Origin of the sequence: Flavobacterium sp. PL02 (assembly GCF_035013205.1) — a bacterium.
Classification (GTDB): Bacteria; Bacteroidota; Bacteroidia; order Flavobacteriales; family Flavobacteriaceae; genus Flavobacterium.
In genome coordinates, this window is sequence record NZ_JAYGJP010000012.1 from 1 (window position 1) to 57,671 (window position 57,671).

General features: G+C 32.7%; 49 protein-coding genes, 1 tRNA gene and 1 pseudogene (1 of these 51 running past the window's edge). 27 read left to right on the plus strand and 24 right to left on the minus strand.

Annotated elements, in window-relative coordinates; all coding sequences use genetic code 11:
- The first annotated feature begins 404 nt into the window (after positions 1–404).
- From SHI72_RS21945 to SHI72_RS21990, 10 genes are all read left to right on the plus strand, one after another.
- On the plus strand, positions 405–962 hold the full coding sequence (locus tag SHI72_RS21945; protein ID WP_323491402.1) for a TetR/AcrR family transcriptional regulator: 558 nt from the start codon (positions 405–407) through the stop codon (positions 960–962).
- A gap of 43 nt (positions 963–1,005) precedes the next feature.
- A complete protein-coding gene (locus tag SHI72_RS21950) occupies positions 1,006–2,169 on the plus strand; it encodes an MFS transporter (RefSeq protein ID WP_323491403.1) in 1,164 nt (387 codons plus the stop codon).
- Positions 2,170–2,710: 541 nt separating this feature from the next.
- Entirely contained in the window at positions 2,711–3,499 is a 789-nt protein-coding gene (locus SHI72_RS21955) for an SDR family oxidoreductase (RefSeq protein WP_323491404.1), read from the plus strand.
- A 226-nt stretch (positions 3,500–3,725) separates the two neighbouring features.
- The gene (locus SHI72_RS21960; protein ID WP_323491405.1) at positions 3,726–4,532 is read left to right on the plus strand and encodes a phytanoyl-CoA dioxygenase family protein; all 807 of its coding nucleotides are present in this window, start codon (positions 3,726–3,728) and stop codon (positions 4,530–4,532) included.
- Positions 4,533–4,686: 154 nt separating this feature from the next.
- Entirely contained in the window at positions 4,687–5,373 is a 687-nt protein-coding gene (locus SHI72_RS21965) for a CDP-alcohol phosphatidyltransferase family protein (protein WP_323491406.1), read from the plus strand.
- Position 5,374: 1 nt separating this feature from the next.
- Positions 5,375–5,791, plus strand: coding sequence for a GtrA family protein (locus tag SHI72_RS21970; RefSeq protein WP_323491407.1), 417 nt, complete (start codon positions 5,375–5,377; stop codon positions 5,789–5,791).
- Between the two features lie 234 nt (positions 5,792–6,025).
- A complete protein-coding gene (locus SHI72_RS21975) occupies positions 6,026–6,604 on the plus strand; it encodes a DUF4833 domain-containing protein (RefSeq protein ID WP_323491408.1) in 579 nt (192 codons plus the stop codon).
- A 362-nt stretch (positions 6,605–6,966) separates the two neighbouring features.
- A complete protein-coding gene (locus SHI72_RS21980) occupies positions 6,967–7,659 on the plus strand; it encodes a hypothetical protein (protein WP_323491409.1) in 693 nt (230 codons plus the stop codon).
- A gap of 186 nt (positions 7,660–7,845) precedes the next feature.
- Positions 7,846–8,343 carry a hypothetical protein gene (locus SHI72_RS21985; RefSeq protein WP_323491410.1) on the plus strand — a complete coding sequence of 166 codons (498 nt, stop codon included), beginning with the start codon at positions 7,846–7,848 and terminating at the stop codon, positions 8,341–8,343.
- Between the two features lie 327 nt (positions 8,344–8,670).
- A complete protein-coding gene (locus SHI72_RS21990; RefSeq protein WP_323491411.1) occupies positions 8,671–9,789 on the plus strand; it encodes a serine hydrolase in 1,119 nt (372 codons plus the stop codon).
- A 221-nt stretch (positions 9,790–10,010) separates the two neighbouring features.
- On the opposite strand, the pseudogene SHI72_RS21995 reads toward SHI72_RS21990, so the two are convergent.
- From SHI72_RS21995 to SHI72_RS22005, 3 genes and pseudogenes are all read right to left on the minus strand, one after another.
- A pseudogene (locus SHI72_RS21995) lies at positions 10,011–10,099 on the minus strand (XRE family transcriptional regulator); the annotation flags it as partial.
- Positions 10,100–10,384: 285 nt separating this feature from the next.
- Positions 10,385–11,689 carry an amidohydrolase family protein gene (locus SHI72_RS22000; protein WP_323491412.1) on the minus strand — a complete coding sequence of 435 codons (1,305 nt, stop codon included), beginning with the start codon at positions 11,687–11,689 and terminating at the stop codon, positions 10,385–10,387.
- 297 nt (positions 11,690–11,986) lie between these two features.
- A tRNA-Arg gene (locus tag SHI72_RS22005) sits at positions 11,987–12,060 on the minus strand.
- 116 nt (positions 12,061–12,176) lie between these two features.
- Here SHI72_RS22005 and SHI72_RS22010 point away from each other — a divergent pair.
- Positions 12,177–12,689 (plus strand): adenine phosphoribosyltransferase, encoded by a 513-nt coding sequence (locus SHI72_RS22010; protein WP_323491413.1) that lies wholly within the window; start codon positions 12,177–12,179, stop codon positions 12,687–12,689.
- Between the two features lie 39 nt (positions 12,690–12,728).
- A complete protein-coding gene (locus tag SHI72_RS22015; RefSeq protein ID WP_323491414.1) occupies positions 12,729–13,508 on the plus strand; it encodes a hypothetical protein in 780 nt (259 codons plus the stop codon).
- A gap of 64 nt (positions 13,509–13,572) precedes the next feature.
- Here SHI72_RS22015 and pheT read toward each other — a convergent pair whose 3' ends face one another.
- Entirely contained in the window at positions 13,573–15,993 is a 2,421-nt protein-coding gene (pheT, locus tag SHI72_RS22020; RefSeq protein WP_086895997.1) for a phenylalanine--tRNA ligase subunit beta, read from the minus strand.
- Positions 15,994–16,269: 276 nt separating this feature from the next.
- Between pheT and SHI72_RS22025 the strand changes: the two genes are divergently transcribed.
- The 3 genes from SHI72_RS22025 (at position 16,270) to SHI72_RS22035 (ending at position 19,312) form a co-directional block, all read left to right on the plus strand.
- Positions 16,270–17,775, plus strand: coding sequence for an aldehyde dehydrogenase family protein (locus SHI72_RS22025; RefSeq protein ID WP_039118584.1), 1,506 nt, complete (start codon positions 16,270–16,272; stop codon positions 17,773–17,775).
- 77 nt (positions 17,776–17,852) lie between these two features.
- Positions 17,853–18,872, plus strand: coding sequence for an alcohol dehydrogenase AdhP (gene adhP / locus SHI72_RS22030; RefSeq protein WP_242667525.1), 1,020 nt, complete (start codon positions 17,853–17,855; stop codon positions 18,870–18,872).
- 65 nt (positions 18,873–18,937) lie between these two features.
- The gene (locus SHI72_RS22035) at positions 18,938–19,312 is read left to right on the plus strand and encodes a DUF779 domain-containing protein (protein WP_086896002.1); all 375 of its coding nucleotides are present in this window, start codon (positions 18,938–18,940) and stop codon (positions 19,310–19,312) included.
- Positions 19,313–19,582: 270 nt separating this feature from the next.
- On the opposite strand, the gene SHI72_RS22040 is transcribed toward SHI72_RS22035, so the two are convergent.
- From SHI72_RS22040 to recG, 6 genes are all read right to left on the minus strand, one after another.
- Positions 19,583–20,506 carry an AraC family transcriptional regulator gene (locus SHI72_RS22040; protein WP_323491415.1) on the minus strand — a complete coding sequence of 308 codons (924 nt, stop codon included), beginning with the start codon at positions 20,504–20,506 and terminating at the stop codon, positions 19,583–19,585.
- 72 nt (positions 20,507–20,578) lie between these two features.
- Positions 20,579–21,442, minus strand: coding sequence for a bestrophin family protein (locus tag SHI72_RS22045; protein WP_323491416.1), 864 nt, complete (start codon positions 21,440–21,442; stop codon positions 20,579–20,581).
- A 27-nt stretch (positions 21,443–21,469) separates the two neighbouring features.
- Positions 21,470–22,780 (minus strand): TolC family protein, encoded by a 1,311-nt coding sequence (locus tag SHI72_RS22050; protein ID WP_039119217.1) that lies wholly within the window; start codon positions 22,778–22,780, stop codon positions 21,470–21,472.
- Positions 22,781–22,872: 92 nt separating this feature from the next.
- A complete protein-coding gene (locus SHI72_RS22055; RefSeq protein WP_323491417.1) occupies positions 22,873–25,971 on the minus strand; it encodes an efflux RND transporter permease subunit in 3,099 nt (1,032 codons plus the stop codon).
- 90 nt (positions 25,972–26,061) lie between these two features.
- Complete coding sequence (locus SHI72_RS22060) at positions 26,062–27,123, minus strand: efflux RND transporter periplasmic adaptor subunit (RefSeq protein ID WP_039119214.1); 1,062 nt, start codon at positions 27,121–27,123, stop codon at positions 26,062–26,064.
- A gap of 931 nt (positions 27,124–28,054) precedes the next feature.
- Positions 28,055–30,163 carry an ATP-dependent DNA helicase RecG gene (gene recG, locus SHI72_RS22065; protein ID WP_323491418.1) on the minus strand — a complete coding sequence of 703 codons (2,109 nt, stop codon included), beginning with the start codon at positions 30,161–30,163 and terminating at the stop codon, positions 28,055–28,057.
- Between the two features lie 420 nt (positions 30,164–30,583).
- On the opposite strand from recG, the gene SHI72_RS22070 reads away from it, so the two are divergent.
- The 3 genes from SHI72_RS22070 (at position 30,584) to SHI72_RS22080 (ending at position 32,766) form a co-directional block, all read left to right on the plus strand.
- A complete protein-coding gene (locus SHI72_RS22070; protein WP_123912128.1) occupies positions 30,584–31,135 on the plus strand; it encodes an STM3941 family protein in 552 nt (183 codons plus the stop codon).
- Positions 31,136–31,183: 48 nt separating this feature from the next.
- On the plus strand, positions 31,184–31,963 hold the full coding sequence (locus tag SHI72_RS22075) for a hypothetical protein (protein ID WP_039111945.1): 780 nt from the start codon (positions 31,184–31,186) through the stop codon (positions 31,961–31,963).
- Positions 31,964–32,214: 251 nt separating this feature from the next.
- Positions 32,215–32,766 (plus strand): DUF1697 domain-containing protein, encoded by a 552-nt coding sequence (locus SHI72_RS22080; protein ID WP_039111946.1) that lies wholly within the window; start codon positions 32,215–32,217, stop codon positions 32,764–32,766.
- A gap of 13 nt (positions 32,767–32,779) precedes the next feature.
- Here the strand turns inward: SHI72_RS22080 and SHI72_RS22085 are convergent, their stop codons facing one another.
- The 4 genes from SHI72_RS22085 to SHI72_RS22100 form a co-directional block, all read right to left on the minus strand.
- The gene (locus SHI72_RS22085; RefSeq protein WP_323491420.1) at positions 32,780–33,178 is read right to left on the minus strand and encodes a hypothetical protein; all 399 of its coding nucleotides are present in this window, start codon (positions 33,176–33,178) and stop codon (positions 32,780–32,782) included.
- A gap of 30 nt (positions 33,179–33,208) precedes the next feature.
- Positions 33,209–33,898, minus strand: coding sequence for an aspartyl/asparaginyl beta-hydroxylase domain-containing protein (locus SHI72_RS22090; RefSeq protein WP_039111948.1), 690 nt, complete (start codon positions 33,896–33,898; stop codon positions 33,209–33,211).
- Positions 33,899–33,901: 3 nt separating this feature from the next.
- Positions 33,902–34,408, minus strand: a complete 507-nt coding sequence (locus SHI72_RS22095) for a hypothetical protein (RefSeq protein ID WP_323491421.1) — start codon at positions 34,406–34,408, stop codon at positions 33,902–33,904.
- 180 nt (positions 34,409–34,588) lie between these two features.
- Positions 34,589–35,317, minus strand: coding sequence for a diphthine--ammonia ligase (locus tag SHI72_RS22100; RefSeq protein ID WP_323491422.1), 729 nt, complete (start codon positions 35,315–35,317; stop codon positions 34,589–34,591).
- A 104-nt stretch (positions 35,318–35,421) separates the two neighbouring features.
- On the opposite strand from SHI72_RS22100, the gene SHI72_RS22105 reads away from it, so the two are divergent.
- Both SHI72_RS22105 and SHI72_RS22110 read left to right on the plus strand, forming a co-directional pair.
- Positions 35,422–37,509 (plus strand): M1 family metallopeptidase, encoded by a 2,088-nt coding sequence (locus SHI72_RS22105; RefSeq protein ID WP_323491423.1) that lies wholly within the window; start codon positions 35,422–35,424, stop codon positions 37,507–37,509.
- A gap of 162 nt (positions 37,510–37,671) precedes the next feature.
- On the plus strand, positions 37,672–38,571 hold the full coding sequence (locus tag SHI72_RS22110) for a patatin-like phospholipase family protein (protein WP_039111952.1): 900 nt from the start codon (positions 37,672–37,674) through the stop codon (positions 38,569–38,571).
- 235 nt (positions 38,572–38,806) lie between these two features.
- On the opposite strand, the gene SHI72_RS22115 is transcribed toward SHI72_RS22110, so the two are convergent.
- Positions 38,807–39,328 (minus strand): hypothetical protein, encoded by a 522-nt coding sequence (locus tag SHI72_RS22115; RefSeq protein WP_039111953.1) that lies wholly within the window; start codon positions 39,326–39,328, stop codon positions 38,807–38,809.
- A 124-nt stretch (positions 39,329–39,452) separates the two neighbouring features.
- Between SHI72_RS22115 and SHI72_RS22120 the strand changes: the two genes are divergently transcribed.
- The 3 genes from SHI72_RS22120 (at position 39,453) to SHI72_RS22130 (ending at position 43,598) form a co-directional block, all read left to right on the plus strand.
- Entirely contained in the window at positions 39,453–40,220 is a 768-nt protein-coding gene (locus SHI72_RS22120) for a sulfite exporter TauE/SafE family protein (protein WP_323491424.1), read from the plus strand.
- A 298-nt stretch (positions 40,221–40,518) separates the two neighbouring features.
- A complete protein-coding gene (locus tag SHI72_RS22125; protein WP_039111955.1) occupies positions 40,519–42,855 on the plus strand; it encodes an ATP-dependent helicase in 2,337 nt (778 codons plus the stop codon).
- Between the two features lie 122 nt (positions 42,856–42,977).
- Positions 42,978–43,598, plus strand: a complete 621-nt coding sequence (locus SHI72_RS22130) for an L-threonylcarbamoyladenylate synthase (protein ID WP_039111956.1) — start codon at positions 42,978–42,980, stop codon at positions 43,596–43,598.
- Positions 43,599–44,034: 436 nt separating this feature from the next.
- Here the strand turns inward: SHI72_RS22130 and SHI72_RS22135 are convergent, their stop codons facing one another.
- From SHI72_RS22135 to SHI72_RS22145, 3 genes are read right to left on the minus strand one after another with little or no spacing between them, the layout of a single operon-like run.
- A complete protein-coding gene (locus SHI72_RS22135) occupies positions 44,035–44,871 on the minus strand; it encodes an OmpA/MotB family protein (protein ID WP_039111957.1) in 837 nt (278 codons plus the stop codon).
- Between the two features lie 36 nt (positions 44,872–44,907).
- The gene (locus SHI72_RS22140) at positions 44,908–45,927 is read right to left on the minus strand and encodes a glycosyltransferase family 2 protein (protein WP_323491425.1); all 1,020 of its coding nucleotides are present in this window, start codon (positions 45,925–45,927) and stop codon (positions 44,908–44,910) included.
- A 16-nt stretch (positions 45,928–45,943) separates the two neighbouring features.
- Entirely contained in the window at positions 45,944–46,396 is a 453-nt protein-coding gene (locus SHI72_RS22145; protein ID WP_039111959.1) for a type I restriction enzyme HsdR N-terminal domain-containing protein, read from the minus strand.
- A gap of 105 nt (positions 46,397–46,501) precedes the next feature.
- Here SHI72_RS22145 and holA point away from each other — a divergent pair, with 105 nt between their 5' ends.
- Genes holA through ettA form a run of 3 tightly spaced genes read left to right on the plus strand, consistent with a single transcriptional unit; the run spans position 46,502 to position 49,474 of the window.
- On the plus strand, positions 46,502–47,506 hold the full coding sequence (gene holA / locus SHI72_RS22150) for a DNA polymerase III subunit delta (protein ID WP_039111960.1): 1,005 nt from the start codon (positions 46,502–46,504) through the stop codon (positions 47,504–47,506).
- Positions 47,507–47,561: 55 nt separating this feature from the next.
- Positions 47,562–47,744 (plus strand): CAL67264 family membrane protein, encoded by a 183-nt coding sequence (locus SHI72_RS22155; protein ID WP_035624132.1) that lies wholly within the window; start codon positions 47,562–47,564, stop codon positions 47,742–47,744.
- A gap of 35 nt (positions 47,745–47,779) precedes the next feature.
- Positions 47,780–49,474: an energy-dependent translational throttle protein EttA gene (gene ettA / locus SHI72_RS22160; RefSeq protein ID WP_039111986.1), complete on the plus strand. Its 1,695-nt coding sequence runs from the start codon at positions 47,780–47,782 to the stop codon at positions 49,472–49,474.
- 421 nt (positions 49,475–49,895) lie between these two features.
- On the opposite strand, the gene SHI72_RS22165 is transcribed toward ettA, so the two are convergent.
- Together SHI72_RS22165 and SHI72_RS22170 are read right to left on the minus strand one after the other, a co-directional pair.
- Positions 49,896–50,339: a thiol-disulfide oxidoreductase DCC family protein gene (locus SHI72_RS22165; RefSeq protein WP_323491426.1), complete on the minus strand. Its 444-nt coding sequence runs from the start codon at positions 50,337–50,339 to the stop codon at positions 49,896–49,898.
- 514 nt (positions 50,340–50,853) lie between these two features.
- Complete coding sequence (locus SHI72_RS22170) at positions 50,854–53,019, minus strand: endonuclease MutS2 (RefSeq protein ID WP_039111988.1); 2,166 nt, start codon at positions 53,017–53,019, stop codon at positions 50,854–50,856.
- A gap of 111 nt (positions 53,020–53,130) precedes the next feature.
- On the opposite strand from SHI72_RS22170, the gene SHI72_RS22175 reads away from it, so the two are divergent.
- Positions 53,131–53,802, plus strand: coding sequence for a uracil-DNA glycosylase (locus tag SHI72_RS22175; protein WP_323491427.1), 672 nt, complete (start codon positions 53,131–53,133; stop codon positions 53,800–53,802).
- 158 nt (positions 53,803–53,960) lie between these two features.
- Here the strand turns inward: SHI72_RS22175 and SHI72_RS22180 are convergent, their stop codons facing one another.
- The 4 genes from SHI72_RS22180 to SHI72_RS22195 form a co-directional block, all read right to left on the minus strand.
- Positions 53,961–54,344 carry a DUF4258 domain-containing protein gene (locus SHI72_RS22180; protein WP_039119188.1) on the minus strand — a complete coding sequence of 128 codons (384 nt, stop codon included), beginning with the start codon at positions 54,342–54,344 and terminating at the stop codon, positions 53,961–53,963.
- 36 nt (positions 54,345–54,380) lie between these two features.
- Entirely contained in the window at positions 54,381–55,580 is a 1,200-nt protein-coding gene (locus SHI72_RS22185; protein ID WP_039111991.1) for an alanine dehydrogenase, read from the minus strand.
- A gap of 113 nt (positions 55,581–55,693) precedes the next feature.
- Positions 55,694–56,101: a tRNA (adenosine(37)-N6)-threonylcarbamoyltransferase complex ATPase subunit type 1 TsaE gene (gene tsaE / locus SHI72_RS22190; RefSeq protein ID WP_323491428.1), complete on the minus strand. Its 408-nt coding sequence runs from the start codon at positions 56,099–56,101 to the stop codon at positions 55,694–55,696.
- 71 nt (positions 56,102–56,172) lie between these two features.
- Positions 56,173–57,671, minus strand: the 3' portion of a protein-coding gene (locus tag SHI72_RS22195) for a bifunctional response regulator/alkaline phosphatase family protein (RefSeq protein WP_039111993.1). Its footprint extends 55 nt past the window's final position; 1,499 of the gene's 1,554 nt are visible here — the last part of the coding sequence; its start codon lies off the right edge, out of view — the gene reads right to left on this strand; it ends in the stop codon at positions 56,173–56,175.

Below are 57,671 nucleotides of genomic sequence, written 5' to 3' on the forward strand. Positions count from 1 at the left end.
AGTGTTCTACTAAAAAATCAGGCAGCATAAATTTTAAAAGGTCTATAGGAGTCATCTCAAATTCTTAGATTACAAAGTTCTTATTTTATTTTGACATTCCTCCCCAGGTTTTGTTCTTGATCCCGCAAAGCTATTTATTAAACTTTGCGACTCTTTGCGTAATCCTTTGCGCTCTTTGCGGTTAAATTATTATTCTTAGCAACTTCGAGAGATACTGTAATCTAAATTGATTTATATGCTAAGTTTTCTTTTGAGCTCTCCAGCTTTATAATCTTACTATTAAAAACAATATTATTCTCCATGAGTAAAACGACAAATCGTTGACTCAGCAGCATATACATGTAAAGATATATAATTGGAATATTCATTCCAATTATATATCTTTGTCACATCATTATATTGTTATGACAAAAAAAGAAAAAATACTAGCCGCCACCTTAAAACTCATCGTATCGAAAGGAATTGACAATACCCCAATGTCTGAAATTGCTAAAGAAGCAGATACAGGAATGGGAACGATTTATAATTATTTTTCTACTAAAGAGGTATTGATAAACGAACTTTACTTCCATCTTAAAGTAAAAGAATCTGAAATCATCATTGATGGATATGATATTACACTTTCTGTTAAACAACGTTTTATCCATTTATGGAGGAAAATGGTTGATTATTTTATTCAGGAACCCATGGATTTTTTGTTTTTGGAGCAATTTTATTATTCGCCAACTATAGATCCCGCTGCAAAACATAAGGGTGGACTTTATGTGAGAGAATTAGATCAAGTCTATCTGGATGGGCAAAAACAGCAATTAATAAAGGAAGGAGATATCAAAGAATGGATTGGGTTTACGAGTGGATCTTTGGTGTCACTTGTCAAATTACATCATAGTAAATACATACATCTACAGGAAGCAACCATAGACAATTATATTCAGGCAGCATGGGATGCCGTAAAATCGTGATTTATAAAAATGGAATAATCATTCCATGAAATGCTACAACTTTATGTTTAAGAAAAAAATAGCTTACATAGGTACCTTGAGCCTTATTGGGATGATTACGACTGAATTTGGAGTAATTGGCATTCTACCCCAAATAGCCTCATACTATCATATCAATATTAGTACGGCCGGCTTGTTACTAAGTGCTTATGCCATAACAGTGGCTATTGCAGGTCCATTTATGACGATGTTTACTTCTGGAATTAATCGGAAAACATTAATGGCTGTGACGATGCTGATCTTTTTACTTACCGGTATTGTATCTTCCTTTGCTCCACCTTTTTGGTTATTAATGGTTGTGAGGATCTTACCAGCTTTTTTGCATCCAGTGTTAGTATCGAATGCTGTTGCGGCAGCCACTAGTTCTGCAGACAAAAAAGTGGCACACCAAATGATGGCCATTGTTATGGCAGGTATAGGTATTGCAACAATTACAACGGTTCCCTTTGCAACCTATATTGCAGGGCTATTTGACAATTGGCAATTATCATTTATGGTTCAGGCATCCATTAGTTTAGTCGTGCTCGTAGCGATTATTATACTTTTGCCTTCGATGCCCATAAAAGAGAAAAAATCCTATGGGAGCCAGTTAAAAATATTGACAAAACCCACATTTCTGGTTAGCGCTTTCTTTTCATTTCTTATGATTGGGGGACTCTTTTCAACCTATAGTTATTTTGCAGATTACCTTAGCAAGGTTAATCATATGAATGCCAAGACAATTGGTTTAATGTTGTTGCTTTTCGGATCTACTGGTGTTCTTGGAAACTTTCTTGCAGGAAAACTATTAACCAAAGATATTACAAAAACTACAGCGGCTTTTCTAATCGGATTGTTGATGATCTGCATTCCGATTTATTACTCCGGAACAATGTCCTTTTCTACTGTGCTTCTGATTGCGGTATGGGGATTTTTGCAAACTCCCTGCTTTCTGACCGCACAGGCTTATATGATAGAGACTGCACCAGAAGCACCCGAATTTGCTAATAGTCTTGCCATCTCTTTTGGAAATCTGGGTATTTCTTTTGGTACGGCAATTGGCGGACTTTTTATTAATAACTATGGTGTTCAGAGCACGCCATGGGTGATGTTTGCATTCTGTACTCTAGCTTTAATGATGATGTTGTTTAAAAAATTAATTGAAAAACACGTATGCAGAAAAAGTTAATAGTTTTCTACCATTAACTTTTTTACAATTTGCAATTACACCACTTCTTTTAAAACTTTTTCTGCAAGCATCAATAATTGATTTTATTTGTAGATACTTTAAAGATTTGTCAATTGAATACAAGTTTGTTTACAATGATAATTATTCGCATGATTCAAGTGGTATTCTGTAAACGCTAAATAATTTACTCCCTCTACTTCAAAAATCCGTGACAAGCAAAATAAAAAAGGCTTGCATCGTAGTTTTTAATCTGCTTTGAAATTCAGAAAGTAAATCCATAATATCCTGTGAATTTCTCTTTGTGCTGAAAATTACATGGTAGCCTGAAATTCATTATAACCCTCCTTTAAAAGACAAAAGAGGGTAGTATAAAATAAGTAACTAGTGTTGGATAATTAGTTTAGGGGTACAACTTGGCTGCTTAAAGCATTCGGAGCGCAATAAGTCAGTTCCAGAGGATAGGGCAGAGGATAACCATTATGCACGTTGCAAGCCCAACGGTTTACAATTAATCTTTATATTTGATCATTAAATTAATAAAATGAGCGAAAAAACTAAACCGTATGCCTTAATAACTGGTGCCAGCAAAGGAATTGGAAAATCTATTGCTTATGAATTAGCGAAACAGGGTTATCCACTATTGCTTGTTGCAAGAAGTGACGAGGAATTAAAAGTATTATCTGATGATCTTCAAGTTAAATACGGTATTGATGCACCTGTTTTATCGATTGATCTTTCGACAAATGGTGCATCGCTAAAAGTAACCGATTGGATTAAAATGAATAATTATTCAGTTGGCTTTTTAGTTAATAATGCTGGTTATGGTGTGTGGGGCGATTTTAGTCAGTCTTCTCTAACCGATCAGCTTGGCATGATGCAACTTAACATGAATGTAGTTGTAGAACTTTCACATTTATTAGTCCCAATACTTTCACAAGAAAAACAAGCCTACATTTTAAATATATCCAGTACTGCTGCATACCAAGCTGTACCTACGTTAGCTGTTTATTCGGCTACAAAGGCTTTTGTTTTATCGTTTACGCGTGCCTTGCGTTTCGAACTTGCTCAAACTTCAATTTCAGTAACTTGTTTTAGTCCAGGCCCGGTTGATACTGGTTTTGCTGCAAGAGCTGGTTTAGACGCTTTTAGCAAAATGGCCGAAAAGTTTAATATGCAGGCTGATGAAGTCGCAAAAATTGCTGTAAAAGCCATGTTCAACAAAAAATCAGAAGTTATTCCAGGTTTTACAAATATTATTTCGGTTTATGCCAACCGTATACTACCAAAGGGATTTATTGAAAAAATGGCTGCTGGAATTTATAAAATTTAATTTTTACAAAAAATAAATAAAAAAATATTCTTTGAAAAAAGAAAAATTATATTAAGTTTGTATTAAATTCTACTAATTCTATAGAGTATGTCAAATAAAAGAAAAAATATGTTTAATTTATCTGAAAACCGAATGCACGTAAACATGCTAATGTTTTGTTGCTGTTGTTGTTATTCTGTTTTAGATAAATTAAACATATTATTTCATTTATTAAATCTATATTATCATGGTATCTTCTTATAAAACCTTTACCCTTACTGAGCAATTAACTAATGAGCAAATTGCGTTTTTTAACGAACATGGCTTCATTCATTTCAAAAAATTTATAAATCCGGAAACTGTTTCATCGATCATTGATGCCTCGAAACAAGTAGAGCAAAATTGGATTAAAAACGATCTTCAAAAAGTAAATGGTGTTCCTATTAAATATGGAAAAGATTTAGATGGTTCCCCTATTGTACAACGTTTTGCTTTTATCAATCAACATCATCAAACCTTAAGTGGCCTTTTACTTGATCCAAGATTTAATAGTTTATTACCATTGGCAGGCGATGGCGCAAGATTAGGAACTGAAGAAAAAGACGGAATGGTTTTTAATCATTATATCAACGGGCCAGAAAGTAAGTTTACTAAAATGGGCTGGCATACAGATGGACTGAGAGATATTTTTTATGGTGCAAAATTAAACCCGATGTTAAATGTAGGTATTCACTTAAGCACTTTAAAACCTGAAAATGGCGGTCTTAAAATCATTCCGGGTACTCATAAGCAAAGTATTTATCAAATGCTTTTTCGTAAAAAATACTTTTTAGATAATAAACCTGATCCTCAGGAAGTTTCTATCAATCCCGAAGCTGGAGATTTAACCATTCACGATGGCCGTTTGTGGCACAGAGTGGCAGAATCATCTATTCGTGGCGAAGAGAGTAGAAGAAGGGTTATCTATATTCCGATTATAGCAGGAAAATATGCTCCTAAAAATGAGAATAGCCCAACGGTTTTTTATCAACGTTTTGCTGGTATTGTTAAATAATTATGCTGATCATTCTCGCATTTAGTTATCTGGTTAGATCAGGTAAACTAAAAAGAACCACAGATTTTTTTAAAAATAGTCAAAGAAAAGTAAAACTAAAAATTGTAAAACTAGAATTGGCTATACTATCTGGCTTACAAATATTACGCTATTAATGGGAAAAGAAATACAGATAGAAGATTATAGTGCAATTGCAGAAAGAACATTTTCAGACCGTAAGCGAACTAATATTTTAAAAAGTGCAGAACAGTTAACGATTGTATTTTTGCTTCCAAAGGTTCCTAAATTCATTTCGCCAAACGTACTCACTTTAATGGGTACACTTGGTTCAGGATTAGTTTTCTTGGCTTTTGTTTTAGGAGCTTATTTAACAAAATGGTATTTGCTTTTCGGTATTATTGGTTTGGTTATGAATTGGTTAGGCGATTCATTAGACGGAAGATTGGCTTATTATAGAAATATTCCGCGACGTTGGTATGGTTTTGCACTCGATATTATTGCCGATTGGATTGGTATTGTGCTTATAGGCTTTGGCTACTACATTTATGCTAAAAATGGCACACAAATAGTAGCCTTTGCTTTTGTCGCATTGTATGGCTGGTCTATCATCATCAGCCTGTTGCGCTACAAAATCACAAATGAATACAGTATAGATTCTGGCTTTGTTGGCGCAACAGAACTTAGATTTATTATTGCTATAATTTTAATTATAGAGGTTTTAGTTCAGGGATCAATTACCTATTTGGCTGGTTTAATCACAACTATTTTACTCCTAATTAACACTATAGATAGCTTAAAACTTTTAAAGTTGGGCGATTTAAAAGATAAAAACCAAGACTGATATGTTCAGTAAAAAATCCATTTTTACTTTTCTACGAGCACAAGTTGCGGCATTTTTAGGAGGCATTACCGATTATGGTTTAATGATTTTGCTAACAGAAGTTTTTAAATTGCATTTTACTTTTTCTATTCTAATCTCCGGAACCGTTGGTGCCATTATCAATTTCAGCATCAATAGATTTTGGGTATTTAAAAATCAATCTGGTTATAGCGGCCACATCAATAGTCAGCTTTTTAAATTTGCGTTAGTTGTATTGGGAAGTATTTCCTTAAAATCATTTGGTACGCTTATTTTGCAAAAAGTATTTCAAATCGATTATAGAATCGGAAGATTAATCACGGATAGTTTTGTTTCTTATGGATTTAATTATCCACTGATTAAATATTGGGTTTTTAGAGTAAACGAAAAAAGAATGTAATTAAATCAGATTAGCGTGTAAATAATCAATTAAGCGTTTTCTATTCAACACATAGAAACATAGTCCCGAAGCTTCGGGATTAGATACCTAAAAAGAATATAAAAAGAACCTAATTTCTCACACATAGTCAACTATGATTGTTTAAACAAGTGAAACGCCTTTTTTAAGCGTTGTGAATCTATGTTTCTATGTGTTAAAATAATTGCAACTAGCAGGTTGTATAAAAACTTCGTTATGAACAAATTATCATTTATATATTTCACAAAATCACTAATCGTTATAACGATCTTAGTAAGTATAATTTCTGGAAATCTATTGGCACAATCTAAAAAACCATCGCCATTAAATTTTCCAACACCCAAGAATATAGATAATATGTTGTTTTATATTCAGCGAGACCCAAATGTAAACACTGCAATTTATACCATAAACTATGACGAAAATGGAAAAATAAACAAAAGCAATCCTATAAAAGCCTATTGGATTCGATATGCTGAGAAAGGGGAGAAGAAAGACTTTAATTATATGCAACGAAAATATGCATACGGATTAGAAAGCAAAACCCTGGATAACGAAGAGTTTGAGCTTCAATTTGTATCGTATAAAAAGTTACCCTTTACCTTGAAAAAGATAGATTCAGATCAAAAATATCATGTTTTTGTAAGTGTAAATCAGAAAAGAATACAGGTAGAAAAAATATTTGTGCGCATTGAAGGAGGTTCTTTTTGGTTACCAAATGTAAAGTATGCCGAAGTTACCGGAATTGAGACTTCCTCAAATAAAATAATTACGGAAAGGATGTTATTAAAATGAGATAGCTATATCGTTAGATGCACCAAAGATAGTGCGGAAATTCTTTCCGTGCCCATTCCTATATTAATAAAAACTGGATTTTCTTTTTTTTATCTGTTAAGATATACTTTGTGGGTACGGATTACAAATGCGCGCAATCGGATTTCTAGAAATTGTTTCATTAGATAACTATTTATCCGCCTGTAGAGCGTTTAGTAAAAGGCTATTTTTACTATTTATTTATGTTAAAGATAAAGTTTTTCATAAAGTAAATATCTTAATTTATTATTGAGGTCTAACATTATTCAAGAAACAAGTATTTTTACTGTATCAATATTTTTCTTTGTGTAGTACTTTAGCGATTTTAAATTTAATCATTAACAATGAAGAATAAAATTATTCTCTTTAGAAACTTGTTAGAACGAAACAAAATATTTTTAGAAGTTTTAACAGCTATTGTATTAACTAGTACAAGTATTTTTGTTTCTTTCCAAGCAAACAATATTGCTAACCAAGCAAATATTATATCTAATACTCAAACGGGTATTATGAAAATGGAAAATACACCAAGTTTAGAGATCAGGAAAACACAAGCAGTGAATGATTCTTCGGGAGTAGATAATGTTAGTAAGTGGACTGTATTTAATAATAATAGTATCATATCAAATTTTGAAATTGAAAAAGAATATGCGTATTTGAATATTGTTAAAAGAAAAAATAGTACAGAGATAAATATTCCGCTAATGGAATACATTAATATTGACGGAAAATCAACTGGAAAAAATGAAGGTTCAATATATGAGTTTGATAATAAAAATTGCAGTAAAAATGAACTACTGACAAGGCAAGGAATCTGGGATTATGGATATACTCAAATAAAAAGTTATATTGAAATATCATATACAAATGTACTGACAAAAAAAGAGACGAAGTATTATCAAATTACACCCTTAATTCAAGAAATTTCAAATATGGAGTGGGATTCAATCAAGAAGGACTGGAGTAGTAAAAGTAAAAATGTAATGCATTTACAGGATATTGAGATGAATGTTCAAAAAATAAAAATATATCATTAATTAAATCTAAATCATAAAATTTAAACAAATGATGAACAAAAACAATCCTGAATTTATGTAAAACCATAATCCCTGTCTATTTTTTCTGACTACTATTGTAATTGTACGATGTAAAAGCTCGTAGATATTGTAAAAAATCTGAACTAGTAATTCATACTGAAATATAAAATTATTATTATTTAAAATATGGCAAAACTATCTAAGGAAGAAATTCTAAACCTAAAAGAAGGTTTGAATGAAGTATTTATTGAACTTGAAAATAATAACTCTGCATTTAATGATTTTTACAACAATCCAATTGAATTCTTCAATAGATTTAAAATTACATCTTTAAACTATTTAAGTAATTATAATTCTCTAAAAGATAGACTTACTTTTGCAATACGAGATGCAATACGAGATGCAATTGGCCAATTTGGACGTATTGTAAGCTCTTGTTTGATTTGTAAAACTACTGTATTGTTGATTATATTTGGAACACTTGGAAAAACAGCGGTACTTTGGGAAGGTGTTTTAGCATCAATAAATTTTATTAAAGATGGGGTGAAGGAATATTTTGAATTAACGAGCAATGAAATCGATAGGATATTTAATGCACTTGACAGGAGAACTAATAATATTACCCCTTCACATTTAGCTTTCCAAATTTGTATAAATTTAGGACATTGTCAACGAAGAATTTGAAATCGTAATATTTAAAAAAGACAATGATCTACTAACAGCCGTTGCTTGAGATTTGGTTATTAGGCTTAATTTAAAGTCCAGATCGCTCGGATATGCGCAACGATAGCGCGGAAATTCTTTCCGTGCCCGTTCCTATATATTAATAAAAACTGGATTTTATTTTTTTAATCTGTTATGATGTACTTTGTGGGCACGGATTACAAATCCGGGCGATCGGATATAAGAACACTAGCAAATAAGTACCAATTAATACAGTTTTAAGCTTTTGAAACCTTTTCTAGTTTTTCTTATTTGAAGTTTGCATTCAAATAATTAAGATCACATTTTATGAAAAAGTTTTTATTACTAGCTGTTGTTACTTTTATCACCTCATGTAGCAATGACGATTCCAAACCTTCACCTGATAAAAAAGCGCTGGCACAGCAAAAACTTGAAGCAGCTTTGTCCAACTTCCCTGGCCTAAGCCTTAGTGTAAAAACAGCTTCCGAGAATTATGCCCTAGTTGCAGGAAACGCGGTAATTAATGAAAAGCCGATGGCTACTTCTGCTCTTCACTATATGCAGAGTATTTCAAAAACCTTTACCGCAGTTGCTGTACTCAAACTGAAAGAGGAGGGCAAAATCAATCTCGATGCCAAAGTAAATATCTATCTTCCTGATATTTGTAATAAGCTGCCAAACGGAAATATCATTACGGTAAGGCAACTGCTTAATATGACATCAGGCCTTCCTGATTATTTAGATAGCGAAGAGTTTTTAGATGATCTTGTTGCAGGGCCACTGCCTATGACGAGCGAACAGGTATTGAGCTATGTATATGATCAACCCGCAAAATTTGCACCCGGCGCGTCATTTGGTTATTGTAATATAAATTATCATTTGCTGGCAATTATTATTGATAGTGTCACTCCAAACGGACATCGAAGGTATATTGCCGACAAAATAATTAACGTTATTGGACTTTCCAACACCCATTATATAGCGGGTTCGGCAAGCACTGCTGCTCCACAAGGCACTACGGCTAACTATTTAGAAATAGACGGCACTTTTACCGATGTGAGCGAATTGCAGTTTGGTACAGTACTTACCTTCATTGGTGATGACGGTATTATTGCTTCTGTTCAGGATATAGCTGGGTTTTACTACAAGCTGCTCCATGACAAAACGGTACTATCACCCATATCGCTGGAAGAAATGAGGGTTGCCGTTAATTATCAGGGTACGCCCATATATGGCTTAGGGCTACATTTTTATAAATCCAATGGTGGCCTGCAGGCAATCGGCCACGAGGGTAGTGGAGCCGGAGCCGGTGCCTATGCTTTTTATTTTCCTTCTAAAAATACCAGTGTCGTCCTGTGTACAAACGCGGGAACGCTTACCGATACTATAAAAGAAGAACAGTTACGGGCATTGTGGGAGCAAATTATAGATATATTGCTTGAGTAAAAATTAATTTAAACCGTCCCCCAGCTGGCGAGAGCTTCTAGCTGGTGAATGCAATCAAACTAAAAAAAACGCTGTCCGAAGAGTTCTTATGAAAAGCCGCTCGAATGTCTTCTTATTTCGCACCCGTAAATAATGGTCTTAAATGTAAAAAGAGACTCGAAAGTCTCTTTTTACATTTAATCAATAAATAATTATTTATTGATTAATTTTTCAAGCCTTACTCCCAAATAATAAGCTAATGCTTCCTGCTTTATGTTAAGCATTTTTCTGAAGCATTTTACGTTTCTTCCTGATGTATTTTCTGTTCCATAACGAATATCAATTTTTTAAAGGCCTAAAGAGCTATTTTTTGAATTAAAACCCTATGTTTAAAAAAAAAAACATTTCGTTAGAAATGGGATTTTAATTTTGTGACAGGAACAGGACAAATTTCTACAAATTTATGGAGGATTTGAAGAGATTGGCTTACTACATTTAGTGTCTGTTTTTCATTGGCCTTATGAATTTGGTTTAGATGTCCTGTTGAGGATTGATGGATTTTTTTTTAGTATATTTCAATACGAATCTTTAGTCTTTTAGTAATCCATTCCAAAAACTATTTGCTGAGTAAATTTTTATAAATAACTCCGTCTTTTATAATCAGTAATAAAGTTTTGTCATAGTCTTCCAGTATATTCAAATTAATAAGCGGATTACCGTCTACCAATAAAACATCGGCATAAGCACCTTCTTCTATAACACCCAGCTTTTTGGGATAGGGATTACGTGGGCCGCTCATGGTCAGCAATTCTGCATTTGTAGAGGTAGCCATTTTTAATATTTCATAAGGGGTATAGAAGCGCAATAACTTTACAAGATCACCTGCTCTTTTAACCGAATGTTCAGGCTCGAAAAGGCAATCGGTTCCAAATGCAGTTTTAATGTTATATTTTTTTGCAAAATTATAGGCTTTCTCAGTACCGCTCATCATAGTTTGTTGTTTTATGCGGTTAGGTGAACCATCAGCATAAAGGCTCTTACCTTCGTCGATAAAAGGCTGCAGACTAAGCCATGCTTTTTTATCGGCCAGCATTTTTGCTGTTTCATCATCAATAAGCTGGGCATGATCTATACAGCGCACCCCGGCGCGCAATGCAGTTTGTATGGCTCTTGGCGTGTAAGCGTGTACGGTAACATAAGTACCCCAGTTTTCAGCTGCGTCAACAGCGGCCTTCATTTCTGCTTCTGTAAACTGAGAGACATCCAAAGGGTCATACGTTGAAGAAACACCACCGCCGGCGGCCAGTTTTATTTGTGTAGCACCAAGGCGCAACTGCTCCCGTACCCTTTTCAATACCTGATCTGCTCCATCAGCGATTATGCCAAAATTATAACGTTCGGTAAAGTCAAGGTTTGCTGCCATATCTTTTGGAACAGCGTTTGGACTAAGGAAGTCGCCGTGGCCTCCGGTTTGGGAAATCATCGCGCCGGAGGGATAAATACGCGGACCTATAATCAAACCCCTGTCTATTGCTTTTTGCAGTCCGACTGCTGGACCGGCAAGGTCCCTGAAAGTGGTAAAGCCCTGCATCAGGTCTTTTTCCGCGGACTTCATAGCAATGGCAGTAATGTATTGTATATCGCTATTCATCAGTTCTGTGACGCTCATCGATTCCATCATGATATGGGTATGGGCATCAATAAGTCCCGGCATCAAAAATTTTCCTTTACCATCGATGATGGTTGTATTTGCACTTTTATCAGTTGGGATTGGGGCCGTGGAAATTTTGCTGATCAGATTATTGACAATCAAAAGATTTCCCTTAGTTGTTTTTTCATCCTTACCATTAAAAATTTGAACATCGTTGATGAGAATTGTTTTTTGAGCCATTCCATAAAATGAACTCAGTAAAATTGCCATAACCAATAATTTTCGTTTTATAGGGCACATATCTATAAGGGGTTTTGAAGTTATAGTACTAATGTAGTAAATGTTATATTAATTTATTGATTTTTTCGTGAGATATTAATCAATGCATTAGCTTCTTTAGAACAACAGCAAAAAGGTCAATTTTGAAGATATATTTTTCGTGTAAAAAATATTTGCAGTTTCATTAAAAAAAAAGAAAATATAAGCAAAACGATTCAAACTTATATTATTAGGATCGATGAAAAAAAGGCGCCAATTGTCTTCAATTGGCGCCTTTTGGCTGTGTAGTGACCTCGACTGGATTCAAACCAGTAACCTCTTGAGCCGTAATCAAGTGCGCTATTCAGTTGCGCCACGAGGCCTTTTTTAGTTTTCAATTGGCTAATTTTTCGTAGCTTTGTTGAGCACTTATTGCGGGTGCAAAGATAGAAACAAATGTGAGATATACAAGCAATAAACAACAGAAAATTAAAAAAAAATGCAGATAAAAAATTACATCCGTGATATTCAAGACTTTCCAAAAGAGGGGATTTTATTTAAAGATATCACTCCGCTATTAAATGCCCCAATTGCCAGAGAAGAATGCCTTCAGGTTTTATTAGATTCTTTAAACGGACAAAAAATCGACAAGGTAATAGGAGCAGAAAGTCGTGGTTTTTTCTTCGGAATGCTATTAGCGCAAAAATTAAATGCAGGTTTTGTGCCTGTAAGGAAACCAAAAAAGCTTCCTTATAAAGTAATTTCGGCAGAATATGATTTGGAATACGGTACAGATTCATTAGAAATGCATATTGATGCAATAAAAAAAGGAGACAAAGTATTAATACACGATGATGTGTTAGCTACAGGCGGAACCGCCAAGGCACTTTGTGATTTGGTTAATGAATTAGGCGGAGAAATTGTACAATGTAATTTTTTAATGGAACTATCTTTTTTAAACGGAAGAGAAAAGATAAAGGAAAATCCTATTTTTGCTGCTATAACATATTAGAGTAATTCTACACAAGCATCAAAAACATAAATTAACCAAATGAAAGTATTTTATTCGTTAGCCTTATTTACATTATTAATTTCTTGCAAAGATAATAACGACGTAGCCACCAAAGCAGATTCGATTTCTCAAAAGGAAGTTCCAAACACAAAGGATACTATTAATAAAATACCCAGCGAGTTTAAAAGTGAAATCCGTCCAAGCGAAAAATTAAAACTACAACAAGTATATACTGATGTAGCCGAATATGCAGGGTTTAATGAAGGTGGAGATTATTCATATGTTAAAATTAAAAAGAATAACAAGATAACATTTTTAACGTCTAACATAACTTCTGAGGAAGAACTTAAATATACTCTGGGGGATATTTATGAATTTAAATGGAAGATTGATAGTGTATTTATCTCAGGAGATGGAGAAACACGAGATTTTACAGAATGGTTTGTAAGTGCTAAAAAAGTAAAAGACGGAAGTGTAACACTATTTAGAAAAAAACACCCAGAGCCAATGAAATACAATTGGGCAGATGGGGAGGATAAATATACTACTGAGTTTAAAGATTATCTGTACACTTTAGTCGAATATTATTTGGCTAATTCTAAAAGTGAACTCGTAAAGGCTAACTTAAATGATCCAAATCTAAGTATATCTTACTCAATAGAAGATAGAGAAGAGGAGGGGCATTCTTATACGGTTTTAGGTATCGCTAATGAATTTGAAAACCGTACGAGCATAATGCAATGGTTATATGTAGATAATGAAACCAGGGTTTTATATGAATATGATCTACCAAATGAAAAATTAATAGAATTTAAATAATAAAAAATCCGCTAGAGAATTAAATATTCTTTCTAGCGGATTTCTTTTATAATACAACTTTTAGCTATCGTAAGGTTGCTCCAAGTTCAGTTTCAAAGTTTTGTTGCAATTTACTCATGATTTTATCAATTTGAGCATCTGTGAGCGTTTTTGTGTTATCCTGAATGGTAAAGCTTAATGCGTATGATTTCTTGCCTTCAGGAAGGTTTTTACCTTCGTAAACATCAAATAGGTTTACATCTTTTAATAAGCTTTTTTCAGTTTGCTTAGCAAGGTTGTAAATACTATCGTAAGTTACATTCTTATCAATTAATAAAGCTAAATCTCTACGTACTTCTGGATATTTAGGAATTTCGGTATATTTTATTTTACCTGTAATTATTTTCAAAATTAAATCCCAGTTAAAATCAGCATAAAAAACTTCTTGTTTTATTCCGAAGTGCTTTAAGATAGATTTTTTTACAACTCCCATTTCTACCAAAGTATCATGACCGTAACCAATAGCCGCACCTTCAGAAAACACATCTGATTGTGTTGGAATATTAAGAATTTTATCAATTCCTAATCTAGAAATAACACCTTTTACATATCCTTTTAATAAAAAGAAATCTGTTGATTGTAAACCATTTGTCCAGGTTTCTTTATTTCTGTTTCCAGTAATAAACAAAGTAAGGTGTTTATGTTCTTCATAACCATTAAGAAATTTATGGTATGATTTTCCAAATTCAAATAATTTTAAATCTGAGTTTTTTCTGTTGACATTATATGAGATTGCTTCTAATCCTGAAAACAATAATGATTGACGCATTACTGATAAATCATTACTTAACGGATTCAATATAGTTACATTATGCTCTTCTTTTAATAGAGTCGAAAGATTAGCATAAGCCGCTGTTGTTAATGAATTGGCCATCATTTCATGAAAACCCTGTGAATTCAGTTGAGCTGCAATACTATTTTGTACTTTATAATCTTCTGTTCTTGGCGAATTTGCAACTGTCGCATTGAATTTTTTAGAGAAATTAATATTGTTATATCCGTAAACTCTTAGAATTTCTTCTATAACATCAATTTCGCGTTGTACATCTACACGGTAAGCAGGAATTGTTAATCCTAAACCAGCTTCAGAAACACTATTAACTTTAATATCCAGAGATACTAATATCTTCTTAATAGTATCTTTTGGAATTTCTTGTCCAATAATTTTTGAAACATGGCTGAAATTTAAAAACACAGAGAAATCTTCAATCTTCTTTTGGTAAATCTCAACAATATCAGAAGTTATTTCTCCTCCAGCAATTTCTTTTATCAATAAAGCAGCACGTTTTAATGCATACGCAGTAATCGATGGATCAATACCTCTTTCAAATCTAAAAGACGCATCTGTATTTAATTGATGTCTTTTGGCCGATTTACGAACGCTTACAGGATTAAAGTAAGCACTTTCTAAAAATATAGAAGTCGTTGTATCTGTTACACCAGATTTTTTCCCTCCAAAAACCCCTGCAATACACAACGGACCTTTTTCGTCACAAATCATTAAATCTTCTTGGTGCAAAGTTCTTTCAACATCATCTAGTGTTACAAATTTAGTACCTGCTGGAAGCGTTTTTACAATTATTTTTCCGTTGATTTTACTAGCATCAAATGCATGCAAAGGTTGCCCTAATTCATGTAGCACATAGTTTGTAACATCAACAATATTATTTTTTGGAGTAATCCCAATAGCTTTTAATCTGTTTTGTAGCCAGCTAGGAGATTCATTTATTGTAATTCCAGAAATAGTAACACCACAGTATCTAGGAGCCAAAGAAGGTTCTTCGACATTAACATCAATTTTTAAAGTTCGCATGTCAACTCTAAAATTACTAACCGATGGAGTAATTAATTCTACGTTTACACCACTTTGTAGTAATCCCGCACGTAAATCACGTGCAGTACCAAGATGGCTCATTGCATCGGCACGGTTAGGAGTTAATCCTATTTCGAAAACTTCATCATTTTCTATATTAAAAACTTCTGCTGCAGGAGTTCCTGGTTTCAAAGCCTCGTCTAAGACCATAATTCCATCATGACCAGTTCCTAAACCTAATTCGTCTTCGGCGCAAATCATACCGTGGCTTTCCTGTCCGCGTATTTTTCCTTTTTTGATAGTAAAAGATTCTCCGTTTTTATCGTATAAAACAGTACCAATAGTAGCAACTGGCACTTTTTGTCCAGCAGCAACATTAGCTGCCCCACATACAATTTGTACAGGATGTTCTAAACCTAAATCTACAGTTGTAACTTTTAATCGGTCAGCATCAGGGTGTTGTACACAGGTTAATACATGCCCAACAACAATACCTTCTAATCCTCCTTTTATCGATTGGTATTTTTCAACCACTTCTACTTCAAGACCAAGGTCAGTAAGCAAAGCAGATGTTTCTTCGGATTTCCAATCTATTTTAATGAATTGTTTTAACCAGTTGTAAGATATTTTCATTTGAGTAATATTATTCTTGAATAAGTTTACAAATATAAGGATTGCACATTGTAGTAGGAAACAATTTATTTGGTTTTTTACAGCTGTTTTTACTTTATTATAAATCTGTATTTTTTGAATATACTTTATTTTTTATGGTAATATTTTACTAATAGAGTATTAAATTTTAGTTATAAAAGAGAATCTGCATTTTTTGTGCTATCAGATGAATGAATTGTGCTATTCTTTACAAGAGAATGAAACTAAATTTGAAATGAATCCAAAAAAAATATTTTTATGAGTACTCTAGCAAAAAGACCTGACTTTAAGGCAAAATACGATAATTACATTGGTGGAAAATTTGTAGCACCTATAAAAGGAGAATATTTTGATGTGCTTTCTCCAATAGACGGTAAAGTCTTTACAAAAGCAGCCCATTCTGGCAAAGAAGATATTGATCTGGCTGTAGATACAGCGTATGAAGCATTTAAAACCTGGGGAAAAACCTCAGTAACAGAACGTAGTATTTTACTAAATAAGATTGCTCAAAAAATAGAAGACAACCTAGAATATATTGCAACTGTAGAAACAATTGATAACGGAAAACCAATCCGTGAAACCTTAGCAGCCGATATTCCATTGGCAATAGATCATTTCAGATATTTTGCAGGAGTAATCCGTGCCGAAGAAAGTTCTATTGCCGAACTAGATTCACAAACAGTTTCTATCGCATTAAGCGAACCATTAGGCGTAGTTGCTCAAATTATTCCTTGGAATTTCCCGATATTAATGGCAGTCTGGAAAATTGCTCCAGCGCTTGCAGCAGGAAATACAATTGTTTTAAAACCAGCCGAGAGCACACCGATTTCTATATTGGTATTAATGGAACTTATAGGAGACATTCTTCCTCCGGGAGTTTTAAATATTGTAAATGGTTTTGGTGCCGAACTAGGGCGTCCGTTAGTTACCAATAAAAAAGTTTCTAAAGCAGCATTTACAGGTTCTACAACAACAGGGCGATTAGTAATGCAATATGCTACCGAAAACATTATTCCGGTTACATTAGAATTAGGCGGGAAATCACCAAATATTTTCTTCCCATCTATTGCCGATCATGACGATGATTTCTTTGACAAAGCTATAGAAGGAGCCGTTTTATTTGCATTGAACCAAGGAGAAATCTGTACATGCCCTTCACGATTATTAGTTCATGAAGATATCTACGAAAAATTTATTAAAAGAGTAATCGAAAGAACTGAGGCGATTATTGCAGGAAATCCACTGGATAAAACAACGATGATTGGTGCACAGACTTCGATAGTGCAAAAAGAAAAAATCCTTTCTTATATAAAATTAGGAAAAGAAGAAGGCGCAGAATTACTTACTGGTGGTGCAGAAAATAACTTAGGTGGAGATTTAGAAGGTGGCTACTACATTAAGCCAACTTTGTTTAAAGGAAATAATAAAATGAGAATTTTTCAGGAAGAAATTTTCGGACCTGTTCTAGCTGTTACTACTTTTAAAACTACCGAAGAAGCTATTGCTATTGCAAATGATACAATGTACGGTTTAGGAGCGGGAGTCTGGACACGTGATGCACACGAAATTTATCAGGTTCCAAGAGCAATTCAAGCCGGTCGTGTTTGGATAAATCAGTACCATTCTTATCCTGCAGGTGCACCATTTGGAGGTTACAAACAATCCGGGATAGGTCGCGAAAACCACAAAATGATGTTGGGGCAATACCGCCAAACCAAAAACATGTTGATTTCTTATGATAAAAAGAAATTAGGTTTCTTTTAAAGAATTGTATAAACCAAAGAGCAATAAACTATTAATTATTGCTCTTGCAAATAAATAAAATTATGTTGCCAAAAACAATGAAAGCCGCAGTTGTAAGAGAATTTGGTTCTCTTTTAAAGATTGAAGAAGTCGAAGTAAAGCGACCAGGTAAAAACGAAATCCTTGTAAAAGTCATTGCAAGCGGAGTTTGTCATACCGATTTACACGCCATAGAAGGGGATTGGCCCGTAAAACCAAAAATGCCATTAATTCCAGGACATGAAGCCGTGGGCTATGTTGTTGCGCTAGGTCAGGATGTAAAAAATGTAAAAGAAGGCGATGCTGTTGGCGTACCATGGCTTTATAGTGCCTGTGGAGGATGTGATCAATGTATTACAGGTTGGGAAACCTTATGCGATACACAACAAAATGGTGGTTATAGTGTAGATGGTGGATTTGCCGAATATGTAATTGCCGATGCAAGATATGTTGGACTTTTACCATCAAATGTCAATTTTATGGAAATGGCTCCCATACTTTGTGCTGGAGTAACGGTGTACAAAGGGCTTAAAGAAACTGAAGTTAAACCAGGAGAATGGGTAGCGATTTCAGGAATTGGAGGATTAGGTCACGTTGCTGTACAATACGCCAAAGCAATGGGAATGCATGTTGCAGCAATAGATGTTGCCGATGATAAACTTGATTTAGCCAAAAGACTTGGAGCAGATTTAGTAGTAAACGCAAAAAATCAAAATCCTGGAGAATTCTTAAAAAAGGAAGTTGGTGGAATGCATGGGGCATTAATAACCGCCGTTTCTCCTATAGCATTCAAGCAAGGTCTTGAAACTTTAAGACGAAAAGGTACAATGGCTCTTAATGGACTTCCTCCAGGAAACTTTGATTTATCAATCTTTGATACTGTTTTAAACAGAATTACAATTCGCGGTTCGATTGTAGGTACACGTAAGGACATGAAAGAAGCAATAGAATTTGCTGTAGAAGGAAAAGTAAAAGCAACAATTACTCCTGCAAAATTAGAAGATGTCAATGATGTATTTGACAAAATGAAAAAGGGGCAAATAGAAGGAAGGGTAGTGCTTGAAATTGCAAAACCATAATTAAATCATGAAAGCAACCAACTTTATAATTATAAAGTTGGTTGCTTTTTTTAAAACACAAAATCATGATAAAAAGAATTGATGCCACGGATAAAGCGATAGAATTGATAAATATATTAAAAGAAAAACATGGTGATTTAATGTTTTATCAAGCGGGTGGTTGTTGTGAAGGTACACAACCGCAATGCTTTGAAAAAGGAGGTTTTTACCAACGAATGGGAGATGTGTGCATTGGCACAATCGAAGATACCGAATTTTGGGTAGATAAAGATTTATTTGAATATTGGAAACATGCCCATTTTACTCTCAATGTAATTGATGCTTTTGGCGTGGGAGGCTTTTCATTGGAAACACCATTAAAGAAAACATTCCAAATAGAATACCGAATTTTCACCGAAGAAGAGGAGAAAGATTTGGAACCGATTAGAATTATTTCTTGAGGTACTAAGGTTCTGAGGCACAAAGGGACAAAGGTTTCCCGTAGAGGCGCACCGTAGTGCGTTTTTTTTTGTACAATAATAGTCGAGTTACTAGCGGAGACCCTTCCTGCGTCAGGGTGACAAGTTTGTGGTTATGTATCACTAAAATTTCTTTATAACAAGATAGATTGGTTCCCGTTTCTATAAGAAACCTTTGTCTCTTTGCCCCTCAGAACCTTTGCACCTTTTCTAAAAACCTTTGTACCTCAGAACCTTAGCATCTTAGCGCCTTTAGTTAATAAACAACAACTGATATTGCTTTGGTGTAATACCTTCGTGTTTTTTAAATAATCGGATGAAATAATTTGCGTCTCCAAATCCTGATAAATAGCAAACTTCATTAATTTGTATGGAAGGATTCTTCAATAAATTTTTGGCACATTTTATTTTCTCATTCAATATATATTCTATCGGACTCATTCCTAGTTCTCTCTTAAAAAAACGATAGAATGAAGCTGTACTCATACACGCTTTATCACTCAAACTTTTTAAGTTCATGTTTTCCTTTAAATTCTGCTTGATGAATTCTGTAACTTCTGTTATTGGATTATTTGCCTGAATTACTGTTCCTTCATCAATAGATTTTACCGTTTGAGTTTGTATTATTCGAATCAATAATTCTTTCAAGGTCAAATCTGCCAAAACATCTTTGGTTATCGAGGTACTCATACATTCTTTTATAAGCTTATTGATTGTAGCAGCCATATCGACATTATTATAAAAGAAATAATTCTGATAATTTAATTGCCAATACATATCCTTTCCTTCTTTTGGATATCGCTCGTTTAAGAAATTTAAAGTGTCTGTAATTTTAGATTGCTCAATTGCCAGAGCCAAACATTGCGTGGGATTATTTCTTGTAGCATCTGGAAAATCAATTTTCATTTCTACATTTGCAGGAACTACAACAGTTTCTCCGGGTAAATAATCAAATTCGGGATCATCAAAGAGATGCATTATTTTCTTTCCTCTCAACATACTTGTAACAACCAAATCATCAAATTTTAAAGGAACTAAAGTAGATGATTCGTATGTTTCGAAAATATTTAACTCACAATGATTCAAGTTATAAATTGTCCTGTTTTCTACAAGAGTTTTTAATGATTTCTCTTTTGATAGTTGAAGTGGATTGATTAAATAACGTTGATTATTCATTGCTTTTAAATTTTAAGACGGAACTTTAAATTTAAGCAAAATATTTATAAGAAGAGTAGATTTAACGTTTAATTAAATCAACTCTTCGACATGTTTCTTAATGTTTTCGGCTATTTTTTTGGTAGGTAAATCATTTTCATCATCACCAAACGGATCTTCAATTTCCTCGGCAATAAGCTCCAAACTTGCCAATACATAAAAAACAAAAACAACTACAGGAGCAACATAATAACCTAAGCTAATAGAATAACCAAAAGGCAAAGTCATAATGTAAAAGAAAATGAATTTTTTTATGAATGCACTGTAAGAGTAGGGAATAGGCGTGTTTTTGATTCTTTCGCAAGCTCCACAAACATCTGTAAACGCTTGCAATTCATCATTTAAAATAATGAGTTGTTCACCAGATATTTTTTTCGCATCATATAAATCATTTATTTTATGAAATATGATTCTCTTTACCTGATTTGGCTTGTGTTTGTGGTGATCTATTTCTAAATCTACGTCTTCAAAAAGTTGTTTACTTGTTTCTGAATCATGCAAATGCTTGTGCAAAATATCAGCATATAGCGGAATGAATTTTCTGAAAAATTTTCTATCATTTTCATCTTTTAGCATAGCCGAAAGTTTAATAGCAAGATTTCGGCTATTATTTACAAGGCTTCCCCATAACTTTCTTCCTTCCCACCAGCGATCATATGCTGTATTTGTTCTAAAAACTAGCAGTAACGAAATTACAAAACCTAACATTCCGTGCATAATTGGAATATTCTGAACATAATCGTTTTTAGTTATTTTAAAATAATAAATTTCAAGATAACCAACAGTTGACGCGTATATTGCAATAGCAATCATGATAGGAAACAACTTCCTAACAGTGTCTGATTTATGAAAATGAAAAATAAAGGTAAACCAGTCTTTTGTATTATATGATATCATTTGCTATATGTTTGAAACAAATTTAGTTTAAAAACTAATATTTCCAGCTAATTCTTTTAATGCAATTTCAGATAATTTAGCTTCAAATTGTGCATTGCTATAACGCACTTTTGCATTTACATAATTAAGCTGTGCCGTTCTAAACTCTAGTGTTGTGATTGTCCCAATACGAAATTTATCTAGTGTAATATCTAAGTTTTGTTTGGCTATTACTTCGTTATTTTCTTCAAGATTTATCAATTCCAAATTTGTTAAATACGTTTGATAAGCAGTTGCTAATTGAGTACTCAATACTTGATTTTGTTGCTCTAAAGCAAATTTAGTATTCTCAATTTCAAGCTTAGACGTTTTTTCATTTCTATGTTGATTAAAACCGTCAAATACGTTTAAAGACGCACTAAAACCATAATTTAATCCTCGGGAAGTTGATTCACTTGTAAATCCTAAACTAGAATGACTTTCAGAAAAATTATATCCTGTATTTAATTTTACAGTAGGATAGCGATTTGCTTTTACTTGCTTTAATTGTAATTCGGCAATTCTTAAATTAATAATTTGTGATTCTAATTGTGGATTTTGTTTCTTGGCTAATTCTAATAAATTATCCAAAATCAATGTGTTATCTACCGTAACATCATCCATAACCTTGAAATCAATTTTAGAATCTCGAGCCAAAATCTGATTTAATAATATCTTGGCATTTGCATATGATTCTTTCTGTCTCAATAATGTAACCTGATCTGTGTTTAAATCTACCTGAGCATTTAATACCTCTAATTTTGAAGCTTTTCCAATAGTAAATCGGTTTTGTGCCAAAGTCAATCTTTGTTTAGAAATTACAATAGTAGTATCTAATGCTGCCAATTGTTGTTGTTGCTGAACCAAATCGTAGTAAGTAGAATTAACCTGTCCCACTTTTACTAAAATGGTACGTCGCAATTCGGCATCACCTAATTTCTGAAGTTCTTTAAGTTGATCTAATTGAGCAAACATTCTCATACCATCAAATATTGTCCAGTCTAATCCCACACCATAATTTAAACTGTTATTTTTTGCGTTGTTCAATGAAGTTGATGTTCCGTCCTGGCGTGTTTGCGAGCTATTTTGTATGCTGTTATTATCTACAACAGTAGCTGTTACTGTTGGTAACATCCCTGCATTTCCTATTGTAGCATTGGTCTCGCTAATTTTTAAATTATTTGACGCAATTTTTATTTCAAAATTATTGTCTAATGCTATTTTTACTGCGTTTTCTATGGTAAGAACTTCTTGTGCATTGCTTTTTGCAATACAAAAAAGAAACAAAACCAAGCATTTAAATAGAGTTTTAGTGTACATCATTTTTTATTTTTATTACCACAAATCAGCCATCAAAATTTTGTTTAAAAGCGATTTGTGGTTCCTATTTTTATTTAAAGTGAGTTTTGAGATTATTTATTACTATCTCTTTCATATTCTTCAATATGATCAAACTCAGGGTAATGTTTACGTGCTTTAGACCACATTAAATACATGGCAGGAATTACAAATAAAGTAAGTACTAAAGAGAAAATTGTTCCTCCCACAATTACAACTCCCATACCTATACGGCTTGTAGATGCTGCTCCAAGAGACATTGCAATTGGTAGTGCTCCTAATGCAATAGCCAAACTCGTCATTAAGATTGGTCTAAGTCGTGCTTCTGAAGCTTCTAGTATTGCTTCTAATTTTGGTTTGCCTTGTTCTCGTAATTGGTTGGCAAACTCCACAATCAAGATACCATTTTTGGTTACAAGACCAATAAGCATTACGGTACCAATCTGGCTAAAGATATTCCAAGTTTGGTTAAATAACCATAAAGAGAATAATGCTCCAGCAACTGCCATTGGCACAGTCAGGATTATAATAAACGGATCTATAAAACTTTCAAATTGAGCCGATAATATCAAGAAGATTAATAATAAAGCCAATCCAAATGCAAATGAAGTATTCGAACTACTTTCCACAAAATCTCGCGATTCTCCACCTAAATCGGTTGTAAAAGTATCATCCAGAACTTTAGCCTTTATCTCGTTCATAGCATCGATTCCGTCGCTAATACTTTTGCCTGGAGCTAAACCAGCCGAAACTGTAGCCGACATATATCTGTTATTATGATACAATTGTGGCGGATTGCTTTGCTCTTCAATCGTAACTACGTTATCCATTTGTATTAACTGTCCTTTTTTGTTTTTTACAAACATCGAAGTTAAGTCCAATGGTTTCGAACGGTCTTTTTGGTCAAACTGCCCAATTACCTGATATTGTTTTCCGTTTTTAATAAAATATCCAAAACGCTGCCCACTTAAAGAAAGCTGTAATGTTTGTGCAATATCGATAATAGAAATACCTAAACTTTCGGCTTTTTCACGATCGATACTTACATTAATTTCGGGTTTATTAAATTTTAAGTTCACATCTGTAACCGAAAAAGTATCATTTTTATTGGCTTCGTCCATAAACAACGGAATCTTTTCTCGTAGTTTTTCGAAGGTTGGTGCTTGGATAATATACTGTATTGGCAATCCTCCACGTCTATTTACAGCAATTGTAGGCTGCTCTGTTACCGAGGTTTTTGCTTCAGAATATTTTTTTGTCCATTTTGTTAATTTCTCTGCAATTTCTTTTTGAGAACGGGTTCTTTCGTTTGGTTCTTTAAGCGCAATCCTAACCCTACCACTGTTTACAGATGATGATCCAAAACCTGGTGAAGTGATTACCAAACTTACTTTTTTCTCCGGAATAGAGTCATCAATAAGTTGACCTAGCTCTTGCATAAAACGATCTGTATATTCGTATGAAGAACCTTCGGGAGTTGTTACACTTAAAACCAATGCGCTTCTATCATCATAAGGAGCAGTTTCTTTTGGTAAAATGCTGAAGAACAAATAAATTAATCCAAAACAAATGGCGATAATAGGAAAGCTCAACCATTTTCTTTTCATAAAACGGGTTAAAGCATCAGCATATCCTTTATTTAAACTTTCGAAATAAGGCTCTGTTTTAAGATAAAAATTCGATTTCTTTTGTTCGCCACCTTTCATTAAATAGGCATTTAACATAGGTGTTAAGGTCAAGGACACAAAAGCCGAAATTAATACTGCCGCTCCAATGACGACACCAAACTCTCGAAACAATCGACCAACGAATCCCTCTAAGAAGATTACTGGTAAAAATACTGCAGCAAGCGTTATCGAAATTGAGATTACCGCAAAGAAAATCTCATTTGATCCTTTTATAGCAGCTTCAATAGGCGACATTCCTTCTTCGACTTTCTTAAAGATATTCTCCGTTACCACAATTCCGTCATCGACCACAAGTCCCGTAGCCAAAACAATTGCAAGTAATGTTAATACGTTTATTGAGAATCCAAAAAGCCACATGATAAAAAATGTAGCTACCAAGGAAACTGGAATATCAATTAAAGGTCTAAATGCGATTGCCCAATCTCTAAAAAACAAAAAGATAATCAAGATAACCAAAACTATAGATATCAATAATGTTTCGGCAACTTCCAAAACAGATTTTTTCACAAAAAGCGTACTGTCTATTGCAATATCAAGCTTAATATCTTTAGGAAGATCTTTCTTTAAAGCATCGTATTTTTTATAAAACTCTTTTGAGATGTCAAGGTAATTAGCTCCTGGCATAGGTACAATCGCAAGACCTATCATAGGAAGTCCTGATTGGCTCAATTTTGTTTCGGTATTTTCTGGACCTAATTCGGCATTACCAACATCGCTAAAACGAACTATTTTTTCACCTTCAGAACGAATAATAATATTATTAAACTCTTCTGGTTTAGATAAATTTCCAACCGTTTTTACTGTAAGTTCGGTATTGTTTCCTGTTAGTTTTCCAGAAGGTAACTCAACATTTTGTGCATTTAAGGCATTACGAACTTCAGATACGGTACAACCATATGCAGCTAGTTTTATAGGATCAATCCATAAACGCATGGCGTAACGTTTTTGTCCCCAAATTTGAACTGCACTTACTCCTGGAATTGTTTCTAATCGTTGCGAAATAACATTCTCTGCATAATCACTCAGTTCAAGCGCACTTCGTGTATCACTTTGAACTGTCATCGAAATTATAGATTCTCCATTGGCATCAGCCTTAGAAACAACAGGCGGAGCATCTATATCCTGAGGTAAACTTCTAACGGCTTGTGATACTTTATCACGAACATCGTTTGCCGCTTCTTCTAGATTTTTATCTAGATTAAACTCGATTGTAATATTACTACTTCCTTGTACACTCGACGAAGTAATGTTTCTAATTCCGTCAATCGCATTAATTGCTTTTTCAAGAGGTTCAGTAATTTGAGATTCTATAATGTCTGAATTTGCTCCTGTATAATTAGTACGTACAGAAACTTGTGCCGGATCAATAGACGGAAACTCTCTTACGCCTAAAAAGCTATATCCAATAAGACCAAACAATACAATTGCAAGATTTAAAACAATTGTTAATACTGGTCTTCTTATACTTGTGGTTGATAAACTCATATGAGATTTATGATTTTGATCCCGATAACTATCAGGATTAGATTTTAAAATAATGAAAATTGAGTTGGATTATTAAATAATTCAAAATCTCTATTTTTTCACTTTTACTTTAATTGGATCGTCATTTTTTAATGCCATTACACCGCTAGTTATAACAGTATCTCCCTTTTTTAAACCTGATAAAATCAAGATAGACGCATCTGTTCTTGTAGCCGTTTCTACCATTACTTCTTTGGCTTTGCCAAAATTAGAAATAAAGACTTTTTTTCCGTTTTGTACAGGTACAATAGCTTCCGTAGGAACCACAATTGCATCTTTTATAATATCTAATGGTAATTTTACATCAGCAAATGTTCCAGGGAATAATTTGCCATCTTTATTTTCGGCGATAGCTCTAATCTGAAGCGTTCTTGTTTCTACAGCTACTTCAGGCTCAATAGCATAAACTTTAGCCGTATATTGTGTTTCAGACCCAGAAACCGTAAAAGTAATAATAGAATTGTTTCTTACCTGACTTGCGTATTTCTCTGGAATCGAGAATGTAATTTTTAATTTGCTTGTATTAACCAATTTAGCAACCAAGATAGTTGGTGTAATATAAGTTCCCGGAGAAATTGATCGTAATCCTATCTTTCCAGAAAATGGTGCTTTTACAGATGTTTTTGCAATTTGAGCACGTATTAATTGGGTTTGTGCTTGCGCAGAAGCGTGGTCGGCTCTTGCAACTTCATATTCTTCTTGGCTAATAGCTTCTTTTTGAAGTAATAACTTTGCTCTTCTTTCGTTTTCGGCAGCCAAACCTTCTTTAGTAGTGGCTTGTCTTAATTGCGCTCTTAATTCTATATCATTTACCTTAAAAAGAACTTGACCTTTGGTTACGTTGCTTCCTTCACTAAAATAAATTCCTTCGACAATACCCGAAACTTCACTACGAATTTCTACTTGCTCATTGGCTTCAATAGATCCGGATAAAGATAAATTATTATCAAAAGTTTGAGTATCTACAACAACTCCCGAAACTGTTGTGGTTTTGTTTTTACCGTTCTGACCTTTAGATTCGTCGTTCTTATTTTTATTAGATACAACTCGGTAAGCGATAAATCCGCCAATTCCGATTATTAGCAAGGCATATACAAGGTTTTTTACTTTCATGAGATTTAGGTAAAGCTAGAATTAATAGATTATGGTTTTAAGTGAATTCACAAATTTAGTTTTTTGTATTGAAAACCTATGACCTTATTTTTTATTTAACAATTGTATGTACAAATATTAATATTTTCGTTAAAATAAGATACAAAAGGGCAATGCTAGAAACAGAGGTTCTGAGTTACAAAGCCTCTAATTTTCTAAGATTTACAATAAACATAAGTTCAAAAATTTGTATTAAGACTCCATTCGTGAAGAAAGGTTTAAAGGGGGTAATAAAAAAAAGTTTTTTTAAGGTTTAAAAAAGGTACAAAGGTTTTAAGGAAGGTACAAAGGTTTAAGAAAGGCGCAAAGTTGCAAAGGTTCTGAGGTACTAAGATTAGAAAAACGAGAAGAACTAGGTTAATCAAAAAGTAGCCGCAATATAACCCCAATCTTGTCTCCCTGACGGAGGAAGGGTCTCCGTAAGTAGCTCGAGAATTTTAAGGAAGGTACAAAGGTTTTGAGAAAGGTACAAAGTTGCAAAGGTTCTGAGGTTCTAAGAAGGTTCATAAGAATAAAATTTAACAAGCTTTGCGAACATTGCATATCCCGATGCTTCGGGATTGCGTCCCTTGCGGTTAATTTTACCAAATACATCCACAAACTTGTCTCCCTGATGGAGGAGTAGCTCGGCAATCTAAGAAAGAAGCTAAGAAAAAAAGTGAGTGTTTACTCTATTTTATATGTAGTGTATTTACTATATGTTACATACATACTTATATTGTGGTTCTGTTGTAGTTACGTTGCAGTAAAATTTACCGCAAAGAACGCAAGGTTTTACGCAAAGTTCGCAAAGCTTTATCCTGATGAATCTTCTTCAAATCTTAGTATCTTAGAACCTTAAAACCTTTGTCCCTTTGCACCTTCCTCAAACCTTTGAACCTTAAAAAAAGAATTAACTAATATAATTCCAGATATTCTTTTTCTTTGTTAATTCGATGAAAATGGCTTTAAGGATTGCATTTTCTGGTTTTTGCAATGGAGCATCTTCTTTTAGGACTTTTAAAGCATAATTTCTGGCTAGAGCCAAAATATCACGATCACGAACAATATCGGCGATTTGAAGATTAAGTACACCGCTTTGTTGCGTTCCCATTAAATCACCAGGACCACGAAGTTTTAAGTCAACTTCGGCAATTTCGAAACCGTCATTGGTTTGAACCATAGTTTCCATTCGGGTTTTACTATCCGAACTTAGTTTATGCGAAGTCATTAAGATACAATAACTCTGCTCGGCACCACGACCTACACGACCACGTAATTGATGCAGTTGCGAAAGTCCGAAACGTTCGGCACTTTCTATAATCATCACACTGGCATTTGGTACGTTTACACCAACCTCAATAACGGTTGTAGCAACCATTATATTCGTTTTCCCTTCCGAGAAACGTTTCATTTCTGAATCTTTATCTACTGGTTTCATTTTTCCGTGAAGGATAGAAATCGAATAATTAGGTAGGGGAAAATCACGAGAAATACTCTCATAACCATCCATCAAGTCCTTGAAATCCATTTTTTCTGATTCTTGAATCAATGGATATACAATATAAATTTGTCTTCCAAGAGCAATTTCATCACGCAAAAACTTCCAGACTTTCAATCGGTTACTATCATAACGATGAACTGTTTGGATTGGTTTTCGTCCTGGAGGCAATTCGTCGATTACCGAAATATCTAAATCACCATATAAACTCATCGCCAGAGTACGCGGAATAGGCGTAGCGGTCATAACTAATACGTGTGGCGGAATTTCGTTCTTTTTCCATAATTTAGAACGTTGCTCTACACCAAAACGGTGTTGCTCATCGATAACGGCTAAACCTAAGTTTTTAAATTTTACTTTGTCTTCTAGTAAAGCGTGTGTTCCTATTAAAATATGTAAACTACCGTTTTCTAATTCTTCATGAATTATTCTTCTGGCAGCAATTTTGGTTGAACCTGTTAGTATTTTTACATTGATATCTAATGTCGCTGCTAATTCTGATAATCCCACAAAATGCTGATTTGCTAAGATTTCTGTAGGTGCCATTAAGCATGCCTGAAAACCATTATCGAGCGCCAATAACATACTCATAAACGCAACGATAGTTTTTCCCGAACCTACATCTCCTTGCAATAATCGATTCATTTGGGCATTACTACCCATATCGGTACGTATTTCCTTGATTACTCTTTTTTGAGCATTTGTAAGTGCAAAAGGCAAGTGATTTTGATAAAACACATTAAAATATTCACCTACTTTTACAAATGGATGTCCTTTTATTTTATGCTTTCTAATCAGGTTTTTAGTTATCAGTTGCAACTGAATAAAAAACAATTCTTCAAATTTTAATCGGTATTGGGCTTTCGCCAAAGTATCGGCACTTTTAGGAAAATGTATGTTGAATAAAGCTGCTTTTTTAGGAATCAGTTTTAACTCATTTACCAAATAATCGGGAAGTGTTTCAGTAAATAAAGTTTGTGTTTCCAGAAATAATTGCTGCATGAGTTTGTTAATCACACGATTTGAAATCCCTCTATTAGCCAAGGTTTCTGTCGATGGATAAACAGGTTGCATTGCAGAGCGAAGGCTTTGTTCGTGTTCGCTCATGAGTTCAATTTCGGGATGCGACATACTAAACTGACTTCCGTATAAACTGCATTTCCCAAAAATTACACAAACTTCGTTAAGTTTTAAACTCTCACGAATCCATTTATGTCCCTGAAACCAGTTTAAGTCTATTTGTCCCGTATCATCTACAAAAGTAGCAACCAAACGTTTTTTATTTTTGGCAAATTCAACGGTCTTTATATTGATGATTTTACCAACAATCTGAACTTCGGCAGCAGTATTCTGTAATTCGTTAATCTTATAATATCGTGTTCTGTCTATATATCTATTTGGAAAAAAATTAACCAAATCAATATATTTATGAATCCCCAATTCCTTACGCAGCAATTCGCCACGATTAGGGCCAACACCTTTTAAGTATTCGATAGGAGTTTGAAGAAGATAATTAGACATTCTTTATTTAGACGATTAGATTTTTAGACTTCTTAGATTTACGAACTTTTTTATCTTTAAATATTTCAATAATTAAATCTTTTAATTTCTATTTTATCTTTAAATATTTATAAAAAGCGAAGATAGATTTTAATTAGGAAAATAGAAAATACAATTGTTTTGAAAAAGTTAAATGCTTTTATTTATAATAAGAAAGAATCATTTATCTATCTCATAAAATAAATAGTCAACTCTATAAAACAAATATTTTAAGAATATATTTCTTAAAAAAGTTTCTTTTAGTAAGTTTTTTATACAAAATAAAATACTTATTTTTGAAAAACTCTAGAGGAAGAGCTAATTAATTCTATAATAAATTCTTTTCTCAACACTATTTGAGATGAAGAATTATAATATAAAATTACTGCTGAAATAAAAATTATGCAAAGACTTCCTTACCACATTTACCTAAATAAAAAAACAATTATAATCCGTTTTGCTTTATGTCTATCCCTCTTCTTAATTGCAGTTTGGATGTTATGGCACAATACAAAACAGTTTTATGATGGTCAAAATTTTCATCCAGAGGTACTGTTTTTATCTCCTTTTGTGATTATTGGAATGCTCTTTTATACAATAAGAGAAGTGCGCTTATTTGATAATAATGAGATACAAATAACACTTAATCATAAAGGAATTATTTTTTACGGAAAATATTTCATTGAAATTGGAGTAGTAAATTGGGAAGACATAACAAGATGTGTTGAAACAAAGGAACAATACGAAACTGTATTAAATATAATTGTTCATCAACCAGATATTTATATAAATAAAATTAAAAATGAAAAGTACCGTAAAAAAGTAGAAACTTACTGTAATGAAAATGGTAATGTCTTATTATGGATAAATGTAAGGCTTTTAAATTGTGATCTTACGGAATTAAAAAGAAACATTTTTCAAATGATAGATAAAACAAAGAATACAAATAACTAAGATTAAGCAATTATTTGCTATTTAATAACCCCCAAACTAATTAACAAAATGATTTACGTTTACGAAATTGTAACAAAGCCTTTAACTTCAAAAATTATTTCAGATGAAATCTGTCCCGTATGTAATAAAAATGGATGTATTGAATTAACATTGTATGTGCGTTATATCTCTATGGTTATCCCTTTCTTTGGAATGGGACGGAAAACAGGAGTAGTTTGTACCAATTGCGGTGAAGTTTTAAAAAACCCTGATGCATCTGTATTTGCAAAGAAAAAATACTCAGCCAATATAGAAGCTGAGATTAATCAGATTAGAAATAATCACAAAAGAACTTTATGGCAGTTATTATACCCGTGGTCATTTTGTATTGTATTACCATTAATCGTTTTAATTGCATTGGGTTATAGTAAGATTAATAACAAATCAATTGAGAAAAAGTCTGAGGAGTATGCTGCATTAATTACTAATCCGCAATCTGGAGATATTTACAAATCAACATGGTCTCAAGAAAATAGCCAGTTGCAAGGTGCATTAGTGAAACTGATACGAATTGATGCTGATACGATGTATGTTATCCGTAGTAAAGAAATGATTCCTATGAGTTTTTCTAAAGCAGAATGGGATAAGCTTTCTTCTAATGCCGACGCATTCGATTCTAAAGAGTATAAAGTAAAGAAATTTACAGATTTAAAAGGAGGCAATTTTGGGCAGTTTTTCATGTACAATAAAGATCATAATGGTAAAATGACTCCAAAATATTTGGGAGCAATACTTGATAATACTGCTGCAATGGATTTAAATTTTGAAACGATAGTACGAGCAAAATAAAAAATATAATATCAGTAGTTTTTATGATTCTAAATAGATTTATAAAAACTACTGATATCTTGATAAATAAGAATCTATGCATTTGTCTAATTTAATCAAAGTTCAAACATTTTAAAAGAAAGGTAAAAAAGAATATCCCGTTCAATTTTTATTGAAATTTAATATCGAAACTTAATTAGTAACTATTTTTAAATCACTCTGGGTTTTTATTATAATTGAATCTTTATCTTTGAAAAAATAAAATCAATACAATGACAACTCATCTCGCATTACTTCGTGGTATCAATGTTTCTGGACACAACATGATAAAAATGGAAGCTCTAAAAACAACACTTGAAGCTATTGGTTTTAAGAACGTACAAACGTATATTCAGTCGGGAAATGTTTTTGTAGATACCGATGAAGACAATGCATCCAAAGTTGGCTTTGTAATCAAACAAGAAATTTTTAAAGTCTTTGGACACGAAGTGCCTATTGTTGTTATTAATAAACAAGATTTAGAAGCTTGTTTTAAGAATAATCCTTTCTTAAAAGAAAAAGACGCTGACATTAAAAAATTGTACGTGGCTTTTATTTCGATAGCATTGAAAAGTGATAGTATAAATGATTTAAAAATAAGTCAGTTTAAGCCAGACGAAGCTAGTATTGATGGTAACAGAATATTTATTAAATACGCTGTTGGCGCAGGAAAAACCAGATTTGACCAGAAATATATTGAGAAAAAACTAAACGTAACTGCAACGATAAGAAACTGGAATACAGTAACTCAATTATTAAAAATTTACGAAGAAAGAGAAGTTTAAAAACTAAACGTATTTACTTAGAGATTTGAATCGATACTTTTTTTAGATAAATAGTATCAGTATTATGTACGGCACCTTTTCTCATCCCGCCACCAAAAGGATTGTGCAGATCTATAGATTTCTTTTCGTAACCCTCTTTGTAAATAGCTTCATTAACATGTAATGGTGGTGCTTCATAACCAACAAAAGTAAATTGAGAATATCTTATTTCTTTTAAATTAAAATAGCCCATTGCATTGGTTAAGCTTTCTCCTACGTTACAATTTTCGATAGGAGTATGGGTTGTTTCGTCATAGATATAGCCCATAATTTGTGGTCTTTGGCATCTACTTACTAAACAACTCTGGAATGAAAATGCGACAATAATTATGGTAATTATTATTCCGAATTTTCTAAAATTTGATTTATTCACTTGTGTTTATTCTTTTTAATTAAATTAGGCTTACTCTAAATTTTTAATAAGCTCATCTGCCATTGGCGTATTCATTCTTTTTAACTCGGCAATCATGAGTTGTTTTTGCTCTTCGCTCATTACTGGTGCAGCTTTTACAAATTGGTCTTTGTCTGCCTCTTTATAAAACATTGCATCAGTCCATTCATTTCTTATCCCATCGATTACAAGATGAATGCGGTTTTCTGTGCCACGATTGGCAACCGAATGAATAAAATTAGCATCTATATACCAACATTCTCCTTCATTCATAATTAAGCGAGTACCATCTAAGATAAACTCGACTTGGCTATTTGTAATTATCGGAATATGTAATCTAAAAGAATCATCTTCATATCCTAAACAATTATCGCTATGCGGCTTAATTTCAGCTCCAGCGGCTAATTGCAATAACCGTACAGCAGTTTTTTCGAATAAAAAACCATCTAATATTTCTTTAAAATAGGTGCAAGAATCTAATATTTCGGTAGCAACTAGTTTTTCATCATTGTTTGAAAAAGCATAAATAGCGTCCGATTTTCCGCTTTGTGACATTAAAGCAATCGAAGTCCATTTTCCTGAATAATCATTCGTATTATAATGATCAATCCAGTTTTTATCGATGATTTTCTGGAAATCATTTTTTAGTTTTTCCTTATCAAACAAAAGAGGAAACTTTATAGAGCGCACTAATTTATCCATAATTTATTCTCTTAACCATTTTATCATTGTAGGAAATGCTTCTTTTCCTTCATTTGTTGCTCGTTCTTTTCCTAATGTAAGTCCTGCCCATTCAAGAAAAGGCAAACCTATATAGTTTTCATCATTAAAATTTGAAATTAACCATTCTGAATCATTTTTGTACCCATTAGGATGAAATACAAATTCTATTGGTAATTTTAAATGTTTTGCTGCTGCAAAAGACCAAAGAATTGTTGCAATTTCTTCTCCTTCTGTTGGCCAATTAGTTGCCATTTTATCTGTGCCAACTAATTCTCTTTCGGCAGTGGTAGTAACCGCCAAATGTCCTGCTTCGTGCAGAATATCTCCAGGATACAATAATTTTTCAAAATCAATATAAATACAATTTGAGCCTAAAGATAATCCTGGTAAAAAAGTGTTATTTAATTCCTTTTCGACAACTTTAATTCCGATTTCGTCCAAGAAAAATAAAATCTTCTCTATTTCTAAGCTCTTTTCTTTTACAGGCATTTGTATGACTTTTAAAATAATATTATTGAGTTATATAGTTAGAATGCATAAAACCAAGACTGTAACAAAAAAAAAGCTAACCATATAAGTAATATAAGTTCATTTAAGTTTGCACAGATTCGATTATACTTACATTTACTTACGTTGCTTATATGGTTAAAATAATTAATGTCTTACTGTTTATATCAAATCGCAATACCAAAATCCATAATCAAAAGTATCGCTTGCATTTGTATCACAAGCTGTATCGCTAGATTCTGTTTTAGGTTTTTCATATTTTCGATGTACAATTTCTCCAATTTCAAATTGTATTGGTTCAGAAAAAATAGGTCCATCGAAAGTAAAGGTATGAAATTCGCCATTTTCTCCACATACATCTACATTATCTGGCAAATCATTTATAAAATCCTGATCGATTACACGACCTACAAAACTCTTATCAAGAAAGCGTTCGTTTACACAAACCACTATTGTTTTAAAACCTAAAGATATAAATTCCTGAATTAAATCTTTTGTTGGTATTTTCCATAACGGGAATACGGCTTCAAACCCAATATCTATCAATTTATCTTCACGGTACTTTCGTAAATCTTCCAGAAATATATCTCCAAAAATAGAATATTTAACACCTTGATCTTTAAGTTTAGCCAATGTTTTAGTCATTACTTCTTCATAAACTTCCATTGTTGGCATTTCTGGAATTTGCATAATTTCTAGCGGTAATCCAATACTTTTTGCTTGTTGTTCTAATAACTCTACACGAACTCCATGCATCGAAATACGCTGAAACTGCTGGTTGACACTGGTAAGCAAACAATTTATTTCGAATTCTTTTTCTTGTTGTATTTTATATAATGCTAAAGCTGAGTCTTTGCCGCTGCTCCAATTAAATAAGGCGATTTTTTTCAAAGGAATTGTTTAAATATTTTCTGAAAGTAAACATACAAATTTCCTTCGATTTGTTCATCAATCCTTTGTAACTTTGGAAACCTTTGCATCAAATAAAACAAATAATGAAATACCTCTTTTTTTTCTTTTCCCTTTTCAGTTTTGCTCAACAAACCCAATATGTCGATTTTAAATCAGTTTTAGGGGAAATCACTATCAATACAACAGACAGATCAATATCAGGGAATGTGATATATGATTTTGATGTTCTAAAACCTATCGATACTATAAAAATTGATGCTCAAAATATGTCGTTTTCGAATTTAAAAATCAACGGAAATGAAATTATATTTATTAATACAAACAAGCAATTACAATTAATTTTTCCGTTCCAAAAAGGAAAAAACACACTTACATTTAATTATTCAGCCAAGCCAAAACAGGCATTGTATTTTGTGGGTAACTTTGACTCCGCTCAAGGTGATAAATCAGATGATGTAAATGGACAAGTATGGACACAAGGACAGGGAAGATATACCAGTAATTGGTTCCCAAGTTTTGATGATGTAAATGAAAAAGTAGTTTTTAACCTAAATATTACTTTTGATAAAAACTATAAAGTTATCTCAAACGGATTATTAAAAAACAAACTCGAAAATGGGAATTCTATTGTTTGGCAATATCGAATGCAAAATCCTATGAGCTCTTATTTACTAATGCTTGCCATTGGGAAATATGAAGAAAAAGAGCTCAAATCTAAATCCAGAATCCCTTTAGAATATTACATCGAAAATAATGATATCTCTCGTTTTGAGCCAACTTATCGCTATTCTAAACAGATTTTCGACTTTTTGGAGAAAGAAATAGGAGTGAAGTACCCTTGGGAAATATACAAGCAAGCTCCTGTTCGTGATTTTATATATGCGGGCATGGAGAATACAACAGCTACTTTGCTTTCTACCAGATATGTTGTTGATTCTATAGGCTTTGAAGATAGAAAATACACCAATGTTAACGCACACGAATTGGCGCACCATTGGTTTGGAAATTTAATTACTGCCGAAAGTAGTACGCATCATTGGCTGCAAGAAGGTTTTGCAACCTATTATGCTTTGCTTGCTGAGAAAGAAATTTATGGTGAGGATTATTTTTATTCCAAATTATACGATACTGCACAACAATTAAAATATGCATCAAGAACTGACACAATTCCAGTCTTGAATGCCAAAGCTAGTTCGCTTACTTTTTACGAAAAAGGGGCTTGGGCTTTATTTGTTTTACATGATGCTTTGGGTGATAAAACATTCAAAAAAGTAATTAAGAATTATTTGAAAAAATATGCGTTTCAGACTGTAAATACGGACGAATTTTTTGTAGAAATAAAAAAACTCTCTAATTATGATTTAAAAGAATTCTCAAAAGTATGGCTTGAAACGACTGCTTTTAATACACAACAAGCAAATGAATTGTTGAGCAAAAATAAAGCGATTCAAATACGCTTAGAAGTTGATAAAGCTAGTAAAAAGCCTTTAGCAGAAAAAGAAGCTTTTTTGATGAAAACATTACAATCGGATGTTTATTTTACAGTTAAAAAAGCAATTGTAAACCAATTGAAGAATGAAAAATATGAGGCGAAAAAGCAATTACTCATTCTGGCTTTAAACACAAACGACCTACAAGTTCGACAAGAAGTAGCTGTTTCTTTGCCAAAAATTCCTGAAGATTTCAGACCTCTGTATGAGTCTTTACTAGATGATAAATCATACCAAACGCAGGAAATAGCGCTGTTTTATCTGTGGAATAATTTTCCTTCTCGTCGCAGCGAATATTTAAATAAATCGAAAAACTGGATAGGATTTAACGACTATAATTTAAGAACATTATGGTTATCATTAGCTTTATCAACACCTAATTACGCAACAGAACCAGAAGTTTTAATTAATGAATTAATAGAATATTCTTCGCCTAAATATGAAGCAACAACACGCCAGAATGCTTTAGAAAAATTAATAGATTTTCGATTAACAAATGATATTGTATTAACAAACTTAGTAAACGCGACAACGCATCATATGTGGCAATTTTCTAAATTTGGTAGAGATACTATTCGATTATTATTAAAAAATAGTGAAATGCGTACTTCATTTGAAAGAATTTTGCCTAATTTGTCCTCGAATGAACAGTTTCAATTAGAACGTTTGTTGAAAGAGTAAAAAGAGAATAGAAGAAAGAGAATAGAAGAAAGAGAATAGAAGAAAGAGAACAGAAGAAAGAGAATAGAAGAAAGAGAATAGAAGAAAGAGGATAGAGTAAAGGTTTAGTCTATTTTCTTTGTTCTTTCTTCTATTCTCTTAAAAAAAAACTACAATACATTTATGAGAGCATTGGTTATTTCAGGAGGAGGAAGCAAAGGAGCTTTTGCCGGAGGAGTTGCACAATATTTATTACAAATAAAAAAATGTGAATACGATTTATTTCTAGGCACATCTACAGGAAGTCTACTTATTCCGCATTTGGCACTTGGAAATATTGATAAAATCCATGGAATCTACACCAATGTAAGCATGAATAAAATATTTAATATCAGCCCTTTTGTTGTAAAAGAGAAAGGCGGTATTGATATTGTTACCATAAATCACTTTAATGTATTACGTCAGTTTTTTAAAGGAAAAAGAACCTTTGGTGAAAGCAAAAGATTGCAAAAATACATCAAAGATCATTTGTCTTTATCTGAATTTAATCAGCTAAAAAAACTAAAAACTGATGTTGTTGTTACGGTTACCAACTTGTCTCGAAATGAAGCTGAATATAAATCGATAAAAGATTGTTCTTACGATGAATTTTGCGATTGGATTTGGATATCAAGTAACTATATTCCGTTTATGAGTTTAGTGTCTAAAAACAACTCAGAATATGGAGACGGAGGATTCTCAAGTTTGGTACCAATACGTGAAGCCATAAATCGTGGTGCAACCGAGATAGATGTGGTTATTCTGGAAACTGAAGTAAACACTACAAAAAGTACAATTGGCAAAAATCCGTTCTCGTTAATGATAGATTTGTTCCGAATTGCTCTAGATCAGGTTGAGAAACATGATATTGCTATTGGAAAACTATTGGCGAAAAACAAAAATGTGAAACTGAACTTGTTTTATACACCAACAAAACTAACCAATAACGCATTAATTTTTAACAAAGAAGAAATGAAAAAGTGGTGGGAAGAAGGATATGAATATGCTCAGAATAAGTCTGAAATTATGAGTGATAATAGATGATTTTAGATTTTAGAATGTAGATTTTAGATTAATAAAGATTGAACTTAATTAAATAAGTTAGTATTCACTGAATCATTTTAACCATGTAAGTGATGTAAGTAAATATAAGCGCAACTAATCAGCATAAAACTTAAATGAACTTACATCACTTATATGGTTAACTTTTTTATTATAATCTTAAAATTCTATATAAGTCAGATGTTTTATTCTTCACTCTAAAATCTACAATTAAAGATTACCACATTTCGCTTACTTCTCTTTTAATATATCCTAAAGCAGCACTGCTTGGTGATTGCTTATCAAATAAATCATTTAAGATAACCTCACGTAATTTATCTGCACTGTCTACACGGTCGCTCATATTTGCTTTACGAATCATCTGGATTGTAGCATTTTTAGCTGTGGTTACAATAGTCCAACATTCATCAGACATATATATTTGTTGCGTTAAGTTATGCTCGAATTCTTGCTCGATTTGTGCAATAACTAAATTTTCATAATCATTTTTATCATTAGATATTGGCGCAACGCGTATCAATAAATTAGTTAAACTAATACGTTCTAAGTATAAAGTAATTCGTTCATAAGCTTGTAATCGTAAAGGCAAAGCTTGTTTTTGAGCATCTTTTTGCAATAACCATCTTCTTGTATTTTGTTTATCCTGAAGATACGATTTGAAAAAATAATAAGCTACGCTTCCTGTTATGATTGAAGGTATAGTATAAGCTAGAACTTCTATGATTTTGTTTGAATCCATTTTTATAATTTAAGGAAACAAAAATATACTTTTGGTTGTAATTCAGCATCATTTTAATTGTAATATTTGTTTAAGAAGGCTAATTTTGCTGACATTCAAATTTTAATCAAATACTACACTATAATTGGAAAACTATATTATAATTTTGCTTTGTTTAGCTGCTTTTGCAGCAGGATTTATTGATGCTATTGTAGGCGGTGGCGGGTTAATCCAAACTCCAATGGGATTAATTTTATTACCAAATTTACCTGTTTCGACTGTTATTGGAACTCTGAAATTACCTGCATTTAGCGGAACCGCTTTTGCTGCTTTTCAATACATGAAAAAAGTAACCATTCAATGGAAGTTATTATTGATTATGATGGTTTTAGCAGTCCCATCTGCATTTTTAGGATCTACTTTATTGACTTATGTTAGCAATGATTTTATGAAACCATTGTTACTGGTAGTTTTATCGCTATTGCTAATTTATACTTATGCTAAAAAGAATTTTGGTCAACATGTGGCCAAAGATCATTCAGCTAAAACCCAAATATTATATGCTGTTGTAATTAGTATAATAGTTGGTTTTTATGATGGTTTTATTGGCCCTGGAACTGGCAGCTTTTTTGTAGTTGCTTTTATAGCCTTAATGGGTTTCGATTTTTTGCAAGCTTCGGCAAATGCCAAAATGGTGAACTTAGCTACTAATTTTGGATCTATCTGTTTGTTTATTATAAAAGGAAAGATCATTTGGACAATTGCAATTCCTATGGCCATAAGTAATGGACTTGGTGGATGGCTTGGTGCTAAGCTGGCAATAAATAAAGGAAATGGTTTTATTAGAGTTTTCTTTTTGATTGTCGTAATCGGTACGTTGATACGTTTTGCTTATGATGTATTTTATAAATAGAGGTTCTGAGAGGCTAAGATTCTAAGATGCTAAGTTTTTTTCATCTTTGATATTTTGAACCTTAGTACCTCGCTTAGAACCTTAGACTCTTTTAAAAAAAAACTATTGTTTGAGTTTAGCCCCGATAGAGGTGATATCCTCGCAGTGAAACGGAGAGATAAAGCCGAAAGCGGGAACTTTGCTTCTTAAAAATGCCTTTTGTTGTGCTTCAAAAAAAACTTAGCAACTCAGTGTCTTAACAGCTTAGGAACTTTCTTTTTAAATTCTTATTTTTGCATCAATTATGGAGAAAAATTTCATGCAAAAATACATTGACCAGCTCAATGACGCACAGAGACAGCCTGTTTTAAAGAAAGACGGGCCGATGATTATTATTGCTGGGGCAGGTTCGGGGAAAACACGTGTTTTAACAATTAGAATTGCTTATTTGATGGCGCAGGGTGTTGATGCGTTCAATATTTTGTCGCTTACTTTTACCAATAAAGCGGCACGTGAGATGAAACACAGGATATCTGATATTGTGGGGGCGTCGGAGGCAAAAAACCTTTGGATGGGAACTTTCCACTCTATTTTTGCGCGTATTCTTCGTGCAGAATCAGATCATTTGGGATATCCGTCTAATTTTACGATTTACGATTCTCAGGATTCAGCGAGACTAATTTCTTCTATTATAAAAGAAATGCAGCTGGATCGTGATGTTTATAAACCAAAACAGGTTTTAGGACGTATATCAAATTATAAAAATAGTTTGATTACGGTAAAAGCTTATTTTAATAATCCTGAATTGGTAGAGGCTGACGCCATGGCTAAAAGACCAAGATTAGGAGAAATTTATCAGCACTATGTTGACCGTTGTTTTAAAGCGGGTGCTATGGATTTTGATGATTTGCTATTGAAAACCAATGAATTACTAAATCGTTTTCCAGAAGTTTTATCGAAATATCAAAACCGTTTTCGCTATATTTTGGTTGATGAGTACCAGGATACAAATCACTCTCAGTATTTAATTGTAAAGGCTTTATCTGATAAGTTTCAGAATATTTGTGTTGTAGGAGATGATGCGCAGAGTATTTATGCTTTCCGTGGAGCGAATATTAATAATATTTTGAATTTTCAGAAGGATTATGAAGGTGTGATAATGTTTCGTTTAGAGCAAAATTATCGTTCAACCCGTAACATAGTTGAAGCTGCAAATACTGTAATGGAACATAATAAGACCAAACTTGATAAAATAGTTTGGACTGCAAATGATTTTGGACAAAAAATTAAAGTCCACAGAAGTTTAACAGATTCTGAAGAAGGTCGTTTTGTAGCGAGTACCATTTTTGAACAAAAAATGCAAAATCAATTGCATAATGGCTCTTTTGCAATTTTGTATCGTACTAATGCACAATCCCGTGCGATGGAGGATGCCTTAAGAAAACGTGATATTCCGTATCGAATCTATGGTGGATTATCGTTCTACCAACGTAAGGAAATTAAAGACGTTTTGTGTTATTTGCGTTTGGTAATTAATCCGAAAGACGAAGAAGCACTGGTGCGTGTAATTAATTATCCTGCTCGTGGAATTGGAGATACTACTGTTGAAAAATTGACTATTGCTGCCAATCATTACAAACGTTCTATTTGGGAAGTAATGGTTAATATTGATAAAATTGACTTGAAACTGAATGCTGGGACAAAGAATAAAATTAGAGATTTTGTAACGATGATTCAGAGTTTTCAGGTTATTGATCAAAATCAGGATGCTTTTTATATTACGGATCATGTAACAAAAAAAACGGGATTAGTTCAGGAACTAAAGAAAGATGCTACACCTGAGGGTATGGCAAAAATTCAGAATATTGAAGAATTACTAAACGGTTTAAAAGATTTTACCGAAGGTCAGAAAGAAATTGATGGAGCAAGAGGGGCATTGTCTGAGTTTATGGAAGATGTGGCACTTGCAACCGATTTAGATAAAGATACGAGCGATGAAGATAGGGTTGCTTTAATGACAATTCACCTTGCAAAAGGACTAGAATTCCCGCATGTTTTTGTTGTTGGGATGGAAGAAGATTTATTTCCTAGTGCCATGAGTATGAGTACAAGAAGTGAACTTGAGGAAGAACGTCGTTTATTTTACGTAGCTTTAACACGCGCAGAGCATCAGGCTTATTTAACGTATGCACAATCGCGTTATCGTTGGGGTAAATTAACAGATAGTGAACCTTCTCGTTTTATTGAAGAAATTGACGGTCAGTATTTAGAATATTTGACGCCAGCAGAAAGTGGTTATCGTTATAAACCAATGATTGACATTGACGTTTTTGGTGATGTTGATAAATCAAAATTACGTTTAGCAAAACCAATTGGGACAACACCTCCTAAACAGGTTAATAACAATGAACCAAAATCGGATTTAAATATTCGTAAACTAAAACCTGTATCGAGTAATAATCCTAATGCAAGTGCTCCTAATTTATTTGATAATAAATTAACTATTGGAAATCTTGTAATGCATGAACGCTTTGGAAGAGGTGAAGTTGTAAATATAGAAGGAGTAGGTGCTGATAAAAAAGCAGAAATAAAATTTGAAGTTGGCGGACTTAAAAAGTTGTTACTTCGTTTTGCAAAATTAGATGTGATTGGGTAGAAGATCATTGAAGTAAGAGAATAGACTTAGATAGCTAGATAATAGAATCAAGAAAAAAGTTGATGAACTCATACTAGAATCTTTTGAATTTTAATCAAATTAAAACTTTAAACTAAAACAAAATGGCAGAATTTATAAAAATATATCCCGATAAACCGAGTGAAGCTGCTATTGCAAAAGTAGTAAAGGTTTTAAAAAATGGTGGTTTGATTATTTATCCAACAGATACTGTTTACGGTTTAGGTTGTGATATTACCAATTCTCGTGCTTTAGAGAAAATTGCAAAAATAAAAGGAGTGAAGCTCGAAAAAGCAAATTTTTCTTTTATTTGCCACGATTTAAGTAACTTATCTGATTATGTACGACAAATAGATACATCGACCTTTAAAATATTAAAAAGAGCTCTACCAGGTCCTTATACTTTTATTTTACCTGGGAACAATAATTTGCCAAAAGAGTTTAAGAAGAAAACAACTGTCGGAATTCGTGTGCCAGACAATTCAATAGCTTTAGAAATTGTACGTCAGTTAGGAAATCCTATTGTTTCTACTTCTATTCGCGATGAGGATGATGTTATTGAATATACAACCGATCCTGAACTTATTTTTGAAAAATGGCAAAATGTAGTTGATATGGTTATCGATGGTGGTTATGGAGATAATGTTGGATCTACTATTATTGATTTATCCGAACATGAGCCAGTAATCGTTAGAGAAGGAAAAGGAAGTTTAGATATTTTGTAAAAATATATTGCTACGGCAAGGTATTTGAAGTTAATTGCTTATATTAGAGCTACATTAACAATGCATTATAAACATATATCACGATAATGTTATTCTTAATTGATATTTAATTGGTTATTAAAAAGATTAAGGATACATAAAAGCAGGTCAACCGACCTGCTTTTTCTGTTTTTATAAATAGTGTTTTTAAGGCATGGCTTATCAGTGAATTCACTTTATGTATTATCACTGTAAATTTTTTAGATATAAACCCTTCGACTCCGCTCAGGGAGACAAACTATGCCTTCGTCAGGCTGAGCATCCAAAACTACAAGAGAAGCTTAATTAAAGTAGAAAAATAGTAAGCATAAAAAAAGCCAGTGAAAATTTTCACTGGCTTTAATTTATTCTAGAATCTTAATCCTAAAAAGGACAATTCTAATATGAAATCATCAGATTATTTACCTGATTGTTTTTTCATTTCTTTTTCAACCATATCATAGAATTGGTCAATTTTTGGCATAACAACGATACGAGTTCTTCTGTTACGAGCTTTATCTTCAGCTGTATCATTAGCAACTAATGGTACGTAAGAACTTCTACCAGCTGCAATTAATTTTGCTGGGTTAACACCAAGGTCGTTTGTTAATACACGAACGATAGATGTAGAACGTTTAACGCTTAAATCCCAGTTGTCTAACAAAATTCCGTTGCTTTTGTAAGGAACGTTATCAGTATGACCTTCAACCATACATTCAAAATCAGGTTTGTCATTAACTACTTTTGCAACTTTAGCTAAAACAGTTTTTGCTTTATCAGTTACATCATAGCTACCACTTTTAAACAATAATTTGTCAGCGATAGAAATAAATACAACTCCTTTTTCAACATTAATTTCGATATCTGGATCATTGATACCTACAGCTCCTTTTAAGCTAGTAACCAAGGCAAGAGTAACACTATCTTTCTTAGTTAGAGCATCTTGAAGTCTAGATATTTTTAAATCTTTTTCTTTTAAACTTTCTAAAGATTTTTCTAGATTTTCAGCTCCTTTAGAAGTAAGCATTGTTAAATCTTTAGAACTGTTTATCAAATTCTGATTGTGATCTTTTAAACTAGCAACTGTAGCAGTTAATCCAGCTTTTTCTTCTAAACAAGAATTTAATTTTACAGTACAAGAATTTAGTAAATCTTGTGTTTCTTTGTTTTTAGCTTCTAAATCAGCATATTTCTTTTTAGAAACACACGAAGATAGTACCATTAGTGCAGTTAGGGCAATGAATATTTTTCTCATAAAAAATAAAATTTAATTAGACTTTCAATTACAAAGTTAAGGGTTATTAATTTGATTACTGTTAAAGATATCTTTAAAAACACGGTTTTTCGTTACATAGTACAAGAAAACGACACTTTTAATCATATAGTATTTTCGTGTTTGAAAAATACTTCTTTTTTTATAATATTCTGAAAAAAGGCTATAAAAAGAGAAATGAGCTTTTATAATTGCCCAAGTGTGTTTGAACTTTCCTTGCACAAAAAACTGTACTCCAGCGATACCATCGAGTACTAGTCTTGCAAAAATAATGCCGTAAAACCCTTGCTTAGGCAAGTTTTTGGTAAGCATTAGCAAGGAGTTTCTAAAATTAAGAAAGGTCTTTCTAGGGTTACCTTGTTGCAATGTTGCGCCACCGACATGATATACAACAGATTGCGAATTGTATTTAATTGTATGACCTAGATTAATTGCACGCCAACACAAATCTATTTCTTCTTGATGGGCAAAAAAACCTTCATCAAAACCGTTTAATTCTTTATAAACAATGCTCCTTATAAAAAAACAAGCACCCGAAGCCCAAAACAATTCACAATTATCATCATACTGATTATTGTCTTTTTCGACAGTATCAAAAATACGCCCACGACAAAACGGATAACCATATTTATCAATAAACCCTCCGGCAGCTCCCGCATATTCAAAGAAAGCTTTATTTTTAAAATCTAATATTTTGGGTTGGATAATAGCGGTTTTTGGTTCTTTTGCGAAAGTATCCAGAATTGGTTGTAACCAGTTTTCGGTAACTTCAATATCCGAATTTATCAAAGCATAAATTTCGGCATCGATATGTTGCAATGCATCATTGTATCCTTGTGCAAACCCATGATTACCTGTGTTTACAACGATTTTTACAGTAGGAAAATGCTCTTTTACGTAAGTTATAGAAGTATCTGTCGAAGCATTATCAGCTACATATATAGTAGCTTCAGGCGAAAATTGTATTACCGATGGTAAAAACTGTTCTAATAATTTTACTCCATTCCAATTTAATATAACAACTGCTATTTTATCCAAGTGTATAGTATTTTATTTACGTTAGAGAATTATAATTCGGTAACTCCCTTAAAAATTCATATTTTTCATTCTCAAAATCCATTTGACAGAAATAATGACTCAATCCATTGGTAACTGTCAGAAATTGCGCATTCATGGTCATATTATATCTAGCAATCTGATCAAAGGTAGCTTGCGAAATTTTTACTTCTGGTGCTTTACATTCTACCAATATATATATAGTACCATCAGGATTATAAACTACAATGTCGTAACGTTTACGCAACCCATTGACCTTTAAAACTTTTTCTACATTTATCAATGATTTAGGGTATTTTTTCTCCACCATTAAAAACTGAACAACATGCTGGCGAACCCATTCCTCTGGAGTGAGAATGATAAATTTTTTCCTGATTTCATCAAAAATAGACACTTTATTTTCGCTATTTTTGAACCGAAATATATAAGAGGGAAAATTTAGTTTTTGCATGAAGCAAAAATATAAAATAGTTTTAGGTTTCTCCCGAAGTCTCGGGATAAAGTTTCAAAATATTGAAACAACAGCCTTAAACATTTAACTTGAAACAATAAAGAAATGGATGAAGTTATAAAAATTGTTAATGATATAAAAGCAGGGAACATCATGCCTATCTACTTCCTTATGGGAGAAGAGCCTTATTACATTGACAAATTAGCCGAATATATAGAAAAAAACGTTTTATCTGAAGAAGAAAAAGGCTTTAACCAAACGGTTTTATATGGTCGCGATGTAACTGTAGACGATGTTGTTTCGGCCGCCAAACGTTATCCTATGATGGCTGACCGCCAGGTTATTATTGTAAAAGAAGCTCAGGATTTATCCAGAACAATCGATAAACTCGAAGCTTATGCAGGAAACCCAATGACTACAACAGTTTTGGTTTTTTGTTACAAATACAAAACGTTGGATAAACGTAAAAAAGTAACCAAATTATTAGGGCAAAAAGGACTTGTTTACGAAAGTAAAAAATTATACGAAAACCAAGTAGGGGATTGGATTAAAAGAGTTTTATCAGGCAAAAATTATACGATAGAGCCAAAAGCCAATGCAATGCTGGTTGAGTTTCTTGGAACCGATTTAAGCAAAATCAATAATGAGCTGGAGAAACTACAGATAATTTTACCCAAAGGTACGACCATTACACCCACACATATAGAGGAAAATATTGGTTTTAGTAAAGATTATAATGTATTCGAACTACGTAAAGCAATCGGAGAACGAAATCAAGTAAAAGCATACAAAATTGCAGAGAATTTTGCTCATAACCCCAAAGATTATCCGCTAGTTATGACAACAGGATTAATTTTTGGTTTCTTTATTCAGTTATTAAAATATCATGGATTAAAGGATAAAAATCCAAAAAATGTAGCGGCTGCAATTGGTGTGAATCCTTATTTCTTAAAAGAGTATGATTTAGCAATAAAAAATTTCCCAATGAAAAAAGTGAGTCAGGTAGTTTCGGCATTACGAGATATTGATTTAAAAAGTAAAGGAGTGGGAGCCAATGCATTACCGCAATCTGATTTATTAAAAGAAATGCTGTACAAAATATTTAATTAAGCCACTAAAATTACCGATATTTGTAAGCTGATATAAAAATAAAAAACCGCAAATTATGGGGATGAATAAAAACACAATCTTAGGATGGGCAACTTTTATAATGGTGATCATGGGATTTCTCTTAATAGGACTTGGCATTTTTAGATACAGAGATGTTTCAGGTTGGGGATTTGCAGCTACAGGAGTTGGTTTTTTAGCCAATGCATGGGTTTTCAACGCTTTAAAAGGAAGAGTTTAAACAAGAATAAATAATAAAATTTAAAATAAATAGGCATGTCAGACGATAAGAAAGTAATTTTCTCGATGTCAAAATTGAGTAAAACCTACTCAAGTAGCGACAAACAAGTATTAAAAAATATTTATTTGAGCTTTTTTTACGGAGCTAAAATTGGTATTCTAGGTTTAAATGGTTCTGGTAAATCTTCACTTTTGAAGATTATTGCTGGAGTTGACAAAAATTACCAAGGAGATGTAGTTTTTGCTCCAGGATATACAGTTGGTTATTTAGAACAAGAACCACAATTAGACGATGAAAAAACAGTTATCGAAATTGTACGCGAAGGAGTTGCCGAAACTATGGCAGTTCTGGAAGAGTACAATAAAATCAACGACTTATTTGGTCTTCCAGAAAACTACGAAGATCCAGATAAAATGGATAAGTTGATGGATCGTCAAGCTGCTTTACAAGATAAAATAGATGCATTAGGAGCTTGGGAAATCGATACCAAACTAGAAATTGCAATGGATGCATTACGTACTCCAGACGGAGATACGCCAATTAAAAATCTTTCAGGAGGAGAGCGTCGTCGTGTTGCATTATGTCGTTTGTTGTTACAACAGCCTGATGTATTGTTACTTGATGAGCCTACCAACCACTTAGATGCTGAGTCTGTTCTTTGGTTAGAGCAACATTTAGCACAATATGCAGGAACTGTAATTGCTGTAACGCACGATAGATATTTCCTTGATAATGTTGCAGGTTGGATTTTAGAGCTTGATAGAGGAGAAGGTATTCCTTGGAAAGGAAATTATTCTTCTTGGTTAGATCAAAAATCAAGCAGAATGGCACTTGAAGAAAAAGTAGCTTCAAAACGTCGTAAAAACTTAGAACGTGAGCTTGACTGGGTTCGTCAAGGAGCCAAAGGTCGTCAGACAAAACAAAAAGCACGTTTACAGAATTACGATAAATTATTAAACGAAGATCAAAAACAACTAGATGAAAATCTAGAAATCTATATCCCGAACGGTCCACGTTTAGGAACAAATGTTATCGAAGCTAAAAATGTAGCTAAAGCTTTTGGAGATAAATTATTGTATGATAATTTAAACTTTACTTTACCACAAGCTGGAATTGTTGGAATTATCGGGCCAAACGGTGCTGGTAAATCAACTATTTTCAGAATGATTATGGGTGAGCAAGAGCCTGATAGCGGTGAATTTTCTATCGGTGAAACTGTAAAAATTGCTTATGTAGATCAAGCGCACTCTAATATTGATCCTAATAAATCTATCTGGGAAAATTTCTGCGATGGTCAGGAATTAATCATGATGGGCGGACGTCAAGTAAACTCTCGTGCTTACTTAAGCCGTTTCAATTTTGGTGGAAGTGATCAAAACAAAAAAGTTTCAACTTTATCAGGTGGTGAGCGTAACCGTTTACACCTTGCGATGACATTGAAAGAAGAAGGAAACGTACTTTTATTAGATGAGCCTACCAATGATTTAGATATAAATACACTTCGTGCACTAGAAGAAGGTTTGGAGAATTTTGCTGGTTGTGCCGTAGTTATCTCTCACGACAGATGGTTCTTAGATAGAATTTGTACACACATCTTGGCTTTCGAAGGAAACTCAGAAGTTTACTATTTCGAAGGAGGATTCTCAGAATACGAAGAAAACAAAAAGAAACGTTTAGGTGGAGATTTAACTCCAAAACGTCTGAAATACAGAAAATTAATAAGAAGCTAATATTCTTATCAATCACAAAAGGCCTCAAATTAAATTATTTGAGGCTTTTTTTATATAGTAAATTTTGATGTTTTTTAGGAGCTAATTCCTGCTGTCTGCTGTATCTTTTTATTTTTAAAGAAAAAATAAAAAGGATGCCGCGACCATCAGGGCTAGAGATTTAGTTTTCAGTTTCAAGTTTCAGTTTCAAGTTTCAGTCACAATTCTCAGATTATAATTCTCAGATTATAATTTCTCCTTCATTCAAAATTATAAAACTGTGGCGAATCTAATTTTAGCGCAAAATAAAATCTCCCAAATCTGCTAAATCTGCGTGAGTAAAAAAATGAATTTTCAGAATTTCTCCTTGATTTGAAAAAGACAAGATTAGATTAAACTAAAATTTGCTCAAATCTGTAAAATCTGCGTAAAAAAATAGGTCTTACAAAAACTTAGCTTTTAATTCAGGAGTAGTAATCATGCAGCTTTCTTTTTTTCCATACCACTTGTATCTGTTCTTAGCAATATAATTATATAGAGGGTCTCTCAAAAAAACAGGAATTATTTTAAAAACAGAAAACCAACTCCATAAAACTCCAAGATTTTCGGCTATGGCAATCGCTGCTCCCGATTTGTAATAATAAGCAACTCCAGGTTCATAAAATATAATACTATCAACTTTGGTAATATCAACTCCTATATGTTTACAAATTTCTTTTCCTATTTCAGACTGCAAAGCGGCAAAACGAAAAACATCTTTTTTATCATGCTTAATAATAAACTGCACCGCCGAATCGCATAAATTACAAACTCCATCAAAGAGAATTATTTTTTTGTTCCCAGCATTCTTTGCGAGGAACGAAGTAACGTCATCTTGTGGATACATTTTTTTGTTTGTTAAAATTTTAAAAAGCTTTGTCAAAGTAAAAAATCAATGATGAAAGGAACTTTAGTATTTACACAAAATAACCTCAAACTTGTCATTTCGACGAAGGAGAAATCTTCGCGAGAAGCTCGACAAAGATTGAACTTTCGTTACGGAGTTACTTGTGAAGATTTCTCCTTCGTCGAAATGACAAAAATGCGCAGACTAACATTAAACTTTAGCTTTTATCAAAGTTCCTTACATCCTTAGTTCAAAACTTTGACAAAGCTACTTTATGTAGTTTATTTCGTTAAAAATATTCCTTTTTATTACTATTGGTTTATTCTATCGATGTTGATTATTGTATAAATTTATTAAATCAAAAACAGCTTTCACAAATAACTTTTAAGTGGTCTTTTAAAATCTTCCAACTCATTAAGTGTCTTCCTGAAGATGATTGTTTAAATCGCTTTATTTTGGTTTTTGATAAAATTTTAGCTTTTTAGTACTGAAAACTGCGACAGAAAACTAAAAACTATTTTTTAGCTGCTTCAACAAATTCCAATTCATCCAAATTTACTTTCGAAGTAAAAATGCCATAATTTACTGTAGCTTTATTTTTTTCGATAGAGTCAATACTTCCTACAGACCTTCCGTCAATCATACGCACTCGATCACCAACTTTTAAAGTTACTTTAGGTTTTTCGACAACTGCTTTTAATTTCTTTTCTTTTTTCTCTTTTCGAATTTCTTCAACCTGAACAGTTACTTCGGCAATAACTTCTTTTTTCTTTTCAACTATTGCTTTTGCTTCTTTCGGAGTTGCTTTTTTACGTTTGGAATTTTCAATTTCGATAATCTTCAAAAATTCTCCTATCAGCTCTTTTTTATTTTTATTATTGAAATACTTCTCAGAGATGTCTTCAATTTTTTGTCCAATATAAATCGTCTTCTGGTTACTATCATATAATTCCTGATAGCTTTCTAGTTTTTGTTTTATCTTGACATTTATATTTTCCATTTTGTTACTCTCGGCACGCGCTCTAGTTTCTTCTTCTTTTAAGTTCAAAGAAGTTTTTTCTAGTTTCGAGCGTTCTTTCTGAAGTGTTGCAATGGTTTTGTCAAAGCGAACTTTTCCGATTTCGATTTTCTTTTTTGCACGATTAATCAAACCATACGGAATTCCATTTTTCAAAGCGACTTCAAATGTAAACGAACTTCCAGCTTGACCAAGAACTAATTTGTACATTGGCTCTAATGATTGTTCATCAAAAAGCATATTGGCATTTGTTGCAAAAGGCAATTCGTTTGCCAAAATCTTAAGATTAGAATAATGCGTCGTTATAATTCCGAAAGCTTCCCGATGGTAAAACTCTTCTAAGAAAATTTCAGCCAAAGCCCCACCTAATTCAGGATCCGAACCAGTTCCAAATTCGTCAATCAAAAACATGGTTTTCTTGTTGCATTTCTTCAAGAAATAATTCATGTTTTTTAATCTATAACTATATGTACTTAAATGATTTTCAATAGATTGATTATCACCAATATCAGTTAAGATTCTATCAAACAAGAAAGTTTCACTACGCTCGTGCACAGGAATCAACATTCCTGATTGTAGCATTAATTGTAGTAATCCTACGGTTTTCAGTGAGATTGTTTTACCTCCGGCATTTGGTCCAGAGATTACAATGATTCTGTTATCTTGTTTTAATTCAATAGTTTGCGGATGCGTAATTTCATTCTTTTGTTTGTTATTCAAATACAAAATAGGATGAAAAGCATCTCTAAAATACAAACGACGTTCCTCTGTAATTGTTGGTAAAATACCATTTATCTTATTGGCATATTTTGCTTTGGCAGCAACAACATCAATATCACTTAAAAAAGCCTGATAATCAACAAGCAAAGACAAATACGGACGAATAGCATTTGATAATTGTTTTAAAATACGAGTGATTTCTTCTTTTTCCTCATATTCTAAATTGCTAAGTTCTCTAGAGTATTTAAGAGTAGTTTCTGGTTCTATATAAGCAATACTTCCAGTTTTAGAACTTCCTAAAATAGAACCTTTTACCTTGCGACGATACATTGCCAAAACTGCAAGAACACGACGGTTTTGCACAAAACTTTCTTTAATATCGTCCAGATAACCTAAACTATTGTATTGTGTTAAAGCTACACCAAAACTTTGGTTTACTTTACCACGAACCAGATTCATGTCACGTCGAATGTTAGCTAATTCTGGAGAAGCATTATCTTTAATTTCTCCATACTTATCTACAACAACATCTATTTGCGAAATAATTTCTTTTGTAAATTCTACTTGCGAAGCTCTCGCATTTAGATTAGGATAATAATCATCAAATTTTTTAAAGTAATTCAATAAGAAATTAACTGTAGATGATAGGGTTGCAATTTTTCTAAAACTGCCAACTTCCAGAAAACTATCTTCGATTGCCAGAAATTTAATTTCGTAAGTAATCGCATCAAAACCATGATTTGGAATTGCATTGTTATTTTGGAAAGACGAAATATACTCCGATGTTTGCATCAATGCTTGCATCAAAGTTTCTTTATCTCTAAAAGGTCTTATTTCTAAAGCTTTTTGTTTGCCTATATCGGTATTACAAATGTCCGAAATAGTTTCGAGCACTGTAGGGAATTGTAAATCTTGTAATGTTTTATCAGTAATAGATATCATATTATATCGTAAGTTGTAAAGCTTCAAAGTTACAAAGTTTTGAAACTAAATAGTAGTATTAATTGGTTCTTTGCAAAAAACTTTGCGTAATTTGTAGTAAAATTTATTGAAATGAAAATTAACCTCAATCCAGATTGGCAAGCAGTATTATCAGATGAAATAGGAAAACCTTATTTTAATGATTTGCTATTATCTCTTGAAGATGAATATAAAAACCAAGTTTGTTATCCTCCAACTGATTTAATTTTTTCGGCATTCAATCATTGTTCATTTCAAGATGTAAAAGTAGTTATCATTGGGCAAGATCCTTATCATGGAGTAGGAGAAGCTAATGGTTTAAGTTTTTCGGTAAATGATAATGTAAAAATCCCTCCTTCTCTCCGTAATATTTTCAGAGAATTAAATACCGATTTCGATTCGGTTTTTATGCCGACTTCGGGTAATTTAGAATCTTGGGCAAAACAAGGCGTTTTACTTTTAAACGCTTCATTAACTGTTCGAAAAGATACACCTAATAGTCACAAACATTTAAAATGGAATTTATTTACCGATGCAGTAATCAAGACAATATCTGATCAAAAAGAAGATGTTGTATTCTTATTGTGGGGTGCTTTTGCTCAAAAGAAAGGTCTTAAAATAGACCGTACAAAACATTTGATTCTAGAATCTGGTCATCCATCGCCTATGAGTGCCAATCAAGGAAAATGGTTTGGAAACAAGCATTTTACTAAAACAAATGATTTTTTAAAATCGAAGAAAATCCGAGAAATTAAATGGCTCTAATTTGATACCACTTCAACATAAAAAAAAGTAAACACTAATTTCTCTAATTAATGGCTATTAATTTTAATGATTAACTTAGCTGTGACTCGAGACTGGAAGTCGAACAGACGAAGTAAATTCGTGTTCAGTTTTTTTAAATATCTGTATATACGATAGCTCTAATTTGCTGGTTTCTTTTCTATAGATTCTAAAACAGCTTTCCCTGGATAATTAATTACTTTAAGTATTACTTCTTGATTTTTCAAGGTTTTACCTTCTATAACGTATAATTTACCTTTTTTATATTCTACATTACTTTTATCAAAATCAACATCACCAAATTGTAATGTGTTTTTTATATCCAAAGTATCAATCCATTTTTCTGTCAAAATTTTAGAAGCTTCTTCAGAATAGTGAAATGGTTTATTTCTTAAATCATTTAAAACTCTTGCATTCGGAAAATAATTACAACGTGTATCTTTTCCACTAAATACAAGGGCTACAAAGAAACATCCCATAACTAATCCAACTAAATAATATGCAAAACGATGTACAAACTTCATGAATTCTATTTTTGGCAAAGGTACGCTAAAGTTGCCTTAAAATACAAGTAAATTAATGTCATTATCAGGTAAATCAAACCATTCGCCTATAGCTTTATTGGTAAGGATTCCGTGATACATATAAATTCCGTTTTTTAATCCTTTATTGCATCTTATAGCACTTTCGAGTCCACCATCTTCTGCAATTTGTAATAAATAAGGCGTAATTATGTTACTTATTGAAAGTGAGGCAGTTTTAGAATATCGAGATGGGATATTTGGAACGCAATAATGCAAAACATTACTTTTAATGAAAGTTGGTTTTTCATGTGTAGTTACTTCCGAGGTTTCAAAACAACCACCTGTATCAATACTTACATCTACAATTACAGCACCTTTTTTCATGTGCTCTACCATAGTTTCGGTTACTATAATCGGACAACGTTCTTTACCTCGCATAGCACCAATAGCAACATCACAACGTCTTAATGCTTTTAATAACGCTTTTGGTTGTATTGTCGAAGTAAATACACGCTGATTAAGATTGTTTTGTAAGCGACGTAATTTGGTAATCGAATTATCAAAAACTTTTACAGTTGCTCCTAGGCCAATTGCTGTTTTAGCAGCAAATTCACCAACAGTTCCTGCGCCTAAAATTACAACATCGGTAGGAGGGACTCCTGTAATATTACCAAATAGTAATCCTTTTCCAAACTCATTTGTAATCATTAATTCGGCAGCAATAAGTATTGATGCTGTTCCTGCAATTTCGCTTAATGATTTTACAGCTGGATAAGTTCCGTCTTCATCTTTTATATACTCAAATGCTAATGCGGTAATTCTTTTTTGAGCCAAAGCTTCAAAATAGGTCTTTTTCCTAGTTTTTAGTTGAATCGCAGATATTAAAATTGTTTCTGGATTCATTAATTTAATCTCAGCAACTGTTGGTGGTTCAACTTTTAACAACATAGGGCAACCAAAAACTCGTTTGGTATCCTTTGTAACTTCTGCACCAGCATCACTATATTCTTTGTCGGTATAACTAGAACTTTCTCCTGCGCCAGATTCTATCATAACCCTGTGTCCTTGGTAGGTGAGAGAGTTTACGGCATCTGGTGTTAAGCAAATACGACGCTCCTGATAACTAGTTTCCTTAGGAATTCCAATGAAAAGTTCTCTTTTGTATCTGCCAATTTCAAGTTTTTCTTCTTGAGGCAACAAATCTTGTTTCGTAAATGGAGTTATCGTTATTGACATTGTTTATGCAAAATTAAGAGTACAAATTACGTAAAAACTTTTTAATAAAACAGTATTCTCTAGGCTAATACACGTTCTCGAAAGAAGTATAATTTTTGTATTAGCCTAAAGAATTAAACTAGTTTTAATAAACGTTTTCCGTCTGGCAACAATTCGATTGTAACAATCGAATGTTGTTCCGGGATTAAATTTGGAATTTTTTCTGACCATTCAATAAAACACCAATTTCCAGAATATAAATAATCATCAACTCCCATGTCTAGAGCTTCGGTTTCATGATTTAATCTATAAAAATCAAAATGATAAACAGTTTGATTGTCATTAGTTTGATATTCATTAACCAAAGAAAAAGTTGGGCTACTTGTGGCATCTTCAATTCCTAAACTTTTACACAATTGCTTAATAAGTGTAGTTTTTCCCGCACCCATTTCTCCATTAAAAAGGAGAATTTTATTAGGGTTTTGTGCTAAGATTTGCTTTGCAACTTCCTGAATTTGGTCTAACGAAAAAGTAACTTCCATTTTTTATTTATATTTTTTTTAAGCTAATTTTTTTTACTTCCGCTGTAAACTGAAACTAAATTTTTCTTCTTTTACTTTGGATTAAATATCAAGAACGGGATTATCATTTCTTCTAATGAAATTCCTCCGTGCTGATAGGTGTTTTTATAATAACTCACATAATGATTGTAATTATTTACGTAAGCCAAAAACAAATCATTTTTTGCAAAAATAAACGAACTGCTCATATTTATTGCAGGTAAACCTATTTTTTTAGGTTCTTTTACAACATACACATCCTTATGCTCATAGGTTAAACTTCGCCCTGTTTTGTATCGTAAATTTAAGCTTGTGTTTTTATCTCCTACAACTTTCGATGGATTTTTTACATTGATAGTTCCGTGATCTGTAGTTAGAATTAATTTAAATCCTAAGTTCTGAGCTTGCTGTATAATCTCTAACAAAGGAGAATTTTTGAACCAGCTTAATGTCAGTGATCGGTATGCTTTATCATCCGAAGCTAATTCTTTTACAACATCTAGCTCTGTTTTGGCATGCGATAACATATCTACAAAGTTGTAAACGACTGTTACAAGATCATTATTCTTAAGTGCTTTAAAATTTTCAGCTAGTTTTTTTCCGCTTGCAAGGTTGGTAATTTTAAAATAGTCTTCTTTTATATTTAATCCCAATCGTTTTAATTGTGCACTTAAAAACTCTGCTTCGTATAGATTTTTCCCTCCGTCTTCTACATCATTTTTCCAATATTCAGGAAATTGTTTTTCCATTTCTATTGGTAATAAACCTGAAAATATTGCATTTCGGGCATATTGTGTTGCCGTAGGAAGTATCGAGAAATAAGGAACTTCTTTTTCTAGTTTATAATAATTTCCTACTACGGTTTCAAATGATTTCCATTGGTCGTAACGTAAATTATCAATTACAACAAACAAAATTGGTTTGTCTTTCTTTTTAATTTCCGGAACTACTAATTCTTTAAATAAAGTATGTGACTGAATTGGTTTATCTGCTTTTGGTGCAAACCAATCTTCATAATTACGCTCTATGTATTTCCCAAATTGAGAATTTGCTTCAACTTTTTGAGATTCCAAAATTTGAATCATTCCCTGGTCATTGATATTCTCCAATTCTAGTTCCCAAAAAACTAGTTTTTTGTACAATTCAATCCAATCTTCATAAGAATTAACCATTGCCATTTCCATAGCAATTTTCCTGAATTCCTTTTGATAATCTAGTGTTGTTTTTTCAGAAATTAATCTTGAGTGATCGAGATTTTTCTTTAAGCTTAACAAGATTTGATTAGGGTTTACAGGTTTTATCAAATAGTCGGCTATTTTAGATCCAATAGCTTCTTCCATGATATATTCCTCTTCACTTTTGGTAATCATAATCATCGGAATAGTTGATTTTTTCTCTTTCATTTCCGAAAGTGTTTCCAATCCGCTCATTCCAGGCATATTTTCGTCAAGAAAAACAATATCAAAATTTTCATCTTCAAAAATTGCAATTGCATCAAGTCCATTATTACATGTCGTTACTGCATAGTTTTTTTTCTCTAAAAATAATATGT

What these genes read in the sequence shown, in the direction of transcription:
- SHI72_RS22035 (WP_086896002.1), top strand. Translation starts at nt 18,938, where the DNA reads ATGATAAAAAGAATTGATGCCACGGATAAAGCGATAGAATTGATAAAT.
- SHI72_RS22045 (WP_323491416.1), bottom strand. Translation starts at nt 21,442, where the DNA reads ATGATATCATATAATACAAAAGACTGGTTTACCTTTATTTTTCATTTT.
- SHI72_RS21990 (WP_323491411.1), top strand. Translation starts at nt 8,671, where the DNA reads ATGAAAAAGTTTTTATTACTAGCTGTTGTTACTTTTATCACCTCATGT.
- SHI72_RS21955 (WP_323491404.1), top strand. Translation starts at nt 2,711, where the DNA reads ATGAGCGAAAAAACTAAACCGTATGCCTTAATAACTGGTGCCAGCAAA.
- SHI72_RS22165 (WP_323491426.1), bottom strand. Translation starts at nt 50,339, where the DNA reads ATGTATCCACAAGATGACGTTACTTCGTTCCTCGCAAAGAATGCTGGG.
- SHI72_RS22010 (WP_323491413.1), top strand. Translation starts at nt 12,177, where the DNA reads ATGCAGATAAAAAATTACATCCGTGATATTCAAGACTTTCCAAAAGAG.
- SHI72_RS22055 (WP_323491417.1), bottom strand. Translation starts at nt 25,971, where the DNA reads ATGAGTTTATCAACCACAAGTATAAGAAGACCAGTATTAACAATTGTT.
- SHI72_RS22135 (WP_039111957.1), bottom strand. Translation starts at nt 44,871, where the DNA reads ATGAGAAAAATATTCATTGCCCTAACTGCACTAATGGTACTATCTTCG.
- SHI72_RS22025 (WP_039118584.1), top strand. Translation starts at nt 16,270, where the DNA reads ATGAGTACTCTAGCAAAAAGACCTGACTTTAAGGCAAAATACGATAAT.
- SHI72_RS21975 (WP_323491408.1), top strand. Translation starts at nt 6,026, where the DNA reads ATGAACAAATTATCATTTATATATTTCACAAAATCACTAATCGTTATA.
- SHI72_RS22180 (WP_039119188.1), bottom strand. Translation starts at nt 54,344, where the DNA reads ATGAAGTTTGTACATCGTTTTGCATATTATTTAGTTGGATTAGTTATG.
- SHI72_RS22095 (WP_323491421.1), bottom strand. Translation starts at nt 34,408, where the DNA reads ATGCCTGTAAAAGAAAAGAGCTTAGAAATAGAGAAGATTTTATTTTTC.
- SHI72_RS22185 (WP_039111991.1), bottom strand. Translation starts at nt 55,580, where the DNA reads ATGTCAATAACGATAACTCCATTTACGAAACAAGATTTGTTGCCTCAA.
- pheT (WP_086895997.1), bottom strand. Translation starts at nt 15,993, where the DNA reads ATGAAAATATCTTACAACTGGTTAAAACAATTCATTAAAATAGATTGG.
- SHI72_RS22155 (WP_035624132.1), top strand. Translation starts at nt 47,562, where the DNA reads ATGGGGATGAATAAAAACACAATCTTAGGATGGGCAACTTTTATAATG.
- SHI72_RS22015 (WP_323491414.1), top strand. Translation starts at nt 12,729, where the DNA reads ATGAAAGTATTTTATTCGTTAGCCTTATTTACATTATTAATTTCTTGC.
- SHI72_RS22110 (WP_039111952.1), top strand. Translation starts at nt 37,672, where the DNA reads ATGAGAGCATTGGTTATTTCAGGAGGAGGAAGCAAAGGAGCTTTTGCC.
- ettA (WP_039111986.1), top strand. Translation starts at nt 47,780, where the DNA reads ATGTCAGACGATAAGAAAGTAATTTTCTCGATGTCAAAATTGAGTAAA.
- SHI72_RS22115 (WP_039111953.1), bottom strand. Translation starts at nt 39,328, where the DNA reads ATGGATTCAAACAAAATCATAGAAGTTCTAGCTTATACTATACCTTCA.
- SHI72_RS22170 (WP_039111988.1), bottom strand. Translation starts at nt 53,019, where the DNA reads ATGATATCTATTACTGATAAAACATTACAAGATTTACAATTCCCTACA.
- SHI72_RS22130 (WP_039111956.1), top strand. Translation starts at nt 42,978, where the DNA reads ATGGCAGAATTTATAAAAATATATCCCGATAAACCGAGTGAAGCTGCT.
- SHI72_RS22090 (WP_039111948.1), bottom strand. Translation starts at nt 33,898, where the DNA reads ATGGATAAATTAGTGCGCTCTATAAAGTTTCCTCTTTTGTTTGATAAG.
- SHI72_RS21965 (WP_323491406.1), top strand. Translation starts at nt 4,687, where the DNA reads ATGGGAAAAGAAATACAGATAGAAGATTATAGTGCAATTGCAGAAAGA.
- tsaE (WP_323491428.1), bottom strand. Translation starts at nt 56,101, where the DNA reads ATGGAAGTTACTTTTTCGTTAGACCAAATTCAGGAAGTTGCAAAGCAA.
- SHI72_RS21945 (WP_323491402.1), top strand. Translation starts at nt 405, where the DNA reads ATGACAAAAAAAGAAAAAATACTAGCCGCCACCTTAAAACTCATCGTA.
- SHI72_RS22075 (WP_039111945.1), top strand. Translation starts at nt 31,184, where the DNA reads ATGATTTACGTTTACGAAATTGTAACAAAGCCTTTAACTTCAAAAATT.
- SHI72_RS22040 (WP_323491415.1), bottom strand. Translation starts at nt 20,506, where the DNA reads ATGAATAATCAACGTTATTTAATCAATCCACTTCAACTATCAAAAGAG.
- recG (WP_323491418.1), bottom strand. Translation starts at nt 30,163, where the DNA reads ATGTCTAATTATCTTCTTCAAACTCCTATCGAATACTTAAAAGGTGTT.
- holA (WP_039111960.1), top strand. Translation starts at nt 46,502, where the DNA reads ATGGATGAAGTTATAAAAATTGTTAATGATATAAAAGCAGGGAACATC.
- SHI72_RS22050 (WP_039119217.1), bottom strand. Translation starts at nt 22,780, where the DNA reads ATGTACACTAAAACTCTATTTAAATGCTTGGTTTTGTTTCTTTTTTGT.
- SHI72_RS21970 (WP_323491407.1), top strand. Translation starts at nt 5,375, where the DNA reads ATGTTCAGTAAAAAATCCATTTTTACTTTTCTACGAGCACAAGTTGCG.
- SHI72_RS21960 (WP_323491405.1), top strand. Translation starts at nt 3,726, where the DNA reads ATGGTATCTTCTTATAAAACCTTTACCCTTACTGAGCAATTAACTAAT.
- SHI72_RS22070 (WP_123912128.1), top strand. Translation starts at nt 30,584, where the DNA reads ATGCAAAGACTTCCTTACCACATTTACCTAAATAAAAAAACAATTATA.
- SHI72_RS21980 (WP_323491409.1), top strand. Translation starts at nt 6,967, where the DNA reads ATGAAGAATAAAATTATTCTCTTTAGAAACTTGTTAGAACGAAACAAA.
- SHI72_RS22175 (WP_323491427.1), top strand. Translation starts at nt 53,131, where the DNA reads ATGAAAATTAACCTCAATCCAGATTGGCAAGCAGTATTATCAGATGAA.
- SHI72_RS22105 (WP_323491423.1), top strand. Translation starts at nt 35,422, where the DNA reads ATGAAATACCTCTTTTTTTTCTTTTCCCTTTTCAGTTTTGCTCAACAA.
- SHI72_RS22060 (WP_039119214.1), bottom strand. Translation starts at nt 27,123, where the DNA reads ATGAAAGTAAAAAACCTTGTATATGCCTTGCTAATAATCGGAATTGGC.
- SHI72_RS21985 (WP_323491410.1), top strand. Translation starts at nt 7,846, where the DNA reads ATGGCAAAACTATCTAAGGAAGAAATTCTAAACCTAAAAGAAGGTTTG.
- SHI72_RS22000 (WP_323491412.1), bottom strand. Translation starts at nt 11,689, where the DNA reads ATGGCAATTTTACTGAGTTCATTTTATGGAATGGCTCAAAAAACAATT.
- adhP (WP_242667525.1), top strand. Translation starts at nt 17,853, where the DNA reads ATGAAAGCCGCAGTTGTAAGAGAATTTGGTTCTCTTTTAAAGATTGAA.
- SHI72_RS22145 (WP_039111959.1), bottom strand. Translation starts at nt 46,396, where the DNA reads ATGCAAAAACTAAATTTTCCCTCTTATATATTTCGGTTCAAAAATAGC.
- SHI72_RS21950 (WP_323491403.1), top strand. Translation starts at nt 1,006, where the DNA reads ATGTTTAAGAAAAAAATAGCTTACATAGGTACCTTGAGCCTTATTGGG.
- SHI72_RS22125 (WP_039111955.1), top strand. Translation starts at nt 40,519, where the DNA reads ATGCAAAAATACATTGACCAGCTCAATGACGCACAGAGACAGCCTGTT.
- SHI72_RS22080 (WP_039111946.1), top strand. Translation starts at nt 32,215, where the DNA reads ATGACAACTCATCTCGCATTACTTCGTGGTATCAATGTTTCTGGACAC.